This window comes from Pseudoxanthomonas suwonensis (assembly GCF_000972865.1).
GTDB classification, from domain to species: domain Bacteria; phylum Pseudomonadota; class Gammaproteobacteria; order Xanthomonadales; family Xanthomonadaceae; genus Pseudoxanthomonas; species Pseudoxanthomonas suwonensis_B.
This window is the reverse complement of record NZ_CP011144.1, coordinates 1,423,689-1,480,069: the sequence shown is the minus strand read 5'-3', so window position 1 is coordinate 1,480,069 and position 56,381 is coordinate 1,423,689. Positions and strand designations below refer to the sequence as shown.

The 56,381-nt window shown below is 70.0% G+C and carries 52 protein-coding genes, 1 tRNA gene and 1 riboswitch (2 of these 54 cut by a window edge); of the genes, 38 read left to right on the top strand and 15 right to left on the bottom strand.

Annotated elements, in window-relative coordinates:
* Nucleotides 1-820, bottom strand: the 5' portion of a protein-coding gene (locus tag WQ53_RS16250) for an FMN-binding negative transcriptional regulator (protein ID WP_082112883.1). 86 nt of this gene lie to the left of the window's left edge; 820 of the gene's 906 nt are visible here — the first part of the coding sequence; its start codon is at nt 818-820; the stop codon falls past the left edge of the window.
* Between the two features lie 29 nt (nt 821-849).
* Here WQ53_RS16250 and WQ53_RS06240 point away from each other — a divergent pair, with 29 nt between their 5' ends.
* The 7 genes from WQ53_RS06240 (at nt 850) to WQ53_RS06210 (ending at nt 6,987) form a co-directional block, all read left to right on the top strand.
* Nucleotides 850-1,701, top strand: coding sequence for a class I SAM-dependent methyltransferase (locus tag WQ53_RS06240; RefSeq protein ID WP_052631270.1), 852 nt, complete (start codon nt 850-852; stop codon nt 1,699-1,701).
* 2 nt (nt 1,702-1,703) lie between these two features.
* The gene (locus WQ53_RS06235; protein WP_082112882.1) at nt 1,704-2,600 is read left to right on the top strand and encodes a class I SAM-dependent methyltransferase; all 897 of its coding nucleotides are present in this window, start codon (nt 1,704-1,706) and stop codon (nt 2,598-2,600) included.
* 61 nt (nt 2,601-2,661) lie between these two features.
* Nucleotides 2,662-3,918, top strand: coding sequence for an Ig-like domain-containing protein (locus WQ53_RS06230; RefSeq protein ID WP_052631269.1), 1,257 nt, complete (start codon nt 2,662-2,664; stop codon nt 3,916-3,918).
* A gap of 95 nt (nt 3,919-4,013) precedes the next feature.
* On the top strand, nt 4,014-4,424 hold the full coding sequence (locus tag WQ53_RS06225) for a hypothetical protein (RefSeq protein ID WP_144409240.1): 411 nt from the start codon (nt 4,014-4,016) through the stop codon (nt 4,422-4,424).
* A complete protein-coding gene (locus WQ53_RS06220; protein ID WP_144409239.1) occupies nt 4,421-5,065 on the top strand; it encodes a hypothetical protein in 645 nt (214 codons plus the stop codon). Before WQ53_RS06225 ends, WQ53_RS06220 begins: the two co-directional genes overlap by 4 nt.
* A gap of 67 nt (nt 5,066-5,132) precedes the next feature.
* On the top strand, nt 5,133-6,032 hold the full coding sequence (locus WQ53_RS06215; RefSeq protein WP_052631266.1) for a DMT family transporter: 900 nt from the start codon (nt 5,133-5,135) through the stop codon (nt 6,030-6,032).
* Nucleotides 6,033-6,219: 187 nt separating this feature from the next.
* The gene (locus tag WQ53_RS06210) at nt 6,220-6,987 is read left to right on the top strand and encodes a YiiX/YebB-like N1pC/P60 family cysteine hydrolase (RefSeq protein WP_052631265.1); all 768 of its coding nucleotides are present in this window, start codon (nt 6,220-6,222) and stop codon (nt 6,985-6,987) included.
* Between the two features lie 421 nt (nt 6,988-7,408).
* Here WQ53_RS06210 and WQ53_RS06205 read toward each other — a convergent pair whose 3' ends face one another.
* Nucleotides 7,409-8,035 carry an OmpW/AlkL family protein gene (locus WQ53_RS06205; RefSeq protein WP_052631264.1) on the bottom strand — a complete coding sequence of 209 codons (627 nt, stop codon included), beginning with the start codon at nt 8,033-8,035 and terminating at the stop codon, nt 7,409-7,411.
* Between the two features lie 422 nt (nt 8,036-8,457).
* On the opposite strand from WQ53_RS06205, the gene aceF reads away from it, so the two are divergent.
* The 16 genes from aceF (at nt 8,458) to WQ53_RS06130 (ending at nt 24,487) form a co-directional block, all read left to right on the top strand.
* Nucleotides 8,458-9,912: a dihydrolipoyllysine-residue acetyltransferase gene (aceF, locus tag WQ53_RS06200; protein WP_052631263.1), complete on the top strand. Its 1,455-nt coding sequence runs from the start codon at nt 8,458-8,460 to the stop codon at nt 9,910-9,912.
* Between the two features lie 12 nt (nt 9,913-9,924).
* On the top strand, nt 9,925-12,060 hold the full coding sequence (gene lpdA, locus WQ53_RS06195) for a dihydrolipoyl dehydrogenase (protein WP_082112881.1): 2,136 nt from the start codon (nt 9,925-9,927) through the stop codon (nt 12,058-12,060).
* Nucleotides 12,061-12,625: 565 nt separating this feature from the next.
* Nucleotides 12,626-12,937: a hypothetical protein gene (locus WQ53_RS06190; RefSeq protein ID WP_236685914.1), complete on the top strand. Its 312-nt coding sequence runs from the start codon at nt 12,626-12,628 to the stop codon at nt 12,935-12,937.
* 71 nt (nt 12,938-13,008) lie between these two features.
* Nucleotides 13,009-13,806 (top strand): F0F1 ATP synthase subunit A, encoded by a 798-nt coding sequence (atpB, locus tag WQ53_RS06185; RefSeq protein ID WP_052631261.1) that lies wholly within the window; start codon nt 13,009-13,011, stop codon nt 13,804-13,806.
* Nucleotides 13,807-13,892: 86 nt separating this feature from the next.
* Nucleotides 13,893-14,183, top strand: coding sequence for a F0F1 ATP synthase subunit C (atpE, locus tag WQ53_RS06180; protein WP_052631260.1), 291 nt, complete (start codon nt 13,893-13,895; stop codon nt 14,181-14,183).
* 98 nt (nt 14,184-14,281) lie between these two features.
* Nucleotides 14,282-14,752, top strand: coding sequence for a F0F1 ATP synthase subunit B (locus tag WQ53_RS06175; protein WP_052631259.1), 471 nt, complete (start codon nt 14,282-14,284; stop codon nt 14,750-14,752).
* Nucleotides 14,753-14,927: 175 nt separating this feature from the next.
* Complete coding sequence (locus WQ53_RS06170) at nt 14,928-15,455, top strand: F0F1 ATP synthase subunit delta (protein WP_052631258.1); 528 nt, start codon at nt 14,928-14,930, stop codon at nt 15,453-15,455.
* Between the two features lie 75 nt (nt 15,456-15,530).
* The gene (gene atpA, locus WQ53_RS06165) at nt 15,531-17,093 is read left to right on the top strand and encodes a F0F1 ATP synthase subunit alpha (RefSeq protein WP_052631257.1); all 1,563 of its coding nucleotides are present in this window, start codon (nt 15,531-15,533) and stop codon (nt 17,091-17,093) included.
* Nucleotides 17,094-17,172: 79 nt separating this feature from the next.
* Nucleotides 17,173-18,036, top strand: coding sequence for a F0F1 ATP synthase subunit gamma (atpG, locus tag WQ53_RS06160; protein WP_052631256.1), 864 nt, complete (start codon nt 17,173-17,175; stop codon nt 18,034-18,036).
* A 103-nt stretch (nt 18,037-18,139) separates the two neighbouring features.
* A complete protein-coding gene (gene atpD / locus WQ53_RS06155; protein WP_052631255.1) occupies nt 18,140-19,537 on the top strand; it encodes a F0F1 ATP synthase subunit beta in 1,398 nt (465 codons plus the stop codon).
* A gap of 111 nt (nt 19,538-19,648) precedes the next feature.
* Nucleotides 19,649-20,071 carry a F0F1 ATP synthase subunit epsilon gene (locus WQ53_RS06150; protein WP_052631254.1) on the top strand — a complete coding sequence of 141 codons (423 nt, stop codon included), beginning with the start codon at nt 19,649-19,651 and terminating at the stop codon, nt 20,069-20,071.
* A gap of 86 nt (nt 20,072-20,157) precedes the next feature.
* On the top strand, nt 20,158-20,580 hold the full coding sequence (locus WQ53_RS17000; protein WP_158497814.1) for a hypothetical protein: 423 nt from the start codon (nt 20,158-20,160) through the stop codon (nt 20,578-20,580).
* Nucleotides 20,581-21,328: 748 nt separating this feature from the next.
* On the top strand, nt 21,329-22,375 hold the full coding sequence (gene trpD, locus WQ53_RS06145) for an anthranilate phosphoribosyltransferase (protein WP_052631253.1): 1,047 nt from the start codon (nt 21,329-21,331) through the stop codon (nt 22,373-22,375).
* Nucleotides 22,372-22,716, top strand: coding sequence for an antibiotic biosynthesis monooxygenase family protein (locus tag WQ53_RS06140; protein WP_052631252.1), 345 nt, complete (start codon nt 22,372-22,374; stop codon nt 22,714-22,716). The genes trpD and WQ53_RS06140 overlap by 4 nt, the downstream gene beginning before the upstream one ends.
* Nucleotides 22,717-22,962: 246 nt before the next feature.
* Nucleotides 22,963-23,757 (top strand): indole-3-glycerol phosphate synthase TrpC, encoded by a 795-nt coding sequence (trpC, locus tag WQ53_RS06135; RefSeq protein WP_052631251.1) that lies wholly within the window; start codon nt 22,963-22,965, stop codon nt 23,755-23,757.
* A gap of 10 nt (nt 23,758-23,767) precedes the next feature.
* A complete protein-coding gene (locus tag WQ53_RS06130) occupies nt 23,768-24,487 on the top strand; it encodes a haloacid dehalogenase-like hydrolase (protein ID WP_052631250.1) in 720 nt (239 codons plus the stop codon).
* Between the two features lie 208 nt (nt 24,488-24,695).
* Here WQ53_RS06130 and WQ53_RS06125 read toward each other — a convergent pair whose 3' ends face one another.
* Together WQ53_RS06125 and crp are read right to left on the bottom strand one after the other, a co-directional pair.
* Nucleotides 24,696-25,451 carry a sulfite exporter TauE/SafE family protein gene (locus WQ53_RS06125; protein WP_052631249.1) on the bottom strand — a complete coding sequence of 252 codons (756 nt, stop codon included), beginning with the start codon at nt 25,449-25,451 and terminating at the stop codon, nt 24,696-24,698.
* A 51-nt stretch (nt 25,452-25,502) separates the two neighbouring features.
* Nucleotides 25,503-26,189, bottom strand: coding sequence for a cAMP-activated global transcriptional regulator CRP (gene crp, locus WQ53_RS06120; protein WP_052631248.1), 687 nt, complete (start codon nt 26,187-26,189; stop codon nt 25,503-25,505).
* A gap of 125 nt (nt 26,190-26,314) precedes the next feature.
* Between crp and speD the strand changes: the two genes are divergently transcribed.
* The 9 genes from speD (at nt 26,315) to sugE (ending at nt 37,996) form a co-directional block, all read left to right on the top strand.
* Complete coding sequence (speD, locus tag WQ53_RS06115) at nt 26,315-27,109, top strand: adenosylmethionine decarboxylase (protein WP_052631247.1); 795 nt, start codon at nt 26,315-26,317, stop codon at nt 27,107-27,109.
* A gap of 256 nt (nt 27,110-27,365) precedes the next feature.
* A riboswitch (guanidine-I (ykkC/yxkD leader) is annotated at nt 27,366-27,473 on the top strand.
* Nucleotides 27,474-27,555: 82 nt separating this feature from the next.
* On the top strand, nt 27,556-28,701 hold the full coding sequence (locus WQ53_RS06110; RefSeq protein ID WP_236685913.1) for a putative urea ABC transporter substrate-binding protein: 1,146 nt from the start codon (nt 27,556-27,558) through the stop codon (nt 28,699-28,701).
* A 242-nt stretch (nt 28,702-28,943) separates the two neighbouring features.
* On the top strand, nt 28,944-29,768 hold the full coding sequence (locus WQ53_RS06105) for an ABC transporter permease (protein WP_052631246.1): 825 nt from the start codon (nt 28,944-28,946) through the stop codon (nt 29,766-29,768).
* A complete protein-coding gene (locus WQ53_RS06100; protein WP_082112880.1) occupies nt 29,765-30,562 on the top strand; it encodes an ABC transporter ATP-binding protein in 798 nt (265 codons plus the stop codon). Before WQ53_RS06105 ends, WQ53_RS06100 begins: the two co-directional genes overlap by 4 nt.
* 37 nt (nt 30,563-30,599) lie before the next feature.
* Entirely contained in the window at nt 30,600-31,337 is a 738-nt protein-coding gene (locus tag WQ53_RS06095) for an urea amidolyase associated protein UAAP1 (protein WP_052631245.1), read from the top strand.
* Nucleotides 31,334-31,972 (top strand): urea amidolyase associated protein UAAP2, encoded by a 639-nt coding sequence (locus WQ53_RS06090; RefSeq protein WP_052631244.1) that lies wholly within the window; start codon nt 31,334-31,336, stop codon nt 31,970-31,972. Before WQ53_RS06095 ends, WQ53_RS06090 begins: the two co-directional genes overlap by 4 nt.
* Nucleotides 31,973-32,044: 72 nt before the next feature.
* A complete protein-coding gene (gene uca, locus WQ53_RS06085; RefSeq protein WP_052631243.1) occupies nt 32,045-35,635 on the top strand; it encodes an urea carboxylase in 3,591 nt (1,196 codons plus the stop codon).
* Nucleotides 35,636-35,640: 5 nt separating this feature from the next.
* Entirely contained in the window at nt 35,641-37,449 is a 1,809-nt protein-coding gene (atzF, locus tag WQ53_RS06080; protein WP_052631242.1) for an allophanate hydrolase, read from the top strand.
* Nucleotides 37,450-37,675: 226 nt separating this feature from the next.
* On the top strand, nt 37,676-37,996 hold the full coding sequence (sugE, locus tag WQ53_RS06075) for a quaternary ammonium compound efflux SMR transporter SugE (protein WP_052631241.1): 321 nt from the start codon (nt 37,676-37,678) through the stop codon (nt 37,994-37,996).
* Nucleotides 37,997-38,098: 102 nt separating this feature from the next.
* Here the strand turns inward: sugE and coq7 are convergent, their stop codons facing one another.
* Nucleotides 38,099-38,740 carry a 2-polyprenyl-3-methyl-6-methoxy-1,4-benzoquinone monooxygenase gene (coq7, locus tag WQ53_RS06070; protein ID WP_052631240.1) on the bottom strand — a complete coding sequence of 214 codons (642 nt, stop codon included), beginning with the start codon at nt 38,738-38,740 and terminating at the stop codon, nt 38,099-38,101.
* 242 nt (nt 38,741-38,982) lie between these two features.
* Here coq7 and rplM point away from each other — a divergent pair, with 242 nt between their 5' ends.
* The 4 genes from rplM to WQ53_RS06050 all read left to right on the top strand — a co-directional run bounded on the left by rplM (nt 38,983) and on the right by WQ53_RS06050 (nt 41,216).
* Nucleotides 38,983-39,411, top strand: coding sequence for a 50S ribosomal protein L13 (rplM, locus tag WQ53_RS06065; RefSeq protein WP_052631239.1), 429 nt, complete (start codon nt 38,983-38,985; stop codon nt 39,409-39,411).
* 9 nt (nt 39,412-39,420) lie between these two features.
* On the top strand, nt 39,421-39,813 hold the full coding sequence (gene rpsI, locus WQ53_RS06060; RefSeq protein WP_052631238.1) for a 30S ribosomal protein S9: 393 nt from the start codon (nt 39,421-39,423) through the stop codon (nt 39,811-39,813).
* A gap of 141 nt (nt 39,814-39,954) precedes the next feature.
* A tRNA-Gln gene (locus tag WQ53_RS06055) sits at nt 39,955-40,029 on the top strand.
* A gap of 149 nt (nt 40,030-40,178) precedes the next feature.
* A complete protein-coding gene (locus tag WQ53_RS06050) occupies nt 40,179-41,216 on the top strand; it encodes a diguanylate cyclase (RefSeq protein ID WP_236685912.1) in 1,038 nt (345 codons plus the stop codon).
* Nucleotides 41,217-41,257: 41 nt separating this feature from the next.
* Here WQ53_RS06050 and WQ53_RS06045 read toward each other — a convergent pair whose 3' ends face one another.
* The 10 genes from WQ53_RS06045 to ccoN all read right to left on the bottom strand — a co-directional run bounded on the left by WQ53_RS06045 (nt 41,258) and on the right by ccoN (nt 50,546).
* Nucleotides 41,258-41,983, bottom strand: coding sequence for a sulfite exporter TauE/SafE family protein (locus WQ53_RS06045; protein ID WP_052631237.1), 726 nt, complete (start codon nt 41,981-41,983; stop codon nt 41,258-41,260).
* A gap of 1 nt (nt 41,984) precedes the next feature.
* A complete protein-coding gene (gene ccoS / locus WQ53_RS06040) occupies nt 41,985-42,167 on the bottom strand; it encodes a cbb3-type cytochrome oxidase assembly protein CcoS (RefSeq protein WP_052631236.1) in 183 nt (60 codons plus the stop codon).
* Entirely contained in the window at nt 42,164-44,737 is a 2,574-nt protein-coding gene (locus WQ53_RS06035) for a heavy metal translocating P-type ATPase (protein ID WP_236685911.1), read from the bottom strand. The genes ccoS and WQ53_RS06035 overlap by 4 nt, the downstream gene beginning before the upstream one ends.
* 24 nt (nt 44,738-44,761) lie before the next feature.
* Nucleotides 44,762-45,292: a FixH family protein gene (locus WQ53_RS06030; RefSeq protein WP_052631234.1), complete on the bottom strand. Its 531-nt coding sequence runs from the start codon at nt 45,290-45,292 to the stop codon at nt 44,762-44,764.
* Nucleotides 45,289-46,839, bottom strand: coding sequence for a 4Fe-4S dicluster domain-containing protein (locus tag WQ53_RS06025; protein ID WP_052631233.1), 1,551 nt, complete (start codon nt 46,837-46,839; stop codon nt 45,289-45,291). Before WQ53_RS06025 ends, WQ53_RS06030 begins: the two co-directional genes overlap by 4 nt.
* A gap of 200 nt (nt 46,840-47,039) precedes the next feature.
* On the bottom strand, nt 47,040-47,336 hold the full coding sequence (locus WQ53_RS06020; protein WP_052631232.1) for a hypothetical protein: 297 nt from the start codon (nt 47,334-47,336) through the stop codon (nt 47,040-47,042).
* Nucleotides 47,333-48,271: a cytochrome-c oxidase, cbb3-type subunit III gene (ccoP, locus tag WQ53_RS06015; protein ID WP_052631231.1), complete on the bottom strand. Its 939-nt coding sequence runs from the start codon at nt 48,269-48,271 to the stop codon at nt 47,333-47,335. The genes WQ53_RS06020 and ccoP overlap by 4 nt, the downstream gene beginning before the upstream one ends.
* Complete coding sequence (locus WQ53_RS06010) at nt 48,268-48,468, bottom strand: CcoQ/FixQ family Cbb3-type cytochrome c oxidase assembly chaperone (protein ID WP_052631230.1); 201 nt, start codon at nt 48,466-48,468, stop codon at nt 48,268-48,270. The genes ccoP and WQ53_RS06010 overlap by 4 nt, the downstream gene beginning before the upstream one ends.
* A complete protein-coding gene (gene ccoO, locus WQ53_RS06005) occupies nt 48,465-49,097 on the bottom strand; it encodes a cytochrome-c oxidase, cbb3-type subunit II (protein WP_052631229.1) in 633 nt (210 codons plus the stop codon). The genes WQ53_RS06010 and ccoO overlap by 4 nt, the downstream gene beginning before the upstream one ends.
* A gap of 9 nt (nt 49,098-49,106) precedes the next feature.
* A complete protein-coding gene (ccoN, locus tag WQ53_RS06000) occupies nt 49,107-50,546 on the bottom strand; it encodes a cytochrome-c oxidase, cbb3-type subunit I (RefSeq protein ID WP_052631228.1) in 1,440 nt (479 codons plus the stop codon).
* Between the two features lie 288 nt (nt 50,547-50,834).
* Here ccoN and WQ53_RS05995 point away from each other — a divergent pair, with 288 nt between their 5' ends.
* Together WQ53_RS05995 and WQ53_RS05990 are read left to right on the top strand one after the other, a co-directional pair.
* Complete coding sequence (locus tag WQ53_RS05995; RefSeq protein ID WP_052631227.1) at nt 50,835-53,534, top strand: bifunctional acetate--CoA ligase family protein/GNAT family N-acetyltransferase; 2,700 nt, start codon at nt 50,835-50,837, stop codon at nt 53,532-53,534.
* Between the two features lie 591 nt (nt 53,535-54,125).
* Nucleotides 54,126-56,381, top strand: the 5' portion of a protein-coding gene (locus tag WQ53_RS05990; protein WP_052631226.1) for a TonB-dependent receptor plug domain-containing protein. The gene runs 393 nt beyond the window's last position; the window shows 2,256 of its 2,649 coding nt (coding positions 1-2,256); it begins with the start codon at nt 54,126-54,128; its stop codon lies off the right edge, out of view.

The window sequence follows — 56,381 nt, the reverse complement described above, 5'->3', positions numbered from 1 at the left end:
GATTTCCCGCGGTACGATCGAACTCCTCAATCTTCCGATTTTGACTGAGCTTGAAAATGCATTTCAAATCGGAAACAACAATGTCAAAACACTCGATCAGAGGTAGTAGCGCGTCGATGTATTCAGATGGAAGGCTGGAAAACTTGTGGTCCGGACTGGTTTCAAAACGGTTTTTCAGTTCTTCAAGATGTTTCACCAGCACATCGCAATCTCGACTCTGTGCAATGCCCCGGACATGAACTGCCTGGTAATTCCAGGTGCCTCCAAACCGAGGCGTTAGCTGCCAGCTGCCAAGGACGGGTGCATCCGGCCCAAGAAAGGAAACGAAGACATGGGGGCGGTGCTTCAGCGCCTCCCAATGATCCGTTTCCCGCATCATGTGCCCTCGAAAGATAATTTTCTCACCCCACTGTTCGACAAGCAGCGGCACGTGGGTCGCCACATATTCACCACTCGAATCCGTGGCGACAAGTGTCGCGAACGGATGCTTTTCCACAAAAGCCCGAATTTCATCGAGCTCTTCCACGATGAACTTTTTGTCTGGGTACATGCGATCTCTACCTGTGCTTTGATGCAGGAGCAAGTTGGACGAATGCTTATGAAACTTGGGGAATGAGGCCTGACGCATGATCTCCGTCCACGGGGCAGGATTGTGTACGCGCCGACGCGCCAGTCCAACGGGTCGGTCGCGGCTCCGGACGATGAGCATGGATTTCCGGATGAATTGGCATATTTCGGGGGGCGGTCCGACAGCGCCGGACGCGGTGCAAGTTTCGCGAGACGGATCGACAGGATCGGCGGGCATTGCGTACCAGATCATGCCACCTCCCTTCCAGCGCAGAGGTCCACATGAACCTCATTTCCCAAGCGGCGCCACCGGCGCCCATCGATCTGGTCTCCCTCAAGCGGCGTCAGCAGGCCGCCTGGTCGAGTGGCAACTACGCTGTCGTCGGCACCACCTTGCAGATCGTCGGCGAAACGCTGGCCGAGACCTGTCGCCTGCGCTGGGGCGAGAAAGTGCTCGACGTGGCCGCCGGCAACGGCAACGCCACCCTCGCCGCGGCGCGGCGCGGATGCGAGGTCACCTCGACCGACTACGTTCCCGAGCTTCTGGAACTGGGAAGAAGGCGGGCCGAGGCGGAATTGTTGAGCGTTGATTTCCAGGTGGCCGACGCCGAGGCGCTGCCGTTCGAGGACGCGAGTTTCGACACGGTCCTGTCCACGTTCGGTGTCATGTTCGCCCCCGACCACCCGCGCGCCGCCGCCGAGATGTTGCGGGTCTGCCGCCCCGGCGGGTGCATCGCCCTGGCCAACTGGACGCCATCCAGCCTGATCGGCGAGTTGTTCAGGTCCCTCGGCAGGCATCTGCCACCGCCCGCCGGAAGTCAGTCTCCCTTGCTATGGGGAACGCAGGACCACATCCAGGCGCTGTTCGGCAATCAGGCGTCCGACATTTCGTTCATGCCGAGAACCTTCCATTTCCGCTACAGCTCGGCTGAGCACTTCGTCAGGGTCTTCCGTACCTGGTACGGCCCGGTGAAGAAGGCGTTCGAGGCACTCTCCGCGAAGCAGGCGACGCTGCTGGAAGAGGACCTGGTCTACATGCTCAACATGATGAGCTGTGGCATCGAATACGGCGCGCGCAATGAAAGCCTTGTCGCTCCGAGCGACTACCTGGACATCGTGATCACCCGAAAGTAGGCATGGACGCGAGACTGCAACGGCGTGTCCAGCGCTACGGCTGGGACCTGGCCGCCCACCTGTACGACCCGCTGTGGCGGGCCCAGCTTTCGGCGGCGCACGAGTGCCTGCTGGACCTGGCAATGCCACTCGACGGGGAGATCGCGCTGGATGTGGCCTGCGGCACCGGGCTGGTCGCCTTCAGGGTGGCCACGATCGTCGGCGATGAAGGCCAGGTGATCGGCATCGACATCTCCGAGCGGATGATCGAGACCGCACAGCAGCGTGCCAGCGACCGGAAGCGGGACAACGTCAGGTTCCTGCGCATGGACGCCGAGCAGCTCGCCTGGCCCGACGCCTGCTTCGACCTGGTGGTCTGCGCCTTCGGTCTGATGTACATGCCGAATCCCGAACAGGCCCTGCGCGAGATCCACCGCGTGCTGCGGCCCGGCGGCCGCGTGGCCTTCGCCGTCTGGGGCGAGCACTCGCGCTGCGGCTGGTCCGCGCTGTTCCCGATCATCGACGCCGAAGTCGCCAGCGAGGTCTGCCCGCTGTTCTTCCGGCTGGGCGAGAACGACACGCTGCCCGGGCTCTGTGCGTCGGTGGGTTTCACCGGCCTGGGCCAGCAGCGCCTGGACACCGTCCTGGAGTACGCGAACGCCGAGCAGGCATGCGATGCCGCCTTCATGGGCGGACCGGTCGCCATGGCCTGGTGCCGGTTCAGCGCCGCCACCCGCAACAGGGTCCGCGCGGTCTACCTCCGCACCATCGAGCAATGGCGCGTCGGTGACGGCTACCGGATTCCCTGCGAATTCGTCGTCGTGGCCGCCTCCAGGCCGGCGGACGAACCCGTCGCGACCGCACCCGAGCGCGCACGGCTCCTGCGATTCCTTGCCCGGCGAGTGGCCGGGCCGTGGTAGCCCCCGCCTCATTCCATCCCCGCTCCCCCGCACCGCATCCATCCCAAAGAATCCGCAGCACATGATCCGCAAAGCGTTGTCCGTCGCCATTTCCATTTCACTGATCCTGCCGCTGGCTGCGAACGCGCAGGCGCCTTCGCCGCAGGAGGCGTACGACGGGCGCGTGCTTCCGCTGGCCTATGGCGGCAGCCATGGACGCATCGGCATCGCCATCGACCAGGATGGCGACGTGCAGGGCGAAGCACGCGGCGTGCTCGGATTCGATGGCAAGCGGGCATCGGTGGTCGAAGGCTGGCTGGGCGCGGGCGGCGCGGGCGGTCTGGCGTTCGGCTTCCACTGGCTGCAGGGCGAGCGCGTACCGGAGGCCAGCGTGGTCAAGCTGCTGCTGGCCGCGGACCAGAATCGTTCCAGCGACCGCAAGGCGACGCTGGGCGTCGGCGTCGAGCGCCGCGGGGGCGAGTTCAACCTGAACTACTCGCGTGCGCTCACCGGCAGGCGACTGGCCGGCAGCAGCCTGGACAGCGACAGCGTGGTGGTGGAGGGCATCCTCGACGGCCGCCCCTATCGGCGGCTCGTGACCACCGACGTGCTGACCGAGCTGTTCGAACGCCCCTACGAGCAGGGCCTCGGGGTGCGCTTCGGGCGGTACTACGAAGCCAGCCTGCTGCGGCTGCGCGGCGGGCTGGACTACGAGCGCGGCGGCGCGATGCTGGCCGGTGACCGGGCCGGCCAGTTCACGGCATCGGCAGGCATCGAGAAGCACTTCGCGGGAACCAGGCACAGCGTGGCGCTGGACGTGGCGCACGCGCGCAAGTATGGCCCGTTCGAGAACGATCGCGACGATACGCGCGCCATGGTGCGCTGGCGATTCGAGTTCGGCAGGATGTTCCGTGTGGCAGCCGCGCCGGCGGACGACATCTGGCTCGACCGCGCCTTGCGCAACCTGCCTGCGCACAAACGCGCCGTGGACACCTACCGCGTGGAGCGGACCACGCAGACCGTCACCGAGGGCCCGATCGAGTACCTCAACGGGTCGCCGGTGGCGATGGACGACGAGGTTGCCACGCCGCTGAACACTCCGATCGTCATCGACGTGCTGGCCAACGACAGCGATCCGAACGGCGACGTGCTTTCCGTCTCCGTCAACTACGACACCGGATACGGCACGCTGGTCCAGCAGCAGCCCAAAGGCGGCGTGTTCACGTACACGCCGGATCCCGGCTACGAAGGCGTCGATTTCTTCATCTACACCGTCACCGACGGCAAGGGCGGCTCCGCGACCGCCTCGGTGAAGATCAACGTTTCGGCCGCGCCGTGATGCGCTTTCCGGAAGCGGAAGCGGAAGCGGGCCCGGCGGGGCCGATGCTTCCGCCCCGGACCCCCAGAGAAAACAATCAGCCCGGTAATCAGGTCATGCTCAAGAAGTTCATCGGATGCCTGCTTGGAGAAGCAGGGTCCGAGTCACCCCCTCCCTATGGCCAGCTGTCCGTGGGCGGCTTTTACGTCATGCCCGGGATAGACATCGAAACGTCGTACGTGCCGCTGAAGATCCTGAAGCTGGACGAAGACACGGTGTACGTCCGCATCTTCTACTGGATCTATCGCAGCCTGCCTTCCGATATCGACGAGCTCACCCTGTACCTGACCAGTGCGGACGCCTGCGAGGAAGTCCTGCCCAACATGGGATGCCTGCGCGTGCCGATCCGGATGTTCGCTACCTGGGAAGCCCGTTTCGTACAACAGTCGTCGGCCTTTCCCTGGGAGCTGGAGGGATGCGAGACGTGGGTGACGGCCAACTATCCTTTCTTCCCGCACGTCGCGTGAACCGGGTTCGACGACGATTGGCACAGCCGGAGTTCCTCGCGCGGTGGATCCTGGCGACGTGGCTCGGCTGGCTCCTCGGACTGGTCCTGATCATGCCGCTTGCCATCGCCGGCGAGTGGATCGGCACCGGCGGGGCGCAGGGACCGGTGGGTGTCGGCATGGGCATCGGCGTCGGCCTGATGCAGGCCCGGGCGATGCGCGGCCTGGGCGGAGGCGCGGACCAGTGGTTCTGGGTCACCTGCATCGGGTTGGCGCTGCCGTTCGTCGCCAACGACTTGGCGGGAGTTGCGAGCGTCGAGCTGCCTTATTCGCTGCTCGCGTCGGTGGCCGCGGGCGGTGCCCTCGCGGGCGGGATGCAGGCTCTTGTCCTCCGGCATCGCGTGCGCCGCACGTGGTGGTGGGTCGCAGGAAGCACCGTCGGCTGGTCCCTGGCGGCGAGTGGCGCGAAGGCTGCGGATCTGCTGCAGCGGCAAACCGGACTGCGGGGCGCGCTCGGCGCGCTCGCGTATCTGGGCGTCGTCGCCGCTGGAGGGCTGGTGCTCGGGTTGGTGACGGGCGCGATCCTGCGGTCGCTTTCACGATGCCCCTCGTTGCCGCAGTCGCCGCGTCGTCCGGATTCCGCAGGTTGCCAGGCGCGGTAGCGGCACAGGCCGCGCCTTTTACCGCGGCGCGTGGCCCGGGCCGCGGGCGCCGGGCGATAATGCCGCCATGTCACCGCCCTTACGTTCGCCGCTGGCCGCCGCCGGGTGGATGCTCGCCGCCGTCGCCAGCTTCTCCGTGATGGACGCGGGCATGAAGCTGCTCGCCGCGCACTACCCACCGCTGCAGGTGACCATGCTGCGCGGCGCCGCCTCGTTGCCGTTCGTGCTGGCCTGGGTGCTGGCCACCGCCGGGCCGCGCTCGATCGTGCCGGTGCGCTGGGGCCTGCACCTGCTGCGCGGCGTGCTGGGCATGGCGATGATCGGCTGCTTCGTGTTCGCGCTGAAGCGGATGCCGCTGTCCACCGCCTACTCGATCTACTTCGTCGCGCCACTGCTGGTGGCGGCGCTGTCGGTGCCACTGCTGGGGGAGAAGGTGGGGCCGCGGCGCTGGACTGCGATCGGCATCGGTCTGGCCGGGGTGATCGTGGTGCTGCGGCCGGGCGTGGACGGGATCGTGTCGTTCCCCGGGCTGATGGTGCTGCTGGCGGCCACCGCCTATGCGATCGCCGCGGTGACGGTGAGCCTGCTGACCCGCACCGACACGCCGCAGTCGATGGTGGTCTGGTTCCTGGTGATCATGGCTACCGGCGCGGGCCTGGCGGCGATTCCCGGCTGGGTGCCGCTGCAGTGGGGGCACGCGGCACTGATCCTGGGCATGGGCCTGGCCGGCGCGCTGGGGCAGGTCGCGCTGACCAGCGCCTTCATGCGCGGCGACGCCTCGCTGATCGCGCCGCTCGAGTACACCGGGCTGGTGTGGGTGATCGCCTGGGACTGGCTGCTGTGGCGCACCCTGCCCGATGCGACCACCTGGATCGGCGCGGCGATCATCGTCGCCAGCGGCCTGTACCTGCTGCGCCGCGAGCGCAAGATCGGCGCGGAACGCGCGCCGCCGATCGACCAGCCCTGAGCCGCCGCTTCTCGTGCAGGAGCCGGGTTTGGCCGGCGACACGCCACCTCGGCACAGGCGACTGCCTCATGGTTCCGACGCCCGTGTCGCCGGCTGAACCCGGCTCCTACAAAGAGCGCACGATCGCGCGCCATCGCAGCCGCCCCCGGGTTAGCCTTGTCCCGGTGCGACCGGCGAAGGGGATGCGATGGCGTTGGGATTCATCGGAAAGCGGATGGCGCGCTTCCTCGCGCAGCCGCGCGAGCGTTACCAGCGCGGCCCGAGCAGCCGCCTGGAACTGCTGGCGGCCACGCTGCGGCGCGGCGACGTGCTGCTGGTCGACGGCACCAGCCGCTTCGCCAGCGCGATCAAGTACCTGACCCAGTCGACCTGGTCGCATGCGGCGCTGTGCCTGGGCGTGCCCGAGGGCGCCGCCGAGCCGTGGTTTGTCGACGTGGACATCAACGATGGCGTGCGCACCGTGCCGCTGGCCGAGTTCGCCGGGTTGCACGCGCGGATCTGCCGGCCGGTGGGGCTCAGCGCCGGCGAGACCGATGCGGTGGTCGAGCACATGGTCTCGCGGGTGGGCCACAACTACGACCTGAAGAACATCGTCGACCTGGCCCGCTACCTGGTGCGGCAGCCGCCGGTGCCCGATCCGCTCAAGCGGCGGATGATCGCCCTGGGCAGCGGCGAGCCGACCCGCGCGATCTGCTCGACCCTGCTGGCCGAGGCGTTCGGCGTGGTGCGCTATCCGATCCTGCCGGAGATCGAGCTGCAGGACGCCACCACCGCCGGCGGGCGCCAGGCGGCGGCCGAGATCCTGCACATCCGCCACCACAGCCTGTACACGCCGCGGGATTTCGACGTCTCGCCGTTCTTCCAGGTGGTCAAGCCGCGGCTGGAGGCCGGCTTCGACTTCCGCCGGCTGGTCTGGAGCGATGCGCAGGCCGGGCAGGGCGGCACGCCCTTGTAGGAGCCGGGTTCAGCCGGCGATCCGACGCCGCTGGCCCAGGCGACGCCCTCATGATCCCGACACCCGTGTCGCCGACTGAAGTCAGCTCCTACAGAAGAGCCGCCGCGCCATGGCTGTTGTAGGAGCCGGGTTCAGCCGGCGACCCGACGCCGTCGGCCCAGGCGACGCCCTCATGGTTCCGACGCTCGTGTCGCCGACTGAAGTCAGCTCCTACAGAAGAGCGGCCGCGCGGTGGCTGTTGTAGGAGCCGGGTTCAGCCGGCGACGCGACGCCGTCGGCCCAGTCGACGCCCTCGTGATTCCGGCGCACGTGTCCGCCAGCAAGCTGGGCTCCTACAAGGTGGAGCGGTGCGCAGTGGACTGGGACGGCACAAAAAGGAACGGGCCCCGCAGGGCCCGTTCGCATTCGCCATCGCCTGAGGTCAGAAGCGCGCGCCGATGCCCACGCCGACCGTCCACGGGTCCAGCTTCAGGTCCTCACCGGTGCCCTCGCCGGCCACGCGGACCTCCGGGCGCGCGTGCATGTAGCGCACGTCGGTGCGTGCGAACCAGGTCGGGTTGATGTTGAAGTCCATGCCGACCGTGCCGATCGCGCCCTTGGCGGTCTCCAGGCCGACGTGGTCGCCGCCGCCGGCGATGTCCTCGTTGCTGAAGTTGGACTCGTAGTAGCCCACGCCCACGAACGGGCGGAACACGTTGTCGGCCTGGCCGAAGTGCCACTGGCCGCTCAGCGCGATCGGCTGCTGCTCGACGGTGCCGAGCTTGCCGACGCCGTCCTGGCGCACGCGGTGGTTGAACTTGTCGGCCGCACCCCACAACTCCACGGCGAAGTTGTCGGTGGCGTACCAGCTGGCGCTCAGGGTCGGCGCCGGGCCGCCGTCGATGCGCAGGCCGTCGCCGGGATCGGACGGTTCGATGAGGGCGATGCCGCCGACCACGGCGAAGCGCTTGCCGGACGCGGTGCCGGTGTCGTAGGTGTCCTGGGCGAATGCCGGCGCGCTCGCCAGCGCGGGGATCAGGGCCAGGCTCAGGATTCGAATGGACCGCATGGTGATATCTCCTGTTAGTTCTTGTAGTGCCCTGGGAGTGGGCGTGGCAGACCCTATCCACGCAGGAATGAACGCAGGCGTGCTTGCGCCATGCGATGGCCGGCGCGGTTCAGCGAAACCACGCAATGCCCCCGGAAATGCTCGGGTTAGCGGCGACGGGGGGATTCATGCAGCTGATCGCCGCGTGAGGAACCGCGGCGACCCGCCGGTGCCGGATGCGCGGAATCACCCGGGCGGCTGCCGGTGGCAGGGACATGCGGCGGCGTACTGGAAAGGGCGCGCGCCGACGAATTGGTCTCCGCTGAAACCTGTCGCGGGACAGGCGCGACATGCCTGCGCCGACGGCATGCGGAGGTTGGCGGGTGCGGCGTGGGCGGACACAATAGGGGTCTTTCCCCACGCATAACCGCCGGAGCCCTGGCATGGCCGAAATCAAGGAAGCGCGCGTCCCCGACATCGGGGATTACAGCGACGTCCCCGTCATCGAAGTCCTCGTCGCCGTCGGCGACACCGTGACCAAGGACCAGGGGCTGGTCACGCTGGAATCGGACAAGGCCACGCTCGAAGTGCCCTCGCCGTTCGCCGGCGTGGTCAAGGAACTGAAGGTCAAGCTCGGCGACAGCCTGTCCGAGGGCAGCGTGGTGGCGCTGATCGAGGCCGCCGACGGCGCCTCCGCCCCGGCCGCACAGCCGGCGGCCCCGGCCAAGGCCGACGTGCCCGCCGCATCGGCCAAGGCCGACGCCGCGCCCGCCCCGGTGAAGACCGCCGAGACCGGCGCCCGGGTCGAGCCGGTGGCGCCTTCGGCCGCGCCCGACAAGCTGGCCCAGCGCGAGATCGCCCAGGAGAACGCGGCGCCCGCGCCGGCCCGCCCGGGCACCGATCCGGAGGCCTCGCCGCCGCGCACCCCGCCGGTGGAGTTCGGCGCGGCCAGCGTGCTGCCCGACCAGGTCCCGTACGCGACCCCGGCCGTGCGCGTGTTCGCCCGCGAGCTGGGCGTGGACCTGTTCCAGGTCAAGGGCAGCGAGCGCGGCGGGCGCATCTCCAGGGAGGACGTGCAGCGCTACGTCAAGGCCGCGCTGGCCGGCGGCGCGCCGGCCGCGGCGGCGGCCGCCCCGGTTGCCGGTGGCGGCGGCCTGAACCTGCTGCCGTGGCCGAAGGTGGACTTCGCCAAGTTCGGCGAGGTCGAGACCCAGCCGCTGTCGCGGATCAAGAAGATCTCCGGCGCCAACCTCGCCCGCAACTGGGCGATGATCCCGCACGTCACCCAGTTCGACCAGGCCGACATCACCGACCTGGAAGAGCTGCGCGTGCAGCTCAACAAGGAGCAGGAGAAGGCCAAGTCCGGCGTCAAGCTGACCATGCTCGCGTTCCTGCTCAAGGCCAGCGCCGCGGCGCTGAAGCAGTTCCCCGACTTCAACGCCTCGCTCGATGCGACCGGCGAGAACCTCACGCTGAAGAAGTACTTCCACATCGGCTTCGCCGCCGACACGCCCAACGGGCTGGTGGTGCCGGTGATCCGCGACGTCGACAGGAAGGGCGTACTGCAGATCGCCCAGGAGATGGGCGAGCTGGCGAAGAAGGCGCGCGACGGCAAGCTCGGCCCGGCCGACATGAGCGGCGGCTGCTTCTCGATCAGCTCGCTGGGCGGCATCGGTGGCACCGCGTTCACGCCGATCATCAATGCGCCGGAAGTGGCGATCCTGGGCGTGTCCAAGTCCTCGACCCAGCCGGTGTGGGACGGCAAGCAGTTCGTGCCGCGCCTGACCCTGCCGCTGTCGCTGAGCTACGACCACCGCGTGATCGACGGCGCAGCCGCCGCGCGCTTCACCAGCTACCTGGCACAGGTCCTCGCGGACATGCGCCGCGTGCTGCTGTAAGGGGACGCGGACATGGCGAACACGATCGAGGTGAAGGTTCCGGACATCGGCGACTACAGCGACGTCCCGGTGATCGAGGTGCTGGTCGCCCCCGGCGACGCGGTGAAGAAGGACCAGGGGCTGGTCACCCTGGAATCGGACAAGGCCACGCTGGAAGTGCCGTCCTCGGCCGACGGCGTGGTCAAGGAAGTGAAGGTCAAGGTCGGCGACAAGCTGTCCGAGGGCCACGTGGTGGTGGTGCTGGAGGCCGCGGGTGCGGCCGCTGCGCCGCCGCCGGCGGAGAAGCCGGCCGCTCCGGCCAGTGCGCCCGCGGCGCCGGCCGCTGCCGCCCCTGCGGCGACGGCAGCCGCCGCTCCGGCACCTGCATCGGGCGGCGGCGCGGTCGAGGTCAAGGTTCCCGACATCGGCGACTACAGCGGCGTGCCGGTGATCGAAGTGCTGGTCAACGTCGGCGACGCGGTGAAGAAGGACCAGGGCCTGGTCACTCTGGAATCGGACAAGGCGACGCTGGAAGTGCCGTCCACCGCCGACGGCGTGGTCAAGGAGCTGAAGGTCAAGCTCGGCGACGCGCTGTCGCAGGGCGACGTGGTCGCGGTGCTGGAATCGGCCGGCGCGCCGGCTGCCGCGCCGGGCAGCAAGCCGCCGGTGGCGCCCTCGCACCGCGCCCCGGCCGAGCCGCCGGCGCCCAAGCCCGCGCTGGGCACCGGCAAGCCGGCCGACATCGAATGCCGCATCGTGGTGATCGGCTCCGGTCCCGGCGGCTACACCGCCGCGTTCCGCGCCGCCGACCTGGGCCTGGATACGGTGCTGGTCGAGCGCTACGCCACCCTCGGCGGGGTCTGCCTCAACGTCGGCTGCATCCCGTCCAAGGCGCTGCTGCATGCCGCCGCGCTGATCGAGGAGGCATCGCACTCCGACGACATCGGGATCAGCTTCGGCAAGCCGAAGATCGACCTCGACAAGCTCCGTGGCTTCAAGCAGGACAAGGTGGTCGGCCAGTTCACCAAGGGCCTGGCCGGCATGGCCAGGCAGCGCAAGGTGCGCACGGTGCAGGGCGTGGCGAAGTTCGTCTCGCCCAACGAACTGGAGATCAGTGGCAGCGATGGCAAGACCCAGCTGCTGCGCTTCGAGCAGTGCATCATCGCCGCCGGCTCGCAGGCGGTGAAGCTGCCGAACTTCCCGTGGGACGATCCGCGGGTCATGGATTCCACCGATGCGCTGCAGCTGGCCGAGGTGCCGAAGTCGCTGCTGGTCGTCGGCGGCGGCATCATCGGCCTGGAGATGGCCACCGTGTACCGCGCGCTGGGCGCGGAGGTCACCGTGGTCGAGTTCATGGACCAGCTGATGCCGGGCGCCGACAAGGACCTGGTCAAGCCGCTGGCCGACCGCCTGAAGAAGCAGGGCGTGGCCGTGCACCTGAAGACCAAGGCGGCCAAGGTGGAGGCATCGAAGAAGGGCATCACCGTGCACTTCGAGAGTGCGACCGAAGGCCAGAAGCCGGAGCTGGAATCGGGCACGTGGGACCGCGTGCTGGTCGCGGTGGGCCGCGCCCCCAACGGCGGCAAGCTGGACGCGGACAAGGCCGGCGTGCAGGTCGGCGAGCGCGGCTTCATCCCGGTCGACCGGCAGATGCGCACGAATGTCGGGCACATCTTCGCCATCGGCGACCTGGTCGGCCAGCCGATGCTGGCGCACAAGGCCACGCACGAAGGCAAGCTGGCCGCCGAAGTGGCCGCCGGCGAGAAGAAGGAGTGGGTGGCGCGGGTGATCCCGTCGGTGGCCTACACCGATCCGGAGATCGCCTGGGTCGGCGTGACCGAGACCGAGGCCAAGGCCAAGGGGCTGAAGGTCGGCGTGGGCAAGTTCCCGTGGCTCGCTTCGGCGCGTGCGGTGGGCATCGGCCGCGGCGAGGGCTCCACCAAGCTGGTCTTCGACGAGGCCACCCACCGCATCATCGGCGCGGGCATCGTCGGCGTGCACGCCGGCGACCTGATCTCCGAGCTGGCGCTGGCGATCGAGATGGGCGCCGAGGCCGGCGACATCGGCGCGACCATCCACCCGCACCCGACCCTGGGCGAGACGGTGGCGATGGCCGCCGAGGTGTACGAGGGCACGATCACCGATCTGTATTTGCCGAAGCGCAAATAGAGCGAAGGGCGCGGCCTTCCCGAAATAGATGTGAGCGGCATCAGGAACCCCGGCGCAGGCCGGGGTTCTTTTTTGGGGACTGGCAGTCGTGGCAGAAGATGCGTCGTCCCTCGGCCATCGTCATCCCTGCGGCAGACTGGCTGGGAATGCAGGGGGCTTCACATCGAAGCTGTGCCGCGAGGGGCGCCCGACTATCGGCAGCCGTCGGCCGATGCCCGTCCGGTCGGCATCGATATGGCTCGAACGCCGGTCATCACGCCGCCAAGCGGCGGGGATCGTGGGCCCCGCCCACAAAAAAGGCCCCGGTGGGGACGGGGCCTTGACCGGGACTGGACCGACGAGGTTCTCCGTCCCGGCACAGGATCGACCGGAGCCCGCAGTGGAAGTTCCATACGGGTTGGGCAACCTTCGGCGGTTGTCCCCGAAAATGTCCCACTGCTATACTTTTGCGGCTCGGCAGGGCGCGTTTCATGCCTGCCTTCCGCTTACTCCCGCAGGTAACCATCACGTGCTGAACTCCGTTGCCGCAGGCCGGCGACAGGCCGGTCGCGCGATTGCCTGGCAGGTGGGGGCGACGCTCCTGGTCGCGCTGGCCTGCCTCTGGCAGGGCCCGCACTGGTCGGTGGCGGCGCTGGTCGGCGGGGGGGCGGTGGTCCTGGCGGGGTGGTTTTCGGCCCGGATCGCGCTGGGCGGCGGCGTGGACGCCGCGGTCCCGGCGCTGGCCAGGCTGGTGGCCGGGGTGCTGGCCAAGTGGCTGGTCCTGGTCGCGTTGCTGGCGCTGGGCGTGCTGGCCCTCGGGCTGCCGCCGCTGCCGCTGCTGGCAGCCGCGGTGGTGGTGCTGGTCGCGCAGGTACTCACCCTGGCGCTGGCCCGCTGAAGCGGTCGGGCACAGGGCGGCGCAAGCCGATTCGGAACAATTTCAGGCGTTAGAACAGGAAAAACGGACCCATGGCGGCTGAGGCGGAACTGACCCCTACCAGCTACATCCAGCACCACCTGCAGAACCTGACCGTTCAGGTGGGTGAGGGCGGCTTCTGGACCCTGCACGTGGACACCTTCGTGACCGCGGTGGCGATGGGTCTGCTGATGGTGTTCATGTTCTGGCTGGCCACGCGCAAGGCCACCGCCGGCGTGCCCGGCAAGTGGCAGGCCTTCGTCGAGATCTGCCTGGAGTTCGTCGACCGCCAGGCGCGCGACACCTACCACGGGACCAGCAAGCTGGTGACGCCGATCGCGATCACCCTGTTCTTCTGGATCCTGCTGATGAACCTGCTGAAGATGATCCCGGCGGACTTCTTCGCGACCGTGCTGGGCTGGTTCGGTATCGGCTACTGGAAGCCGGTGCCGACCGCCGACGTGAACGCCACGCTCGGCATGTCGATCAGCGTGTTCTTCCTGATGATCTTCTTCGCGCTGCGCGCCAAGGGCCTGGGCCACTTCACCCTGGAGTTCCTGACCGCGCCGTTCGGCAAGTGGATGATGCCGTTCAACCTCATCCTCAACACCGTCGAGTGGCTGAGCAAGCCGATCTCGCTGGCGATGCGACTGTTCGGCAACATGTTCGGCGGCGAGATCGTGTTCCTGCTGATCTGGGTGCTCGGCGGCGCCGGCATCGCCGGCATGTTCGCCGGCGCGGCCTTCGGCTTCGGCTGGATGATCTTCCACCTGCTGGTGATCCCGCTGCAGGCGTTCATTTTCATGATGCTGTCGATCGTGTACCTGAGCCTGTCCGAAGACAGCCACTGATCCGCTTCCCCCTCTTTCGCTTCACCCTTCGTTCCCACCTGCTTTCATAAGCAATCCACCTTTAGCAATCCGTTCCGGAGAAAACCATGGAAACCGCACTGACCGCCCTCGCTTCCGTCCAGGCTTCGACCGTTCTGGCCATCGGCATCATGATCGGCCTGGCCGCGCTGGGCGCCGGCCTGGGCCTGGCCATCATGGCCGGCAAGTTCCTGGAGTCGGCCGCCCGCCAGCCGGAGCTGATCCCGGTGCTGCAGGTCCGCATGTTCATCACCGCTGGCCTGATCGACGCCGCGTTCATCATCAGCGTCGCCGTCGGCCTGCTGTTCGCCTTCGCTTCGCCGTTCGTCGCGCCGTTCCTGGCCCAGCTGGGCGGCTGATCGAGCGTCGGGTGGCGCCCGCGCATCCGCGCGGGCGCTGACAGGATGGAGGAGCCTGCCGCACTGGCCGGCTCCGTCACCACAGGCAGAGCGCACCAATGAACATCGGTCTTACCCTAATTGCCCAGGCGCTGGCCTTCGCCGCGCTGATCTGGCTGGTCGCCACCAAGATCTGGCCGCCGCTGCTCAAGGCCATCGAGGAGCGCCAGCAGAAGATCGCCGAGGGCCTGGCCGCGGCCGACCGCAGCCAGAAGGACCTGGCGCAGGCGCAGGACAAGGTCAACGAGCTGCTGAAGGAAGCGCGCGGCAAGGCCAACGAGATCATCGACCAGGCCCACACCCGCGCCAACCAGATCGTCGACGCCGCGCGCGAGGAAGCCCTCAGCGAGGCCGGCCGCCAGAAGGCGATCGCCCAGGCCGAGATCGACGCGTCCGCCAACCGCGCCCGCGAGGATCTGCGCAAGCAGGTGTCCGTGCTGGCGGTGAGCGGCGCCGAGAAGCTCCTGCGCCGCGAGATCGACGCCAACGCGCACAAGGCGTTGCTGGACGAGCTGGCGGCCGAGATCTGAACATGACCGCCACGTCCACCAAGACCGCGCTGTCCAGCCCCTTGAGTCAAGGGGCGGCATCGGTGCGCAGCACCGATGCGGGGATGTGGGTGTACGCCGCCGGCGCGTCTTGCGCAGCAAGGCGCGCAACGTCTCCGAAGCAGCGTCGCGCATCGGCCGCCGCCGAGGTAACAGAATGAGCCAGGCACTCACCCTCGCCCGTCCGTACGCCCGCGCCGCCCATGCGGCCGCGCGCGACGAAGGCCGCGTGGACGCGTGGTCGCAGGCACTGGGCTTCGCCGCCCAGGTCGCCGCCGACCCGCGCGTGTCCGGCCTGCTGCTGAACCCGGCGCTGGAACGTGGCCAGGCCGTGGCGCTGCTGGCGCCGCAGGGTGCCGAGGCTTCGTTCACCCGCTTCCTCGGCCTGCTGGCCGACGCCGGGCGCCTGCCGCTGCTGGCCGAGGTCGCCGGGATGTTCGAGCAGCTGCGCGCCGAGGACCAGCGCGTGGTCCGCGCCACCGTCACCTCCGCCGCCGAGCTGTCGCCGCAGGAGCTGGACAAGCTGCGCGACGCGCTCAAGCGCCGCTTCGGCCGCGAGGTCGAGCTGGAGACCGCCGTGGACGCCAGCCTGATCGGCGGCGCGGTGATCGACGCCGGCGACGTGGTGATCGACGGCTCGCTCAAGGGCAAGCTCGGGCGCCTGCAGACCGCGCTGGCGGGCTGATCCGGCACCAGACAGTTCACTTTTCAGGTCGTCAGCCCGAACCCTCTCGGGGCGCGCGACTCCAAGGAAAAAACAATGGCAACCACGCTCAACCCCTCCGAAATCAGCGACCTGATCAAGACCCGCATCGAGCAGGTCAAGCTCTCCGCTGAGGCCCGCAACGAAGGCACCGTGACTTCGGTGTCCGACGGCATCGTGCGCATCTTCGGCCTGGCCGACGTGATGCAGGGCGAAATGATCGAGCTGCCGCCGGCTTCTGACGGACAATCCACCTTCGCGCTGGCCCTGAACCTGGAGCGCGACTCGGTCGGCGCCGTGGTCCTGGGCGACTACGAGCACCTGCGCGAGGGCGACGTGGCCAAGACCACCGGCCGCATCCTCGAAGTGCCGGTCGGCCCGCAGCTGCTCGGCCGCGTCGTGAACGCGCTGGGCGAGCCGATCGACGGCAAGGGCCCGATCGCCGCCGCGCAGACCGCGCCGGTGGAGCGCGTGGCCCCGGGCGTGATCTGGCGCAAGTCGGTCGACCAGCCGGTGCAGACCGGCTACAAGACCGTCGACGCGATGATCCCGATCGGCCGCGGCCAGCGCGAGCTGGTCATCGGCGACCGCCAGACCGGCAAGACCGCGCTGGCGATCGACGCGGTGATCAACCAGAAGAACACCGGCATCAAGTGCGTGTACGTGGCGATCGGCCAGAAGGCCTCGACCGTCGCCAACATCGTGCGCAAGCTGGAAGAGAACGGCGCCCTGGCCCACACCATCGTGGTGGCTGCCACCGCCTCCGAATCGGCCGCGATGCAGTACATCAGCGCCTACTCCGGCTGCACCATGGGCGAGTACTTCATGGACCGCGGCGAAGACGCGCTGATCGTCTACGACGACCTGTCCAAGCAGGCCGTGGCCTACCGCCAGATCTCGCTGCTGCTGCGCCGCCCGCCGGGCCGCGAAGCCTACCCGGGCGACGTGTTCTACCTGCATTCGCGCCTGCTCGAGCGCGCCGCGCGCGTGTCCGAGGAGTACGTGGAGAAGTTCACCAACGGCGAAGTGAAGGGCAAGACCGGTTCGCTGACCGCGCTGCCGATCATCGAGACCCAGGCCGGCGACGTCTCCGCGTTCGTGCCGACCAACGTGATCTCGATCACCGACGGCCAGATCTTCCTGGAGACCGACCTGTTCAACGCCGGCATCCGCCCGGCCGTGAACGCCGGCATCTCGGTGTCGCGCGTCGGCGGCGCCGCCCAGACCAAGATCATCAAGAAGCTTTCGGGCGGCATCCGCATCTCGCTGGCCCAGTACCGCGAGCTGGCGGCGTTCGCCCAGTTCGCCTCGGACCTGGACGAAGCCACCCGCAAGCAGCTCGAGCGCGGCCAGCGCGTCACCGAGCTGATGAAGCAGAAGCAGTACCAGCCGATGTCGATCGCCAACCAGGCGCTGTCGATCTACGCCGTCAACGAGGGCTACCTGGACGACGTGCCGGTGGCCAAGATCGGTGCCTTCGAGGAGGGCCTGCACGCCCACTTCGCCAATACCGCCGGCGCGCTGATCGAGCAGGTCAACAACACCGGTGGCTGGAACGACGAGATCGAGGCGGCGTTCAAGAACGGCATCGCCGAGTTCAAGCAGACCGGCACCTGGTAAGGGCCTGCGGGCCCTGCCCGCAAGGCGACGGAACCGAGTCCAACGGCGGGCCGCACGGCCCGCCCCACGGGAAGAAGAGATGGCTGGCGGACGCGAAATCAAAACCAAGATCAAGAGCGTGCAGAACACCCGCAAGGTGACCCGTGCGCTGGAGATGGTCTCGGCCTCCAAGATCCGCAAGGCGCAGGAGCGCATGCGCACCTCGCGCCCGTACGCGCAGGCGATGAAGCAGGTGATCGGCCACCTGGCCCAGGCCAACACCGACTACCAGCACCCGTTCCTGGTCGAGCGCGAGCAGGTCAAGCGGGTCGGTTACATCGTCGTCTCGTCCGACCGCGGCCTGGCCGGCGGCCTGAACAACAACCTGTTCCGCAAGCTGCTGGGCGAAGTCCGCCAGTTCAACGAGCAGGGCGTGGAAGTGGACATGGTCACCATCGGCCAGAAGGCGTCTGCCTTCTTCCGCCGGATCAAGGTGAACATGGTCGGCAGCGTCTCCCACCTGGGCGACGTGCCGCACCTGGACGACCTGGTCGGCGTGATCAAGGTCATGCTGGACGCCTACACCGAGGGCAAGGTCGACAAGGTGTTCGTGGTCTACAACCACTTCGTCAACACCATGAGCCAGAAGGCCACCTTCGACCAGCTGCTGCCGCTGCCGGCGGCGCAGGCGGGCGTGCCCAACCACGACTGGGACTACATCTACGAGCCCGACGCGGCCACGGTGCTGGACCACGTGATCACCCGCTACATCGAGTCGCTGGTGTACCAGGCGGTGCTGGAGAACGTGGCCTCCGAGCACGCCGCGCGCATGGTCGCGATGAAGTCGGCCAGCGACAACGCGACCAAGCTGATCGGCACCCTGAACCTGGTCTACAACAAGGCCCGGCAGGCGGCGATCACCCAGGAAATCTCCGAGATCGTCGGCGGTGCCGCGGCGGTTTAGTGCGAATCCTTCGCAAGAGCCCGCACATCCCTGTGCGGACTTTTCAAGAAAACCATTGGCGACCCGGGTCGCGAAGAAATCTTAAGAGTCTGAGGAAATCACCATGAGTCAGGGCAAGATCGTTCAGATCATCGGCGCGGTCGTCGACGTCGAGTTCCCGCGTGCGGAAGTGCCGAGGGTGTACGACGCGCTGAAGGTCGAGAACACGGCCATCACGCTGGAAGTGCAGCAGCAGCTGGGCGACGGCGTGGTCCGCACGATCGCGCTGGGCTCCACCGACGGCCTCAAGCGCAACCTGGTGGCGACCAACACCGGCAAGGCGATCTCGGTGCCGGTCGGCGCCGGCACCCTGGGCCGGATCATGGACGTGCTGGGCCGCCCGATCGACGAGGCGGGCGACGTGCAGGCCTCCGACCACTGGGAAATCCACCGTAGCGCACCGTCGTACGAGGACCAGTCCTCGGGCAATGAGCTGCTGGAGACCGGCATCAAGGTCATCGACCTGATGTGCCCGTTCGCCAAGGGCGGCAAGGTCGGCCTGTTCGGCGGCGCCGGCGTCGGCAAGACCGTCAACATGATGGAACTGATCAACAACATCGCCAAGGCGCACAGCGGCCTGTCGGTGTTCGCCGGCGTGGGCGAGCGTACCCGCGAGGGCAACGACTTCTACCACGAGATGAAGGACTCCAACGTCCTCGACAAGGTGGCGATGGTCTACGGCCAGATGAACGAGCCGCCGGGCAACCGCCTGCGCGTGGCCCTGACCGGCCTGACCATGGCCGAGTACTTCCGCGACGAGAAGGACGCGTCGGGCAAGGGCAAGGACGTGCTGCTGTTTGTCGACAACATCTACCGCTACACCCTGGCCGGCACCGAGGTCTCGGCGCTGCTGGGCCGCATGCCGTCGGCGGTGGGCTACCAGCCGACCCTGGCCGAGGAAATGGGCGTGCTGCAGGAGCGCATCACCTCGACCAAGACCGGTTCGATCACCTCGATCCAGGCCGTGTACGTGCCCGCGGACGACCTGACCGACCCGTCGCCGGCGACCACCTTCGCCCACCTCGACGCCACCGTCGTGCTGTCGCGAAACATCGCCGCGCTGGGCATCTACCCGGCGGTGGACCCGCTGGACTCGACCAGCCGCCAGCTGGACCCGAACGTCATCGGCCACGAGCACTACGACACCGCCCGCCGCGTGCAGTCCACGCTCCAGAAGTACAAGGAGCTGAAGGACATCATCGCGATCCTGGGCATGGACGAGCTGTCGGAAGATGACAAGCTGGCCGTGTCGCGCGCGCGCAAGATCGAGCGCTTCTTCAGCCAGCCGTTCCACGTGGCCGAGGTGTTCACCGGCTCGCCGGGCAAGTACGTGTCGCTGAAGGACACTATCCGCGGCTTCAAGGGTATTGTCGACGGCGAGTACGACCACCTGCCGGAGCAGGCGTTCTACATGGTCGGCACCATCGAGGAAGCGGTCGAGAAGGCGAAGAAGATCGCCTGATGACCGGGCACTCTCCCGCGCGCGGGAGAGTGTTGAGGTGAAAGCAATTCCGCCCGTATCCGCATGCCAATTCCTTCCGCTAGCGGAAGGAGTGACGAAGAGAAGCGAAGCATGAGCACCATCCGTTGCGACATCGTCAGCGCCGAGCAGGAGATCTTCCACGGCGAAGCCACCCTGGTCGTGGCCACCGGCGAGCTGGGTGAGCTGGGCATCGCGCCGCGCCACGCGCCGCTGATCACCCGGCTGAAGCCGGGCAAGGTGGTGGTGACCCTGCCGGACGGCACGCACCTGGACTTCGCCATCTCCGGCGGCATCCTCGAGGTGCAGCCGCAGGTGGTGACCGTGCTGGCCGACACCGCGATCCGCGCCGAGGACATCGACGAGGCAGCGGTGCGCAAGGCCAAGGAAGAGGCTGAGCGGGTGCTGGCCAACCGCAGCGAGGCGATGGAAGTGGCCGAGGCGCAGCAGCGCCTGGCCGAGGTCTCCGCCCAGTTGCAGGCGCTGGAGCGCCTGCGCCGCAACCTCAAGCACTGAGCTTCGCCCGGCCTCCGGTCGGACGATCCAGCTCCACGAACGCCGGCCGCAGGGCCGGCGTTTGCGTTTCCGGGGCATGAGCCGCCATGCATCCTGGCGTTGGCGAGATGTTGCGAAAGGCAGCGCAGGTTTGGGTTGCTCCGCGGCAACTGCAACTGCAACTGCAACTGCAACTGCAACTGCAACTGCAAAGGCGCCGGGCGTGGTGGGCTTCGGACGGAGCCGTGGCAGGCCGGGGGTATTGCGGTCGTCTCGACGGCACATCCATGTGCCGACTCGCCGACGTGGCCATCCATGGCCACTGCCGCAATACCCCCGGCCTGCCACGTCTTCGGGAGCTTTGGCGTCGTGGCTTCGTTCGGCCGGATGACAGCCGATGGCTGCTCTTTGTAGGAGCCGGGCTTGCCCGCGACGCCGGCGGCACAGGCGACGCCCTCGTGGTTTCGACGCCCGTGTCGCCGACTGAAGTCAGCTCCTACAGAAAATCGGTCGCGTCGTGGCTGTTGTAGGAGCCGGGTTCAGCCGGCGACCCGACGCCGTCGGCACGACGATGCCCTCATGGCTCCGACGCCCGTGTCGCCAGCAAGCTGCAGGGCGCCATGGTTTTGCCCCTCCTTTTCGCCACAGGCGAAGGAGGTGAAGAGGGCTGCTTGCACGCCACCTGTGCGCAGCCCGATGAACGCCCGAAGGCCGTGCCTGAGGACCAGGCGGGCCGGGGATGGGCGCCTTTGCCGTTGCTGTTGCTTCCTGGATCGAAGCCGCGCCCTGAAAGCTCCCGAGGCCGCCGTGCCCAGGGGGTCTGGCGCAAGCAGCACAGGGATGTGCTGCGTTCGCGACTCGGAGGCAGGACGCCGCAGCGGAGCGATGCGCCAGACCCCCTGGGCACGGCGGCCCCTTCCGAAGCCAGCGCTTTGCTCCAGAGGCATCAGACACGGCAGCCCCTTCCGAAGCCAGCGCTTTGCTCCAGAGGCATCAGACACGGTAGCCCCTTCCGAAGCCAGCGCTTTGCTCCAGGGCATCAGACACGGCGGCCCCTTCCGAAGCCAGCGCTTTGCTCCAAGGCATCAGACTCGGTGGCCCCTTCCGAAGCCAGCGCTCTGGCTCCCACCCGCAACGACAAGGCGGTCCCCTTCCGGAGCCGGCGCTCTTGATCCGGGCGCGCCCAACCTCGGCAGGCCCCATTGGCGTGGCAACGACGGGCCAGCGTTTCCTTCCGACGCGCTAGACTCGCAGCGTTCCCTGCCCACCCGCGCGCCCATGACCATCACTCCCCAGGAAGCCCTGCAGCGCACCATCGAGCACCGCGAGATCTTCCACGACGAGATGGTCGGGCTGATGCGGCAGGTCATGCGCGGCGACGTCTCCCCGGTGATGGTCGCGGCGATCCTCACCGGCCTGCGGGTGAAGAAGGAGACCGTCGGCGAGATCGCCGGCGCGGCCCAGGTCATGCGCGAGTTCTCGCGCACCGTGCAGGTGGCCGACCGCACGCACCTGGTCGACATCGTCGGCACCGGCGGCGATGGCTCGCATACCTTCAACATCTCCACCTGCTCGATGTTCGTGGCCGCCGCGGCCGGCGCGCGGGTGGCCAAGCACGGCAACCGCAGCGTGTCGTCCAAGTCCGGCAGCGCCGACGTGCTGGAGGCGCTGGGCGCGTCGATCGAACTGCAGCCGGAGCAGGTGGCGCAATCGATCGAGCGCTGCGGCATCGGCTTCATGTTCGCGCCGATCCACCACCCGGCGATGAAGGTGGTCGCCCCGGTGCGCCGCGAAATGGGCGTGCGCACCATCTTCAACATTCTCGGGCCGCTGACCAATCCGGCCGGCGCGCCGAATATCCTGATGGGCGTGTTCCACCCCGACCTGGTCGGCATCCAGGCGCGCGTGCTGCATGAACTGGGCGCCGAGCGCGCGCTGGTGGTCTGGGGCCGCGACGGGATGGACGAGCTGTCGCTGGGCGCGGCGAGCATGGTCGGCGAGCTGCGCGACGGCGTGGTCCGCGAGTACGAGGTGCACCCGGAGGACTTCGGCATCGCCATGTCGGCCAGCCGCAACCTCAAGGTCGCCGACGCGGCCGAATCGCGCGTGATGCTGCTGGGCGTGCTCGATGGCGCGCCCGGCCCGGCGCGCGAGATCGTGGTGCTGAACGCGGCCGCCGCGCTGTACGTGGCCGGCGTGGCCGCGGACATCGCCGACGGCATCGTCCGCGCGCGCGCGGCGATCGACAGCGGCGCGGCACGGCAGGCGCAGGCGCAGTTCGTGCGGACCACGCGCGATCTGGCCGGGCAGGCGGCGCCGGCATGAGCGAGGCGGGGTTCGCCCGGCTGCCGTCGCCGCCGTACTACGCGGTGGTGTTCAGCTCGCTGCGCAACGGCGAGGACCCGGAAGGCTACGCCGCCGCGGCTGGACGCATGCTGGAACTGGCCCGGGCGCAGCCCGGCTTCCTCGGCATGGAGTCGGCGCGCGATGCCGACGGCTTCGGCATCACCGTCTCCTACTGGGAGAGCGAGGCGGCGATCCGCGCCTGGCGCGACCACGCCGAGCACACCGAAGTGCGCCGGCACGGACGCCGCCACTGGTATGCGCACTACGAACTGCGCGTGGCCCGGGTCGAGCGCGCGTCGGGCTTCGTTCCCGCCCCCTAGCCGCATCGCCCGCCGCCCGGACCGGTACCCAGCGCTGGCGACAATCAAGAACAATACGGCGCGGCCCCAAGGAAATATTCGCACTACCTCGGAAACGCCGGTGGAACGGGATACCGTCGTTCCCGCCGGCCTTCACGCCGATGGCGGTGCATGCGCGAATGCGCCGACCGGGCATCGAACCGCTCCGGCGATAGATGCGAGAATGCCGGTTCCCCGCGCCAGCGGAGCGCGGCCTCCAGGGACCCCATGAGCGACATCCTGCAGACCATCCTGGCACGCAAGGCCGAAGAGATCGCCGCGCGGCGCGTGCACGCGCCGCTGGCCGAGGTCGCCGCCCGCGCCCGCGACGCCGGCCCGGTGCGTGGCTTCGCCGACGCACTGCAGGCGGCCATCGCCCACGGCGACCCGGCGGTGATCGCCGAGGTGAAGAGGGCCAGCCCGTCCAAGGGCGTGATCCGTCCGGACTTCCGCCCGGCCGAGATCGCGGTGAGCTACGAGTTCGGCGGCGCGGCCTGCCTGTCGGTGCTGACCGACGTCGACTTCTTCCAGGGCAGCGACGACTACCTGCAGCAGGCGCGCGCGGCCTGCACCCTGCCGGTGCTGCGCAAGGACTTCACCGTCGATCCGTACCAGGTGCACGAGGCGCGCGCGCTGGGCGCCGACTGCATCCTGCTGATCGTCGCCGCGCTGGACGACACCCGGCTGGCCGACCTGTCCGGCCTGGCGCTGGAACTGGGCATGGACGTGCTGGTCGAGGTCCACGACATCGACGAACTGGAGCGCGCGATCCAGGTGCCGGTGCCGCTGGTCGGGATCAACAACCGCAACCTGCGCACCTTCGAGGTCTCGCTGGATGTCACCCTGGAGATGAAGGACGCGGTGCCGCGCGACCGCCTGCTGGTCACCGAGAGCGGCATCCTCGCGCACGGCGACGTGGCGCGGATGCGCGCGGCCGGCGTGCACGCATTCCTGGTCGGCGAGACCTTCATGCGCGCCGAGGAGCCGGGCGAGGCGCTGCGGCAACTGTTCTTCGACGCATGAGCCTGGACGGATGAACGCAGGTCCTTACCCGACCCCACGCGACGACGCGCCGCTGGTCGTGTTCGACTTCGACCACACGCTGTACGACGGCGACTCGGGCAGCCACCTGTTCGCCTGGCTGATCCGGCGCAATCCGCTGCGGGTGCTGGCCGCGCTGCTGGCCACGCCGGTGCTGGGGCCGATGGTGGCGTGCCTGCCTACCCGGCGCTGGGGTATCTCGGGCTACGTGTGGATCGGCAGCTTCGGCCTGCACGCTGCGCGCGAGTTCGACCGGATGATCGACCGCTACGTGGCCACCCACCGCGAGCAGATCGCCGCGCGGCTGCTGCCGGCGGCGCTGGAGGTGTTCGCCGGGCACCGCGCGCAGGGCGACCGCGTGGTCGTGGCCACCGGCGCGCCGCCGGAACTGGCGCGCGCGATCCTGGCCTTCGTCGCCCACGAGGACGTGCCGGTGATCGGCACCGCGGTTGGGCCGCGGCTGGGCGCGGTGGTGGCCACCCGCCACTGCCACCACCGGGAGAAGATGCGGATGCTGCGCGAGCGCGGCTATGGCGACATCGAGATGGCCTATTCGGACTCCTCGGCCGACCTGCCGCTGCTGCAGTCCGCGCGCCGCCCGGTGGTGGTCAATCCCAAGGCCGGCCGGGTGGAGATGTTCCGCCAGGTGCTGCCGCCGGGCACGCCGATCCTCAACTGGGGTTGCCGCGACCGCGGCGGCGATCCGCTGTAGGAGTCCGGCTGGCTGACGACCGGGGCGTCGGATCACGAGGGCGTCGCCTGGGCCGAGGTCGTCGTGTCGCCGGCTGAACCCGGCTCCTACAAGGAGCCGGGGCGCGGCGGTCTTCTGTAGGAGCCGACTTCAGTCGGCGACACGGGCGTCGGGACTATGAGGGCGTCGCCTGTGCCGGCGGCGTCATGTCGCCGGCCGAACCCGGCTCCTACCACCGCCCCAGCAGCGTGTACCCGATCTGGTACAGGCTGATGCACAACACCAGCACGCCCACCGCCACCAGCACCCACTGTTCGCGCACGCGCTTGACCAGCAGCGCGGCCACCGGCGCGGCGATCATGCCGCCGACCAGCAGGCCCAGCACGATCTCCAGGTGGTCCAGGCCGATGGACAGCAGGAAGGTCAACGACACGGCCACGGTCACCACGAACTCGGCCGCGTTGACCGACCCGATCACGGTACGCGCCTGCCCGCCGCCGGCCAGCAGGGTGGAGGTGGCCAGCGGACCCCAGCCGCCACCGCCGCTGGCATCGAGCATGCCGGCGAAGAAACCCAGCACCGGCACCCGCCGCACTTCGCGCCGCGGCACCAGGCGGCCGCTGGCGCGGACCAGGATCAGCACCGCCAGCACCAGCAGGTAGGCATAGACGAACGGCCGGATGGCTTCGCCCGGGATCCGGGTCAGCACGTAGGCGCCGATGATCCCGCCGACCATGCCGGGGATGGCCAGGCGCAGGAACAGGCGCTTGTCGACGTTGCCCATGGCCAGGTGGGAAGCGCCCGAGGCGCCGGTGGTGAACACCTCGGCCGCATGGATGCTGGCGCTGACCTGGGCCGGCGGCAGGCCCATGGCCAGCAGCACCGAGGACGACACCAGGCCGTAGGCCATGCCGAGGGCGCCGTCGACCAGCTGCGCGGCCAGCCCGATCAGCACGAACCAGAAGAAGACCTCGCCGAACTCCATCAGCGCTCGGCCCGCCGCGCCGCCCGTGAACGTCCGGCCGGGGTCGAACCGTCAGCGGGTGCCGTACAGCACCACGGTCTTGCCGCGCGCATGCAGCTGGCCGTCGGCCTGCAGCTTCTTCAGCACGCGGCCGGCCATCTCGCGCGAGCAGCCGACCAGGCGCGCCAGCTCCTGGCGCGAGACCCGCATCTGCGTGCCCTGCGGGTGGCTCATCGACTCCGGCTCCTTGGCCAGGTCGTGCAGGGTGCGCACGATCCGGTCGGTGACGTCCAGGAAGGCCAGGCGGCTGGCCTTGCGGCTGGTGGTCAGCAGCCGGCGCGAGAGCTGCACGCCGATGGAGTAGAGCAGGCGCGGGGCGTCCCCGGACAGCGGCCCCAGCATCAGCTGCTGCAGGCGGTCGTAGCTGATCTCGGCCAGTTCGCAGGCGCTGCGGGTGCGCAGGATCACTTCGCGGCTGTCGGACTCGATGAACAGGCCCATTTCGCCCACGAACTCCCCGGCGCCGTAATAGCCCAGGACCAGTTCGCGGCCGTCCTCCTCCTCGGCGATGATGCTGACCGAACCATTGACCACGTAGTACAGGGTGCCGGCCGGGTCGCCCGGGCGGAACACGTCGGTGCGGTTGGGGTAGCGCCGGCGCTGGCAATGGGCCAGGAAGCGCTCGATGGCGGCCTGGTCCAGCGTCAGCGGGCTGCTGGTGAAGCGCAGGGGAGTCACGGCGGAAGTCCTGGAGGTCATAGGGGAAAGGCGCCCGAAGATAGCTGGCCGCAGGCCGGCCGGCAAACCCCGGTTCCCGCAGACATACCGCGGTCACCGGCTTTGGCCCATAATGCCGCGTTTTCCACCCCAGAGGCACGACCGCCGTGGTCAAACCCCTGCCGCGCCTGAGGCTGCAAGGCTTCAACAACCTCACCAAGGCGTTGAGCTTCAACATCTACGACGTCTGCTACGCGGTCTCCGAGGACGAGCGCCAGCGCTACATCGCCTACATCGATGAAGCGTACAACGCCGACCGTCTGACCCAGATCCTGACCGACGTAGCCCGGATCATCGGCGCCAACATCCTGAACGTGGCCCGCCAGGACTACGACCCGCAGGGTGCGTCGGTGACCATCCTCATCTCCGAGGAGCCGGTGATCGACAAGAAGGACGCCGGCAAGGAGATCATCTCCGACGCGGTGGTCGCGCACCTGGACAAGAGCCACATCACGGTGCACACCTACCCGGAGACGCACCCGCAGAACGGCATCGCCACCTTCCGCGCGGACATCGACGTGGCCACCTGCGGGGTGATCTCGCCGCTGAAGGCGCTGAACTACCTGATCGAGAGCTTCGAGTCCGACATCGTGGTGATGGACTACCGCGTGCGCGGCTTCACCCGCGACATCAAGGGCAAGAAGCACTACATCGACCACAAGATCAACTCGATCCAGGACTTCCTGGCGAAGAACATCAAGTCGCGCTACGAGATGATCGACGTCAACGTGTACCAGGAGAACATCTTCCACACGAAGATGCACCTGAAGGAGTTCGACCTGGACACCTACCTGTTCGAGGAGAAGGCGCGCAACCTCTCGTTCAAGGACCGGATGCGCATCGAGGCGTTGCTCAAGCGCGAGATCGAGGAACTGTTCCACGGGCGCAACCTGGTGGAGTGACGCTGCTCGTCTTTACCAGCGTCCGGAAGTACCCGCCGCCCCCGCGTCCGCCCGGATCGCGGGGGCGGTCGTTTCTTGCGCAGTGCACGCGCGGAAACCGCGCCCGGGCGGTCCGTTCGGGGCAGGAACCGCACCAATGTGGTGAAAACCCTCGTCCGTACCGGTGCGTGGCGCCCCGTACTGGTGCGAGCGCGCACTCCAGGTAAAGGTCTTGTCAAAACACACAGAACGTGTGCTAGGTTTTGCCGCAGTACAGCAAAAGCGACGCTAGGGTTCCGGCCTGCCGCCACGGCAGGTGCTGGTCCGAGAGCGGCGGACCTCCCGAGCAAGGGGGGTTACACGGCGGGACAAAAGCCCGGGAGGCCAGATTCGGCTGCTGCGCGGTGACGCGCGGCGCAGGTTTCCCGCAGTGCCCGTGTAACCCGAACGCCAGAGAGGTCGCCCCCATGATGCGCTTTCCCGCTCGTCCCGCCGCTTCCCGTGTTCCTCCGTCCTGGCGCCACGCGGTGCTGGCGCTGGGCCTGATGGTCCTGGCCCTGGCCGGCTGCAGCCGCGAACCGGCCCAGACCGCCGACCCGGCATCTGCCGCGCCCGACGCCGGCGTGAAACCGTCCTACCAGGTCGCCTGGTCCATCTACGCCGGCTGGATGCCCTGGGGCTATGCCCAGGAAGCCGGCATCGTCGACAGGTGGGCAGACAAGTACGGCATCGACCTGGAACTGGTGCAGATGAACGACTACATCGAGTCGGTCAACCAGTACACCGCCGGCCGCTTCGCCGGCGTCTCGGTCACCAACATGGATGCGCTGACCATTCCCGCCGCCGGCGGCGTGGACACCACGGTGCTGATCGTGGGCGACTACTCCAACGGCAACGACGGACTCGTGCTCAAGGGCAAGGACGGGCTGGCGCAGATCAAGGGCCAGCGCGTGCACCTGGCCGAACTGTCGGTCTCGCACTACCTGCTGGCCCGCGCGCTGGAGTCGGTCGGGCTGGGCGAGCGCGACGTCTCCATCGTCAACACCTCCGACGCCGACATCGTCGGCGCCTGGCAGGCCGCCGACACCACCGCCCTGGCGGCCTGGAATCCGCAGCTGGCCGAGATCCTGGCCACGCCGCAGGCGCACGGGGTGTTCGATTCCAGCCAGATCCCCGGCGAGATCCTGGATACGCTGGTGATCAACACGCAGACGCTGGAAGCGCGGCCGGAGCTGGGCAAGGCCCTGGTCGGGATCTGGTACGAGACCCTGGCCCTGCTGCAGGCGCAGACGCCGGAGGGTGAGGCCGCGCGCCGGGCGATGGCCACGGCGGCCGGAACCACGCTGGAAGGCTACGAGGCCCAGCTGGCGACCACTTATCTGTTCTACACCCCGGACCAGGCGCTGGCCTTCGTCCGCGATCCGGCGCTGCGCGAGTCCACCGACCGGGTGCGCAGCTTCTCCTTCGAGCATGGCCTGTTCGGCGCCAATGCGACCAGCAAGGACTTCGTCGGCATCGGCTTCCCCGATGGCGGGACCCTGGGCGATCCGGACAACGTCAAGCTGCGCTTCGACGACCGCTACGTGGCCCTGGCGGCCGACGGCCAGCTCTGACCCCCGCCGCCGTCCCGGTCCGCGTGGACCGGGACGGTGCGCCGCCTGGAGTTGCCCGCGATGAGCCAGTCCCTGCATGCCGGCGGAAGCGTCCGCTGTTTCCGCGAACCCTCCGCGGTCGACCTGTCCGGCCTGGCCGCCCGGTCGCCGCCGCGCGTTCCCGTCCGCGGTGCGGACCACGCGTGGCATGTGCCGGCGACCGCCGCGCGCCCGGCCGCGGCAGAACGGGAGGGAGGCCGCGCATGCGCCGCCTGATCAACCTCGCGCCGGGGCGCAACACGCGCTGGCTGCTGGCGTTGCTGCCGCTGATGCTGATCGCGCTGGTGTACCTGTCCGCCTCGGCCCAGCGCCACGCCGCCAACCCGGCCGACAAGCTGCTGCCGACCCCGGCGGCGATGGCCGACGCCTTCCATCGGGCGGCGGTGGAACCGGACCGGCGCAGCGGCGCGCGCATCTTCTGGACCGATACCGCCGCCAGCCTCAAGCGCCTGGGCACCGGCCTGGGCGTGTCGGCGGTGCTGGCGTTGTCCATCGGCCTGGTGCTGGGCCTGCTGCCGCTGGCCAGGGCGACGATGGCGCCGACGGTGGCGGTGCTGGCGCTGGTGCCGCCGATGGCGATCCTGCCGATCCTGTTCATCGTGTTCGGCCTGGGCGAGCTGTCCAAGGTCATGCTGATCATCATCGGGGTGACCCCGGGCATGGCCCGCGACCTGGCGCTGAAGGTCGGCCAGCTGCCGCGCGAGCAGATCGTCAAGGCGCAGACCCTGGGCGCCGGCACCTGGCAGCTGCTGCTGCGCGTGGCCCTGCCGCAGGCGCTGCCGCAGCTGGTGATCGCGCTGCGGCTGGCGCTGGGCACCGCCTTCCTGTTCCTGATCGCGGCCGAGGCGATCTCCGCCGAATCCGGGCTGGGCTACCGCATCTTCCTGGTGCGCCGCTACCTGGCGATGGACCTGATCCTGCCCTACGTGGCGTGGATCACCCTGCTGGCCTTCGCCTTCGACCTGGCCCTGCGCCAGTGCTCGCGCTGGGCCTTCCCGTGGTTCCACCAGGGGAGGGACGAGATGTGAGCCTGCTGCAGGTACGCCGGGTGTGGAAGGAATACGGGGACAGCATCGTCCTGGAGAACCTGGACCTGGCGGTGCAGGCCGGCGAGTTCTGCACGATCGTCGGCGCCTCCGGCTGCGGCAAGACCACCTTCCTGCGCATGCTGCTGGGCGAGGAAGCGCCCAGCCGCGGCGCCATCCTGCTCGACGGGCGGCCGCTGTCGACAGAGCCGGGGCCGGACCGCGGGATCGTCTTCCAGCGCTATTCGGTGTTCCCGCACCTGGACGTGCTCGACAACGTGGTGCTGGCGCTGGAGCTGGGCCGCAACCGCTGGCTGGGGCGTTCCTTCGGCGCGGCCCGGCGCCGCGACCGCGAGCAGGCCGCGCAGATGCTCGAGCACGTCGGCCTGCAGCATGCGCTCAAGCGCTATCCGGCCGAGCTGTCCGGCGGCATGCAGCAGCGCCTGGCGATCGCCCAGGCGCTGATCAAGCGGCCGCGCATCCTGCTGCTGGACGAGCCTTTCGGCGCGCTCGACCCCGGCATCCGCGCCGACATGCACGGGCTGGTGCTGCGGTTGTGGCGCGAGACCGGGGTGACGGTGTTCATGGTCACCCACGACCTCGGCGAGGCCTTCACCCTGGGCACGCGCCTGCTGGTGTTCGACAAGCGGCGCCACGATGCGCAGGCGCCCCACCGCTACGGCGCGGGCATCACCTACGACCTGCCGATCGGGCGCGGCCGCGAACGCCTGGGGGAAATCCAGCACGAACTGGACACCTCCGCGCGGCTGGCCGAAGCGCAACTGGCGGCGCCATGACACGGCCGCCGGGAAGAGCCATACACGGAGTTCCGACATGACCGACCAACCGCTCCATCGCGACGTGCTCGCCGCCGGCTGCCACTGGTCCCTCGAGGTCCGCCGCGGCCACGTGCTGCGCCTGGTGGACGTCGAAGGCGGCGCCAACCTCGGCCTGCTGCTCTACAACCCGCGCAACCCGCTGGAACGGCTGAACCTGCCCGACACCCTCAAGTGCCAGCACACCTTCCGCCTGGGTAAAGGCCACTGCCTGTATTCGGACATGGGCCGGGTGTTCTGCTCGATCATCGAGGACACCGCCGGCTGGCACGACGCCGCCTGCGGCGCCTCCAGCCGCGCGCTGGTGGAGCGGCGCTGGGGCCGGCTGGACTACCAGGCGGCACGCAACGGCATGCACCGCAGCGGCATCGACGGCTTCCTGGTCGAGCTGGGCAAGCACGGGCTGGGGCGGCGCGACCTGGCCGCCAACGTCAACTTCTTCAGCAAGGTGGTGGCCGACGCGGACGGGGCGCTGCGCTTCGTGCCCGGCGCATCGCCGCCCGGCGCGCGGGTGGACCTGCGCTTCGAGATGGACGCGCTGGTGGTGATGACCGGCGCGCCGCATCCGCTCGACCCGGCCGGGCGGTGGCCGGCGCGGCCGGTGGCGTGGGAAATCCACCCCGCCGCGCCGCCGGGCGCGGACGACGCGTGCCGCGATTCGCGCGCGGAGAACCAGCGCGGCTTCCGCAACAACGACCTCTACCACCGGGGCTGCGCCTGCGGGGAGGCAGCATGATCGTCGAAAGCGCACTGCGGCCCGATGACGCGGCATACCGCAGGGTGGTCGGCGCCGGCGACTACTGGCTGCACCCGATCCGCGCCGGCCAGACCCTGCGCATCGTCGACCTGGAGGGCAACCAGGCCGCCGACACGCTGTTCTACAACCTGCACGACATCGCCGACCGCTACAGCGCGGTGGACACCATCCGCGAGCAGGCCAACGTCTACCTGACCGCGGGCACGAAGCTGGTCTCCACCGGCGGCAATGTCCTGCTGGAGATCGTCGCCGACACCTGCGGCCGCCACGACACCCTGGGCGGGGCCTGTGCCACCGAGAGCAACACCGTGCGCTACGCGCCGGAGAAGAAGTACATGCACGCCTGCCGCGATTCCTACCTGCTGGCGGTGGCCGAGCACGACCGCTACGGCCTGGGCAAGCGCGACATCACCCACAACATCAACTTCTTCATGAACGTGCCGGTGACCGCGGCCGGCGGGCTGACCTTCGAGGACGGCATCTCCGCGCCGGGCAAGTACGTGGAGCTGGTCGCGCGGATGGACGTGCTGGCGCTGGTGTCCAACTGCCCGCAGCTCAACAACCCGTGCAACGGCTACAACCCGACCCCGATCGAACTGCTGATCTGGGACTGACCGCAGCCCTCTCCCCGGGACGGCCCGGCGGAGCCAGTGTCCAGGCGGGACGGCCCGCGCGGGTATCCACACATGTTCGACAAGGTCCTGATCGCCAACCGCGGCGCGATCGCCGTCCGCATCCAGCGCACCCTGCACCGCATGGGTATCGCGTCGGTCGCCGTCTACACCCGCGCCGATGCCGATTCGCTGCACGTGCGCCAGGCCGACGAGGCCGTGTGCATCGGCGACGCGCTGGCCGCCGAGTCCTACCTGGACATCGGCAAGGTCGTCGCCGCCGCCCGCGCCACCGGCGCGCAGGCGATCCACCCCGGCTACGGCTTCCTCAGCGAGAACCTGGAGTTCGCCGCGGCCTGTGAAGCGGCCGGCATCGCCTTCATTGGCCCGGCGCCGGAGCAGATCCGCGCCTTCGGCCTCAAGCACACCGCACGCGAACTGGCCGAGCGCAGCGGCGTGCCGATGCTGCCCGGCTCGGGCCTGCTCGACGGCCTCGGACATGCGCTGGGCGAGGCCGCGCGCATCGGCTATCCGGTGATGCTCAAGAGCACCGCCGGCGGCGGCGGCATCGGCATGCAGCGCTGCCACGCGCCGGAGCAGCTGGAGCAGGCCTGGGCCTCGGTGCGGCGGCTGTCGCAGAACAACTTCGGCAACGACGGATTGTTCCTCGAGAAGCTGGTCGAGCGAGCACGGCACATCGAGGTGCAGGTCTTCGGCGACGGCCAGGGCAGGGTGGTGGCATTGGGCGAGCGCGACTGCTCGCTGCAGCGGCGCAACCAGAAGGTGGTGGAGGAAACCCCCGCGCCGAACCTGCCGCAGCCGGTGCGCGAGGCGATGTGGGCCACGGCGGTGCGGCTGGGCGAGGCGGTCGGCTACCGCTCGGCCGGCACGGTGGAATACATCTACGACGACCGCGAGCAGCGCTTCTACTTCCTGGAGGTGAACACGCGCCTGCAGGTCGAGCACGGCGTCACCGAGGAGACCACCGGCGTGGACCTGGTGGAGTGGATGGTCCGCCTGGCCGCCGGCGAACGCGGCTTCCTCGACGGTTTCCGCTACGTCCCGCAGGGACACGCCATCCAGGTGCGCCTGTATGCCGAGGATCCGGCACTGGACTTCCGCCCGGTGGCCGGCCGCCTCACCCGGGTGGTGACCCCGGCCGGCGGGCGCTGCGACACCTGGGTCGCCAGCGGCACCGAGGTGGCGCCGTACTACGACCCGATGCTGGCCAAGCTCATCGCCCACGGCGGCGACCGCGAGCAGGCGCGGCGCCGGCTCGCGGCGATGCTGGAGCAGGCGCGCGTGGACGGGATCGAGACCAACCTCGACTACCTGCGCCAGGTGCTGGCCGCGTCGGCGTTCGTCGAAGGCCGGCAGACCACCGCCGACCTCAACCGCTTCGCCTATGCGGCGCGCGGCATCGAGGTGCTGGAGGCGGGCACCCAGAGCACCGTGCAGGACTGGCCCGGCCGCACCGGCTACTGGGACGTGGGGGTGCCGCCTTCCGGGCCGTTCGACAGCCTGGCCCTGCGCCTGGGCAACCGCGTGCTCGGCAATCCCGAGGGCGCCGCCGGGCTGGAGATGACCCTGGCCGGCGCGACCCTGCGATTCCGCGAAGCGGCTACCGTCGCCATCGCCGGTGCCGACATGGCGGCGACACTCGACGGTGCTGCGGTGCCGCTGTGGCAGGCACTCGAGGTGCCCGCCGGTGCGGTGCTCGCTTTCGACGGCGTGCGCGGTGCCGGCGCGCGGACCTACCTGTGCGTGCGCGGCGGACTGGACGTGCCGGACTACCTGGGCAGCGCCAGCACCTTCACCCTGGGCCGCTTCGGCGGCCATGGCGGGCGCGCGCTGCAGCCCGGTGACGTGCTGCGGATCGGGGCAGCGGCGGTCGGCCGGGCCATGCAAGGCGCGCTGCCGGCGGGCACCGTGCCCGCCTATGCCGGCGAATGGACCTTCCGCACGGTCTACGGGCCGCACGGCGCGCCGGATTTCTTCACCGACGAGGACATCGCCACCTTCTTCGCCACGGCGTGGGAGGTGCACTACAACTCCAGCCGGACCGGCGTGCGCCTGATCGGGCCCAAGCCGCAGTGGGCGCGGCCCGACGGTGGCGAGGCCGGGCTGCACCCGTCCAACCTGCACGACAACGCCTACGCGGTCGGCGCGGTGGATTTCACCGGCGACATGCCGGTGATCCTGGGGCCGGACGGTCCCAGCCTGGGCGGATTCGCCTGTCCGGTCACGATCGTTAAGGCCGACCTGTGGCAGCTCGGCCAGCTGCGCGCGGGCGACCGGGTGCGCTTCGTGCCGGTGGCGGTGGCCGACGCCGACGTGCTGGAGCGCGCGCAGCACGCCCGGGTGGAAGGACTGCGCCCGGTGGCGGTCGAGGTGCCGGCGCTGGCCGCGCTGCCGCCCAGCCCGGTGCTGGCGCGCGGCGAGGACGGTCCGTTCCGCGTCGTCTACCGTCCCTCGGGCGAGAACAACGTGCTGGTCGAGTACGGCGACATGGTGCTGGACCTGGACCTGCGCTTCCGCGTGCATGCGCTGATGACCTGGCTGCAGGCGCAGCGCATCCCGGGCCTGCGCGAACTGACCCCGGGCATCCGCTCGCTGCAGGTGCACTACGACAACCAGGCGTTGCCGCAGCGCCTGGTGCTGGACCTGCTGCGTGCGGCCGAGCGCGAACTGCCGGCGATCGACGACATGGAGGTGCCCACCCGCACCGTGCACCTGCCGGTGTCCTGGGACGATCCGGCCTGCCGGCTGGCGATCGACAAGTACATGCAGACGGTGCGCGCCGACGCGCCCTGGTGCCCGAGCAACCTGGAGTTCATCCGCCGCATCAACGGGCTGGACAGCATCGAGGAGGTGCGGCGGATCTTCTTCGACGCCCGCTACCTGGTGATGGGCCTGGGCGATGTCTACCTCGGCGCGCCGGTGGCCACGCCGCTGGACCCGCGCCACCGGCTGGTCACCACCAAGTACAACCCGGCGCGGACGTGGACGCCGGAGAACGCGGTCGGCATCGGTGGCGCCTACCTGTGCGTGTACGGCATGGAAGGGCCGGGCGGCTACCAGTTCGTCGGGCGCACCCTGCAGATGTGGAACGCCTGGAACCGCACCGCCGAATTCGCCGATGGCCGGCCGTGGCTGCTGCGCTTCTTCGACCAGTTGCGCTTCTTCCCGGTGTCGCACGAGGAACTGGAGCGGATCCGCGAGGACTTCCCGCGCGGCCGTTACCGGTTGCGCATCGACGAAGACGTGTTCCGCCTGCGCGACTACCGGCGTTTCCTCGCCGACAACGCCGCCGGCATCGCCGCGTTCAAGGCGCGGCAGCAGGCCGCGTTCGAGGCCGAACGCACGCGCTGGGCCGCGGCCGGGCAGGACGTCGCCGGCGCGGCGGAACCCGAACCGCCGCCGCCGGCGCAGCTGGCCGACGACGAGCGCGCGGTGGCCAGCGCCGTGCCCGGCAGCCTGTGGAAGGTCCTGGTCGAACCCGGGCAGGCGGTGGCGGCGGGCGATCCGATCGCCATCGTCGAGTCGATGAAGATGGAAATCTCGGTCAATTCGCCGCGCGCCGGCACGGTGCGGCGGGTGGAGTGCGGGCCGGGCCAGGCGGTCGCGCCCGGCCAGGCCCTGGTGGTGCTGGCGGTGGAGGAGTGACGGACATGGCAACGGAGCTGGACCTGGGCATCGACGCGCTGCACGCCCGCTATCGCGATGGCAGCCTGACCCCGGATACGCTGGTCGCGCGGCTGCGCGGGCGCATCGCCGCGCACGCGCAGCACCGCATCTGGATCCGGATGCTGGACGAGGCGGAACTGGCGCCGTACCTGCGCGCGCTGGACGGCCGCGGGCCGGACGCGCTGCCGCTGTACGGCGTGCCGTTCGCGATCAAGGACAACATCGACCTGGCCGGGGTGCCGACCACGGCCGCCTGCGCGGAGTTCGCGTACACGCCCGCGTGCAGCGCCACGGTGGTCGAGCGGCTGCTCGCCGCGGGCGCGATCCCGCTGGGCAAGACCAACCTCGACCAGTTCGCCACCGGGCTGGTCGGCGTGCGTTCGCCGTGGGGCGCGGTGCGCAACGCCTTCGATCCGGACTACGTCAGCGGCGGCTCCAGCTCCGGTTCGGCGGTCGCGGTGGCGCTGGGCGAGGCGAGCTTCGCGCTGGGCACCGATACCGCCGGTTCGGGCCGGGTGCCGGCCGGCTTCAACCACCTGCTGGGGGTGAAGCCGACGCGCGGCCGCTGGTCCACGCGCGGCGTGGTTCCGGCCTGCCGCACGCTGGACTGCCCCTCGCTGTTCGCGCTTAACCCGGACGACGCGCGGCGCGTGGCCGCGGTGCTGGATGGCTTCGATGCCGAGGACCCGTATTCGCGCCGCGGCGCCGCGGTCGCCGGCCGCCTGCGTGCGCCGCGGCTGGGCGTGCCGCTGCCGGCGCAGCGCGAGTTCTACGGCGACGGCGAGTACGCCCGGCTGTACGGAGCCGCGCTGGAGCGCTGGAGCAGGCGCGGCGCCGAACTGGTGGAGGTCGACTTTGCGCCGCTGCGCGAGGCGGCGCGGCTGCTGTACGAAGGCCCATGGGTCGCCGAGCGCTTCCTCGCCGTGCGCGGGTTGCTGGAACGCAACCCGCAGGCGTTGCTGCCGGTGATCGCCGGCATTGTGGAACAGGCGCGCGGCTTCGCCGCGGCGGACGCCTTCGCCGCGCAGTACCGGCTGCAGGCGCTCGCGCGCCAGGCCGAGGCGCTGATGGAGACGCTGGATGCGCTGCTGCTGCCCACCGCGCCCAGCCACTACACCATCGCCGAGGTCGAGGCCGACCCGCTGCGGCTCAACAGCCAGCTCGGCCACTACACCAATTTCGTCAACCTGCTGGACATGGCCGCGCTGTCGCTGCCGGCGGGCTTCACCGCGTCGGGACGGCCGTTCGGCACGACCCTGGTTGGTCCGGCGTGGTCGGATGCGTACCTGCTCGCCCTGGCCCGGGATCAGCTCGCCGCCGAGGGCTTCGACGGCGGCGGCCGCGAACCGGGAGGCTGGCAGGCCGCGGCGGCGGCCGTGCCGCCACCGGGCCGCATTGAGGTGGCGGTGTGCGGCGCCCACCTGTCGGGCATGCCGCTGAACCCGCAGCTGGTGTCGCGCGGTGCGTGGCTGGTCGAGGCCACGCACAGCGCGCCGCGCTACCGCCTGCTGGCGCTGGCCGGCGGGCCCCCGCATCGGCCCGGCATGATCCGCGATCCGGACAACGGCGCGGCGATCGAGCTGGAGGTGTGGTCGGTGCCGGAGGCCGGGTTCGGTAGCTTCGTGGCCGGCATCCCGGCGCCGCTGGGCATCGGCAAGCTGGAGCTGGCCGACGGCCGCTGGGTCAGCGGCTTCATCTGCGAGGGCATCGGCGCGGAGGGCGCGCGCGACATCACTGCGTTCGGCGGCTGGCGGGCCTACCAGGCGGCGCAGGCAACAGGTACGCCGCAATAGGTGCGCCGCAAAGTGGGTGGGCGTGTGCGCGAAGAGCCGCCTGCCGGGGCCGGCACGCGGGTTACGTGCCGTTCGGAGACCTTGTCGATAATGGCGGCACATCGAAGGCGGGACGACCCGCCCGCGGCCCGGCCGCGCCCCGGGACCGACGACGGTCCGGAACGCAGGTTCCGGGCCGTTTTGCGTTCTGCGCGGCCGCCGAACCGCACCTGCAGGAGAAACGCGCATGGCATGGACATACCTGGTGCTGGCGGGCGTGCTGGAAGTGGTCTGGGCAGCCGGACTGAAGTACTCGGAGGGTTTCACCCGGCTCGGGCCCAGCCTGATCACGGGCGTGGCGATGGCCGCCAGCTTCTGGCTGCTGGCCAATGCCCTGAGGCAGATCCCGCTGGGCACCGGCTATGCGGTCTGGGTCGGCATCGGCGCGGTCGGCACCGCGCTGCTGGGCATGCTGGTGTTCAAGGAGCCGGCGACCGCCGCGCGGCTGGTCTGCATCGGGTTGATCGTCGGCGGCATCGTCGGCCTGAAGCTGGCGTCGCCGGGCTGATCCGCCTGCCTGTAGGAGCCGGGCTTGCCCGCGACGCGACGCCATCGGCACAGGCGACGTCCTCCTTAGTTCCGACGCCCGCGTCGCCAGCAAGCTGTGCTCCTACAGGCGGTAGGCGACCAGCTTCATCAGCTTCGAGGCGGCGGCCATGGCCTGCGGGATCGGCGGCGGCAGCACCCGCGCGCCGGCCTCCTCGGCATGGTCGGCGTGGCGGGCCTCGTCCTCCTTCATCACCCGGATGATCTCGCGGCTGCGCTCGTCGGTGGCCGGCAGCGAGTCCAGGTGCTCGTCCAGGTGGGCCTCGACCTGGCGCTCGGTCTCGACCACGAAGCCCAGGTTCCAGCCGTCGCCGCGCAGCCCGGCCAGGGTGCCGATGGCGTAGCTGCCGGCGTACCAGAGCGGGTTGAACAGGCTGGGCCGGCTGTCCAGCTCGCGCAGGCGCCGGGCGCACCAGGCCAGGTGGTCGGTCTCCTCCTGGGCCGCCTCCAGCAGGTGGTCGCGGGTGGCCGGGTCGCGGGCGACCGCGGCCTGGCCGAAGTACAGGCCCTGGGCGCAGACCTCGCCGACGTGGTTGATCCGCATCAGCCCGGCGGCGTGGCGCCGGGCCGGGGCGGGCAGGAGCGGGTCGTCGGCCCGGGCCGGGTACGGGCGCGAGGCCGGCGGGTCGCCGAGGGTGGTCTCCAGGGCGCGCTGGGCCTCGATCAGGACGCGGTCGAGCGGGGACAGGTGGCGGACGGCGGACATGGGACGGCTCCGGGGCGTATCGGCCGGGCCGGCGGGCGGCCCATGGGCCGGATTGTCCGCCCGGGCGCCGGCAGCTGCCAACTGCCGGCCGGACCGGGGAAGGCCGACGAGGGGGCCAGGTTGCGCGGGCCTGCCGGGGCGGGTATCATTCCGCCTCTTTGCTGCACCTTTCACAACGCGAGGCAAAGTTCCGCCCGGGCCTTCCGGGGCCGGAATCCGCCCGACCAACGACCCGAGTTCCCATGAAGACTTTCATCGCCAAGTCCGAGACCGTCCAGCGCGACTGGTATCTCGTCGACGCCTCCGGCAAGACCCTCGGCCGCCTGGCCGCCGAGCTTGCCCACCGCCTCCGCGGCAAGCACAAGCCCGTCTACACCCCGCACGTCGATACCGGCGACTACCTCGTCGTGATCAACGCCGAGAAGATCGCGGTGACCGGCAAGAAGCTGCAGGACAAGATGTACTACCGCTTCACCGGCTACATCGGCAACCTCAAGAGCGAGACCCTGGGCCAGGCGCTGGAGCGCCACCCGGAGCGCGTGCTCGAGATCGCGGTCAAGGGCATGCTGCCGAAGGGTCCGCTGGGCCGCGCGATGTACCGCAAGCTCAAGGTCTACTCCGGTTCCGAACACCCGCACGCGGCCCAGCAGCCGCAGCCGCTGGACATCTAAGGCACAACGATGGCTACCACTCAGAATTACGGCACCGGCCGTCGCAAGTCCTCCACCGCCCGCGTGTTCCTGCGCAAGGGCAGCGGCAGCATCACCGTCAACGGCCGTCCGCTGGACGAGTTCTTCGGCCGCGAGACCGCGCGCATGATCGTGCGCCAGCCGCTCGAGCTGACCCAGAGCACGGACAAGTTCGACATCTTCGTCACCGCCGCCGGCGGCGGCACCACCGGCCAGGCCGGTGCGATCCGCCTGGGCATCGCCCGCGCGCTGGTCGAGTACGACGAGTCGCTGAAGAGCGACCTGCGCAAGGCCGGGTTCATGACCCGCGACGCGCGCGAAGTCGAGCGCAAGAAGGTGGGCCTGCACAAGGCACGCCGCGCCTCGCAGTTCTCCAAGCGCTGATATGCGCTTGGCGGTCCGCGTCCTTCCTTGGGCGCGGCCGCAGCGGTCCGGGCCTGGCTGGCCCGGGCCCGCGCTTTCGGTGGAATGCCCGGGCGGGATGCATTCGCCCGGCGCCGGGACTATAATCCCGGCCCTGCCTACAGCCCCGTCGCCAAGCGGTAAGGCACCTGACTCTGACTCAGGCATTCGGTGGTTCGAATCCATCCGGGGCTGCCATATTCCAGAAGAGCCCGGCCGCAAGGCCGGGCTTTTTTGTTGCGCGCGTGCGGATGCATTCCAGATTCTGTGCGCTACGTCAAATTATGCGCGTGCCCCATGGCATGTTCCTTGCGAATATGCGGGGCATCCGTTTTTTCTCGTCCGTCATGTCCTTTAGCGTCGCCACCACCGATTCCGGGATCCGCCACTTCGTGCGGTACACCTGTGCCATGCGCGCGCTGGGCTTCACCACCGGCATGCTCGGCGTGGGATCGGCGCTGCACGGGCAGGGCGCGTCGGCGCCGGTACTGCTGCTGCTCGCGTTCACCTGCCTGGGCTGGCCGGTGCTGGCGTGGCGGTTGTCGGGGGCGTCGGCCGACCCGCTCAAGGCCGAGTACCGCAACCTGACCATCGACACCGGCCTGGCCGGGTTCTGGATCGCGATGGCGCAGTTCGACCTGCTGCCCAGCGCGCTGCTGGTGGCGGTGATGGCGATGGACCGCACCGTCGCCGGCGGCTGGGCGCTGACCCGGCGCTCGATGGGGGTGATGGCGGCCGTGGCGCTGGTGACCGCCGCGTTCAACGGCTTCGCCTTCCAGCCGCGCACGCAGTTCGCCACGATGCTGTGGTCCATGCCGTTCCTGCTGCTGTACCTGCTGGCGATCGGCGCCTCGACGCGGATGTTCGCCGACAAGGTCCGCGCGCAGAAGCGCGCGCTGGAGCACGGCTCGCGGATCGACGCGCAGACCGGACTGGCCACGCGGCCGCAGTGGATGGCGCTGGTCGGCGCCGAGCTGCGGCGCTTCCACCGCTACGGTTCGGTGTCGTCGCTGCTGATGGTCGACATCGACCGCTTCAAGCGGATCAACGACAGCGCCGGCCACCTGGCCGGCGACCAGGTGATCCACCAGGTCTGCGCGATCCTGCGCGACGGCCTGCGCAGCGCCGACACCGCCGGCCGCTACGGCGGCGACGAGTTCGGCGTGCTGCTGCCGGGCACCGACCGCGAGGCGGCGCGGGAAGTGGCCGAGCGCCTGCGCCGGGCCGTTGCCGCGCAGGTTGCCATCGGCGGCGCGCCGGTGACCCTGAGCATTGGTGTTGCCGAACTGGCGACGGGCATGGACGCGATCGAGGACTGGACCGGCGCCGCGGACGAAGCCCTGTACCGGGCCAAGGGCGCCGGGCGCAACTGCGTCAGCGCCTGACGTCCTTGCCTGACATCCGTACCTGACACAGCAGGGCACTTTCAGCCGGCGTACGGCCGGCAGCCCAGCGCGGCCAGCGGGCCGTGCAACACGGGCACCTGCATCAGCCACGGCGCCGACAGGGTCAGCAGGCCGGCCCCGAGCACGACCCCGCCCAGCGCGGCGCGCAGCCGCGGGCGCTGCAGCCAGCGGTGCATGCGCGCCCCCGACCAGGTCAGCGGCAGCATCACCGGCAGCGTGCCGAGCCCGAACGCGGCCATGACCAGCGCGCCGCCGCCGGCGCTGGCCTGCAGCCAGGCCACGGTGAGCAGGCCCAGGCTCAGGCCGCAGGGCATCCAGCCCCACAGCCCGCCCAGGGCGATGCGCCGCCAGGCGCGGTCGGCCGGCAGCAGGTGCCGGTGCAACGGCTGCAGCCAGCGCCAGGCGCGCGCGCCCGGCCGGGCCAGCAGGTCGAAGCGGCCGCCGCGGCCGAGCAGGCGCAGCGCGACCAGGATCAGCGCCACGCCGGCGGCCATCCGCACGCCCACCGTCAGCGCATCGACCCGCAGCAGCCGCAGCAGCCCGCCGCCGAGGCCGCCGGCCAGCGCGCCGGCGATGACGTAACCGCCGATCCGGCCCAGGTTGGCCTGCCAGGCCACCGCCAGCGGGCGGCCCGGCGCCATCGCCGGGAAGCCGGCGGCGATGCCGCCACACATCACCGCGCAGTGCATGCCGCCGAGCAGTCCGGCGAGCGCGGCGGCCAGCAGCGTCGGCAGGTCGACCGGCATCTCAGGACCCGTGCGGGTCGCGCTCCTGCGGCGGCGGCGCGGGGCGGTCGTTGTCCTCGAGGATGTCCAGCGCCGGGGTGTCCAGGTCGTCGAACTGGCCGCGCTTGACCGCCCAGACGAAGGCGGCCACGGCCACCCCGAGCAGGACCAGGCTGAGCGGGATGAGCAGGAGCAGGATGTTCATGGCGCCGCCTCCGCTGTCGCGACGGATGGGTGGGAGCGGGAATGGTCCGTGCGCGCCGCACGCGCCAGGCGCAGCGCGTTGAGGGTGACCGCGAGCGAGGACAGGGCCATGCCCAGCGCGGCCAGCCAGGGCGTGACCAGGCCGGCGGCGGCCAGCGGCAGCGCCAGCAGGTTGTAGCCGGCGGCCCAGGCCAGGTTCTGTCGGATGATCCGGCGGGTGTGGCGCGCCAGTGTGACCGCGGCCGGGATCCGTCCCAGGCTGCCGCCGGTGGTGACCAGGTCGGCGGCGCGGTGGGCCAGCGAGGCGCCCTCGCCCATGGCGATGGAGACGTCGGCGCCGGCGAGCACCGGCGCATCGTTGAGGCCGTCGCCGACCATCGCCACGATCCGGCCCTGCGCCTGCAGCTGGCGCACCCGTGCCAGCTTGTCCTCCGGCGCCAGCCGCGGGTGGGCCTCGTCCAGCGCCAGCACCGCGGCCATGCGCCGCACCGCCGCCTCGCCGTCGCCGCTGGCCAGGTGCAGCCGCAGTCCCTTTGCGCGCAGCGCGGCCAGCGCCTCGCCGGCATCGGGCCGCAGGCGCTCCTCGAGCACGAAGCGGGCACCGGCGCGCTGGCCGTCGCCCAGCCACAGCGCGCCGTCGTCCTCGCGGCCGGCAGCGAAGTCGGCCCGGCCCAGCCGCCATTCACGGCCGTCGACCATGCCGCGCACGCCGCGGCCGGGCACGGTCTCCACCTGCGTGGCCGCCGGCGGCTCGACGGAGCGCCCGGCAAAGGCCGCCGCCAGCGGATGGCCGCTGTCGCGCTCGAGCGCTGCCGCGATCCGCTGCGCCTGGTCGGGGTCGAGGGCGAAGCCCTGCGGCGTGGCGCCGAAGCATTCGGTGGTCGCCAGCACCGGTCGGCCATCGGTGAGCGTGCCGGTCTTGTCGGTGAGCACGCCGCTGGCGCGTGCCGGCGTGTCCGTGGCGTTCGTGGCGAAGCATTCGGTGGCCACGAGTACCGGTCGGCCGTCGGTGAGCGTGCCGGTCTTGTCGAAGACCACGTCGGTGGCACGGGCCAGCGTGTCCAGCGCGTCCGGGCGCAGCGCCAGCAGGCCGATCTTCGCCAGCGCGCCGTGCGCGGCGGCCAGCGCCGCCGGCACCGCCAGCGACAGCGCGCAGGGGCAGCTGATCACCAGCAGCGCCAGGGTCACTTCCAGCGCGCGCGCGGGCTCGTATTGCCACCAGCCGACGAACACCAGCAGCGCCACCGGCAGCAGGAACAGCACGAAGCGCCCGGCAATGCGGTCGGCCACGCGCGCCAGCGAAGGACGATGCGCCTGCGCCTGTTCGACCAGCCGCGACAGCTGCGACAGCCGCGTGGCGCTGCCGGTGCAGGTCACCCGCAGCCGCGCCGGGCGCTCGCGGCAGACGGTGCCGGCATAGACCGCGTCGCCGGCGGCCTTGCGCACCGGCGCCGATTCGCCGGTCAGCAGCGCCTCCTCGAACCAGGCCTCCGCGTCCAGCAGCACGCCGTCGGCCGGCACCGCCTCGCCGGCGGCCATGCAGGCCACGTCGCCGGCCTGCAGTGCTGCCAGCGGCACGGTCTCGCGGCCGCCGTCGCCCCGTTCGCGGGTGGCGAATGCCGGGCGCGCGCGGGCCAGCGCGTCGACCTGGGCGCTGGCCACGCTGCGCGCGCGCTGCTCGAGCATGCGCGCGGCCAGCAGCAGGAACACGAACATCACCGCCGCGTCGTACCAGACGTGCGGCCCACCGCGGAGGGTCTCGAACAGGCTGGCGAAGTAGGCCAGCAGGGTGGAGCCCGCGATCAGCACGTCCATGCCCAGGCGCCGCTCGCGCAGTTCGCCGGCCGCGCCGGCGAGGAACGGCCAGCCGGCGTAGAACACCACCGGCGTGCTCAGCAGGAAGGTCAGCCAGCGGAAGAAGTCGCGGGTGGCCACCGGCATGGTGCTGTCGAAGTCCAGGTACAGCGCCTCGGCCAGCATCATCGCCTGCAGCGTGCCCAGCCCGGCGATGCCCAGCCGCAGCAACCAGCGCCGGCGTTCGCGCACGCGTTCGCGCTCGGCCGCCTCGCTGCCGGCCAGGTAGGGCCGGTAGCCGAGCATGGCCAGTCGCCGCAGCGGCACCGACAGCGCGGTGCGCGCCGGATCCCAGGCGATACGGATGCGGCCGGTGACCGCGTTGGCGGTGCAGTCGAACACGCCCGGCTCGCGCGCCAGCGCGCGATCGATCAGCCAGGCGCAGGCAGCGCAGCGCATGCCATCGGTGAGCAGGGTGATCTCGCGGCCGCCCTCGACGGCGCGGCTGTGCTCGGCCTGCACGTCGCTGCGGTCCCACACCGACAGGTCCGGCAGTTCCTCGCCGACCTTGCCGCCCCCGGCCTTGCCACCATTGGCGCTGCGCAAGCGGTAGTAACCGCCCAGGTCGGCCTGCGCGATCCATCCGGCCGCAGCGGCGCAGCCCTGGCAGCAGAACGCCTGCGCGCGGCCGTCGACCTCCTGCACGCTCGGCTGCGCCGGCAGCGACTCGCCGCAGTGGTGGCAGGTGCCGGCCATGGGCGCGGCCGCCGAAGCCATGGCCAGGTCCGCGGACACGCCGGCTCAGCCGTCCCCGCCGGGCGGGGGTGCGCCGAGCGAGGGCGCCAGGCGCGCAGCGTGCTGTTGCTTGGGCAGGCGTCCCTGCAGGCGCCAGCTGCCGTCGGCCGGTTGCAGCCGTACCACCCAGTCGTGCTGCGGGTCGACCGCCTGCTGCAGGCGCCAGCCGGGGCCTTCGGGCGCCAGTTCCAGGCGCAGGTCCTCGGCCTGCCGCGTCGGATGCTCCAGCAACAGGCGCAGGGCCTGCTCGCGCGGGAACGTGCCGGTGGCCGGCAACACCTCGACGATGCCGTCCTCCACCCGCAGCACCGCGCTCAGGCCCAGCTTGTTCGCCGCCTCGTCCGGTCCCAGGTCGGCGGTCTGGATCTGGGCCACGCGGCGGACCGGGTCGGTTACCGAGTCGGCGCCGCCGGAACGCACCGCGACCACCACCAGGCCGACGCCGGCGACGATCGACAGCAGCGGCAGGCCGACCACCAGGTACATCACCGGATTGCGCCAGACGGAGGATCGGGATTCGGGGTGGGGTTCGTTCATGGGCTCGGTCCGAAGAAGCTGCTTTCGATGATGCGCCGTTCGCGGCCGTCCTCGCCCTCGACGACGAAGCGGATCTCATGGCGGCCGCCGACGCCTTCGTCTGCGACCACGCTCAACACCACCGGCAGCACCTGTTCCGGGCCGGCCTCGACCACTTCCGGGCCGGACAGGCGCAGACCGGTGCCGGCCTGCTCCAGGCTGATCCGGTAGCGGCGGGTCTCCTGGCTCTTGTTTATCAGCTTGAGCGTGTAGTCGTTCTCGACCTGGCCGTCAGCGGCCTCGCGGTACAGCGCGTTGCGGTCGCGCAGCACTTCGGCGATCAGCTCGCTGCGGTGGGTCACGCCCCACACCCAGGCGCCGCACAGGCCCAGCAGCAGCAGGCCGTAGACGAACACGCGCGGGCGCAGCACGCGGGTGGGCTTGCCGTCGATCGCGTTCTGGGTCGAGTAGCGGATCAGCCCGCGCGGGTAGCCCATCTTGTCCATCACCTCGTCGCAGGCGTCGATGCAGGCGCCGCAGGCGATGCACTCGTACTGCAGGCCGTTGCGGATGTCGATGCCGGTCGGGCAGACCTGCACGCAGATCGTGCAGTCGATGCAGTCGCCCAGCTGCCCGGGGGCGAACTTCGGCAGCGGCGCGGGCTTCTCGCCGGCGCCGCCGAGGGTGATGGTGCCGTGCGCCTGCAGCCGGTTGTCGGCGGCGGTGGGGTGGGCGCTGGCGCGGAACACGTAGTCGTAGGCGGTCTGCGGGTCGAGCAGGCCGCGCGCGCGCTCCAGCACGCCGCCCAGCCCGCGCTTGCGCGGGCCGCGTGGCTCGCCGCGCATCGGGTCGTAGGCGATCAGCAAGGTATTGCGGTCGAACATCGCGCTCTGGAACCGCGCATACGGGCACATGTACTTGCACACCTGCTCGCGCAGGAAGCCGGCATTGCCCCAGGTGGCCAGGGCGTAGAAAAGCACCCAGAACGTCTCCCAGCCGCCCCAGGTGAACGGCACCAGGCGCGCGGCCAGGTCGGTGATCGGGGTGAAGAAGCCGACGAAGGTGAAGCCGGTCCACAGCGCGAACAGCGCCCACAGCGCGTGCTTGGCGCCCTTGCGCAGGACCTTGTCGCGGGTCCAGGGGCCGGCGTCGAGTTTCATGCGGCGGCCGCGGTCGCCCTCGGTCCAGCGCTCCATCCACAGGAACACCTCGGTCCACACCGTCTGCGGGCAGGCGTAGCCGCACCACAGCCGCCCGGCCAGCGCGGTGAAGAAGAACAGCGCCATCGCCGCGATGATCAGCAGCAGCGCCAGGAACAGGAAGTCCTGCGGCCAGAACGCCAGGCCGAACACGTAGAACTTGCGCGCCGGCAGGTCGAACAGCACCGCCTGGCGCCCGTCCCAGCGCAGCCACGGGAACAGGTAGAACATGCCCAGCAGCCACACCACCGCCGCCACCCGCAGCCGGTTGTAGCGGCCGGACACGTCGCGCGGGTAGACCTTGCGTTCGCTGACGTAGAACGAGTTGCCCTGGTCGTCGACCACGTCCAGCGGGATGCGCTTGCTCATGGCTGCCGTCCTGGCGGCGGCAGCGCGGGCGGTTGCGCGCGTTGGCCAGTGCTAGGGAATGGTGTTGCGTTCATGGTGTCGGCTTGGCCGCGGTGCGGCGTGGCTGGCGGATCAGGGCTCCGCATCGCCCCAGTATCCGCAAATCCCCGCTGCGCGGTAGACGACAAATTGCCGCAGGGGGCAGGCATTGCGGATGGCCGCTATTCCGGTGGCAGCGCGCGGTTGAAGCGGCTGGACGGGCGCAGCAGGATCCAGGTGAACAGGCTCGAGGACGCGGTCGCGAGCCAGAACATGAAGAAGCCGATCGTGTAGCCGAGCTCGCGGGTCAGCGGCAGGTCCGGGAAGGTCAGGTCGCGCAGCGCCAGCGGGTCGACGAAGGCGAAGAACACCATCGTCGCCACGCCGGCGGCGAAGAAGCTGGGCCAAGCGATGGCTCCCACGCGCTGGGCGAGCGGGCGTGGGGGATGGTCGAAGCGTGGCTCGCTGAAATCGGTCACTGACCCGCCTGCTGGCTCGCCGTCCTGGCCGCATTATGCGACAGCGACCAGACATAGGCGGAGACCAGCCGCGCGCGGGTCTCGCCCAGCAACTCGCGGTGCGCGGGCATGACCCCGTGGCGGCCGTGGGCGATGGTCTGGTACAGGCTCTCGCGAGTGCTGCCGTACATCCAGTAGCCGTCGGTCAGGTCGGGTGCGCCGAGGTCGGCGTTGCCGGTGCCGTCCACGCCGTGGCACGCCGCGCACACGCCCTCGTACAGCTTCCTGCCGCGCGCGGCCATGTAGTTGTTCTGCAGCGTCTCCGGCGCCGACAGGGTGCGCATGTAGGCGATCGTGTAGTCGATCGCGTCCGGGCCGGCCATGCCGGTCAGCACCGTGCCCCATTCGGGCATCACGCCCTCGCGGCCGTCCAGCACCGTCTCCAGGATCTGCTCGGGCGTGCCGCCCCAGTGCCAGATGTCGTCGGTGAGGTTCGGGTAGCCGATCGCGCCCTGGCCGGAGGAGCCATGGCAGGTGGCGCAGGTGTTGCTGAAGATCGAGCGGCCCAGCGCCACCGCGGTCGGGTCCTGCGCCAGCGCGTCGATCGCCTGCCCGGCGAACGGCGCGAAGGTCTGTTCGAGCTTGGCGTCCTCGACCGCCTTCTCCTGCGCGTGCTCCTGGGTCGAGGTCCAGCCGCTGTAGCCGCGCACGCCGCCCAGGCCGCCGAACCAGGCCAGGTAGGCCACGCCGAACACGATGGTCAGGTAGAACAGGTTGATCCACCACTTCGGCAGCGGCTTGTTGTATTCGGTGATGTCGCCGTCCCAGACGTGCGAGGTGTCTTCCGGCTTGGGATCACCGGGCCGGCGCCGCGAGGTCCACCACAGCAGCCACACGCAGCCGACGATGTTGATCGCCACCAGGGCGATGACGAACCACGTCCATCCGGTACTCATTCCGGCTTCCCCTTCTCGTCCTGCTTGTCGTCCTGCGCTTCATCCCGCCCGGCTTCGGTCCTGCCCTTGGCCTCGCCCTCTTCCAGCGGCAGCCGCGCCGCCTCGTCGAACGCGCGCTTGCGCTTGGGGCTCCACGCCCAGATCCAGGCGCCGATGAACAGCGCCAGCAGCAGGCCGGTGACGATCCCGGCGATCATGGCTGGCCCCCGCGCGGCGCATGCCGGCCCAGCGCCTGCAGGTAGGCGACCACCGCGTCGAGCTCGGTCTTGCCCTCGACGTCGGCGGGGGCCTGCGCGATCTGCTCGTCGGTGTACGGATCGCCCAGCGCCTTGAGCGCGGACATGCGCCGGGCCACCGTCTTGCCGTCGACCCGGTTCTTCTCCAGCCACGGGAAGCCGGGCATGTTCGACTCGGGCACCACGTCGCGCGGGCGGACCAGGTGCACCCGGTGCCAGTCGTCGGAGTAGCGGCCGCCGACCCGGGCCAGGTCCGGGCCGGTGCGCTTGCTGCCCCACTGGAACGGGCGGTCGTAGACCGACTCGCCGGCCAGCGAGTAGTGGCCGTAGCGCTCGGACTCGAAGCGCAGGGTGCGCACCATCTGCGAGTGGCAGTTGTAGCAGCCCTCGCGGATGTACACGTCGCGCCCGGCCAGCTGCAGCGCCGGATACGGCTCCACGCCCTCCAGCGGCTCGATCGCCTCGGCCTGGAACATCAGCGGCACGATCTGGGCCAGGCCGCCGAAGGAGATGGCCACCGCAATCAGCACCGCCATCAGGCCGACGTTCTTCTCGATCTTCTCGTGGGGATTCTGGTTGTGTTCGCTCATGGGGTGTCCTCAGGCGCGCACTTGCGAGGCGTCGACCGGCAGCACCGGTTGCGACTCGATCGCGGGGGCGGCGCGGTAGGTGCGCACCAGGTTCCAGGCCATCACGAACATGCCGGCCAGGACCAGCAGGCCGCCGAGCAGCCGGATCAGGTAGTACGGGTAGGTGGCGTTGAGCGCCTCGACGAAGCTGTAGGTCAGCGTGCCGTCGGGGTTGGTGGCGCGCCACATCAGGCCCTGCATCACCCCGGCGATCCACATCGAGACGATGTAGAACACCACGCCGACGGTATGCATCCAAAAGTGCAGGTCGATCGCCTTGACCGAATACATCTGCTCGCGGCCGAGCAGCCTGGGCAGCAGCGAGTAGATCGAGCCGACCGAGATCATCGCCACCCAGCCCAGCGCGCCGGCGTGGACGTGGCCCACGGTCCAGTCGGTGTAGTGGGACAGCGAGTTGACCGTCTTGATCGACATCATCGGCCCCTCGAAGGTGGCGATCATGTAGAACGAGATGGCCACGATCAGGAACTTCAGGATCGGGTCGGTGCGCAGCTTGTACCAGACGCCCGACAGGGTCATCACGCCGTTGATCGCGCCGCCCCAGGACGGGGCCAGCAGGATCAGCGAGAACACCATGCCCAGTGACTGCGCCCAGTCCGGCAGCGCGGTGTACAGCAGGTGGTGCGGGCCGGCCCACATGTAGACCGCGATCAGCGCCCAGAAGTGCACGATCGACAGCCGGTAGGAGTAGATCGGGCGGCCGGCCTGCTTGGGCACGTAGTAGTACATCATCCCGAGGAAGCCGGCGGTCAGGAAGAAGCCGACCGCGTTGTGCCCGTACCACCACTGCACCATCGCGTCGACCGCGCCGCTGTAGACCGGGTAGGAGTGGGTGAGCCCGGACGGGATGGCGATGTTGTTGACGATGTGCAGCAGGGCCACGGCGATGATGAACGAGGCGTAGAACCAGTTCGCCACGTAGATGTGCTTGACCCGGCGCTTGACGATGGTGCCGAGGAACAGCACCGCGTAGGCCACCCAGACCACGGCGATCAGGATGTCGATCGGCCAGATCAGCTCGGCGTACTCCTTGCCCTGGGTCAGGCCCAGCGGCAGGGTGATCGCCGCCAGCAGGATCACCAGCTGCCAGCCCCAGAACACGAAGGCGGCCAGCCCGTCGGAGATCAGCCGCACGTGGCAGGTGCGCTGGACCACGTGCAGGCTGGTGGCGAACAGCGCGCTGCCGCCGAAGGCGAAGATCACCGCATTGGTGTGCAGCGGCCGCAGCCGTCCGTAGCCGAGCCAGGGCACGTCGAAGTTCAACGCCGGCCAGTACAGCTGGGCGGCGATCAGCACGCCCACGGCCATTCCCACGATGCCCCAGACCACGGTCATCACCGCGAACTGGCGCACCACCTTGTCGTTGTAAGTCCCCTGCACGCTTTGCATGCGGTCCGTTCCTCAGTCTGAACGGGGGCGATCATCCCCCTGTGGGGTGATCCGGGCATTGATTCGGATCAATGCTTGACGGATGGCTTCGGGTTACCCATGGAAACTGGACGCCGTCTTGCCCGCAGACCGGGGTGGACCGCCTGTCTGCCTGCCGGCGTTGGGTTAGCCCTTGGGCCAAGCATAGGACGATCCGGGCATGGCGTGCCTCTGTCACATTGTCCGGGTGGGGAAGTGCGGCCGGCCCCTGTATCGTGTCCGGGCGATGGCAACAGGAGCATCGACGGCATGAGTACCTACGCCCTGGAGGCGGTGTTCCGACCGCGTTCGGTCGCGGTGGTCGGGGCCAGCCCGCGCGAGCGCTCGGTCGGGCGCGCGGTGGTGCGCAACCTGCGCGAAGCCGGGTTCGCCGGTCCGGTGGGCCTGGTCAACCCGAAGCATCGGCAGATCGACGGGGTGGCGGCGGTGGCGCGGCTGGCCGACCTGCCGTTCAAGCCCGAACTGGTGGTGGTGTCCACCCCGGCGGCTACCGTGCCCGGGGTGATCGCCGAGGCGGTGGCAGTGGGCGCGCGCGCGGCGGTGGTGGTCACCGCCGGCCTGGGGCAGGGCCCCGGTTCGCTGCTGGAGCAGTTGGAGGCGGCGGCGCGGCCGCACGGCCTGCGCATCGTCGGTCCCAACTGCCTGGGCGTGATGGCGCCGCATGCCGGGCTCAACGTCAGCTTCGCCGCGCGTAGCCCGCTGAAGGGCGACCTGGCGCTGGTGTCGCAGTCCGGCGCGATCGCCGCCGGGCTGGTGGAATGGGGCGCGGAGCGCTCGATCGGCTTCTCGGCGGTGGTGTCGCTGGGCGACGCGCTGGACGTGGACTTCGGCGACCTGCTCGACTGGTTCGCCCAGGATCAGAAGACGCGGGCGATCCTGCTCTACATCGAATCGATCCGCGACGCGCGCAAGTTCATGTCCGCCGCGCGTGCGGCCGCGCGCGCCAAGCCGGTGGTGGTGGTCAAGTCCGGCCGCCACGCCCAGGGCGCGAAGGCGGCGGCGACCCACACCGGCGCGCTGGCCGGCTCGGACGCGGTCTACGACGCCGCCTTCCGCCGCGCCGGCCTGCTGCGGGTGCTGGCGCTGGACGAACTGTTCGCCGCCGCCGAGACCCTCGGCCATCTGCGCAGCGCGCCGGGGCGGCGGCTGTCGATCCTGACCAACGGCGGCGGCATCGGCGTGCTGGCGGTGGACCGCCTGGTCGACCTCGGCGGCACCCTGGCGGCGCTGGACGAGGCGACGGTGAAGCGGCTGGATGCGGTGCTGCCGCCGACCTGGTCGCGCTCCAACCCGGTGGACATCGTCGGCGACGCCGACGCGGCCCGCTACACCGTTGCGCTGGAGACGCTGCTGGCCGACCGCGACAACGACGCGGTGCTGGTGATGAACGTGCCCACCGCGCTGTCCTCCTCGGAAGAAGCCGCCAGGGCGGTGGCCGAAGTGCTGGGCCGGCGGCCGCGGCCGGGTGCGGGCAAGCCGGTGCTGGGAGTGTGGCTGGGCGGGCACGACGCCGCCATCGCCGCGCTCAATGCCGCCGACGTGCCCACCTACGCGACCGAGTCCGACGCGGTGCGCGGCTACATGTACCTGGTCCGCCACCGCGAGGCGCAGCAGGCGCTGATGGAAACGCCGCCCAGCCTGCCGGAGGACTTCGTGGTCGACGCCGCCGCCGCGCAGGCGATCGTGTCCGGCGCGCTGGCCCAAGGCCGGCGCTGGCTGGATCCGCTTGAGGTGACCGCGTTGCTGGGCGCCTACGGCATCCCGATCACGCCGGTGACCCTGGCCACCGATGCCGATGCCGCCGCGGCCGCCGCCGCGCCGCTGCTGGCGCAGGGCCTGCCGGTGGCGCTGAAGATCCTCTCGCCCGACATCGTGCACAAGTCCGACGTCGGCGGCGTGCGCCTGAACCTCGCCAGCGAGGCATCGGTGCGCGAGGCCGCCGCCGGCATCCTCGAGCGCGCCCGCCAGGCGCGCCCGGAGGCGCGTATCGATGGCGTCACCGTGCAGCCGATGATCACCCGGCCCAAGGCGCGCGAACTGATCGCCGGCCTGGCCGACGACGCCACCTTCGGCCCGGTGATCGTGTTCGGCCGCGGCGGCACCGCGGTGGAGGTGATCGACGACAAGGCGCTGGCGCTGCCGCCGCTGGACCTGCGCCTGGCCCACGAGCTGATCTCGCGCACGCGGGTCTCGCGCATCCTCAAGGCCTACCGCGACGTGCTCGCCGCCGACGAGCGCGCGGTGGCGCTGGTGCTGGTCAAGCTGGCGCAGCTGGCCGCCGACATCCCGCAGATCCGCGAGCTGGACATCAACCCGCTGCTGGCCGACCGCGACGGGGTGATCGCGGTGGACGCGCGGGTGGCCATCGCCGCGTACGAGGGGCCGGTGCAGAAGGGCCCGTGGCATTCGCGCTTCGTGGTCCGGCCGTACCCGAAGGAGTGGGAGCGGCAGGTGGAGCTGGCCCACGGCCGGCGCATGTTCGTGCGCCCGGTGCGGCCGGAGGACGAAGAACTGTTCCGCCGGTTCTTCGACAAGGTGACCGACGAAGACCTGCGCCTGCGCTTCTTCTCGGCGGTACGCCACTTCAGCCACGAGTTCATCGCCCGCCTGACCCAGCTCGACTACGCGCGCTCGATCGCGCTGGTGGCGATCGACCCGGACAGCGGCGAGATGCTCGGCGCGGTGCGCCTGCTCGCCGATGCCAACTACGAGCGCGGCGAGTACGGGATCCTGGTGCGCTCGGACCTGAAGGGCTACGGCATCGGCTGGCAGCTGATGCGGATCATGATCGAGTACGCCGGCTCGATCGGCCTGAAGATGGTGGAAGGCCAGGTGCTGCGCGAGAACGTGACCATGCTGACGATGTGCCAGCAACTGGGCTTCCGCATCCGCCCCGACCGCGACGACGCCACACTGATGGACGTGGAACTTCCGATCGCCGCCCCCTGACCTCGCGTGGCCCCAAAAAGGGGTCAGGTTCATTTTCTTGCGTACGAGGCCTCCTGCCTAAATGGGGTCAGGTTCATTTTCTCGCCCGCGGTTGTCCGTCTTGCAGGGACTGTATGCGTGGCCAAGTTGTTGCGCAGTATGGAGTGAGGATCCCGGTTCGACCTGCGGTACGCAGGGAAAAATGTACCTGACCCCATTCGCGCTAAATGGGGTCAGGTTTATTTCTGCCGATAGATCTGCGCCTTGCTTTGCAACTGGACGTCCGCGCAATCAGGCTGCTGCGCAGCTTTGCGTGAGGGACTTCGGCCTCAACCTGCGCTAGCCAGGAAAATGTACCTGACCCCTTTCGGGCCCTCTTTCGATCGGCGTGCGCGTGCGCGGTTATTTGCAGATTCCGGAAACTCATGATTCGGCACCGGTAGCAGGGCCGGTCGATGTGAGACAAATGTTACGCAGGTATTACGCGTATTCATCCGGTCTCCCTCGCCATGCCCATGCCTCCCGTCCGATGTCGAAACCGATGAGCCGCTGACGGGCAACTGCGTCCGCGTCCGCGGACCGCGCCACTTCCTCCCCCAGGAAACACCCCCGATGACCTACCGCGCCTCCGGCTCGCGGCGGACCCTGCTGTCCGCGGCGATCGCCACCCTGCTGTCTCCCGCCTTCGCCGCCGCCCAGGAGGCCGAGGTCGCCACCCTCGACCGGGTCACCGTCACCGGCTCGCGCACCCAGCCGCGCACCGTGCTGACTTCGCCGGTGCCGATCGACGTGCTCAGCGCCGAGGACATCCGCCGCAGTGGCCACACCGACATCAGCAAGGTGCTGCAGTCGCTGCTGCCGTCGTTCAACTTCCCGCACCCGACCACGCCGGACGGAAATACCCACATCCGCTCGGCCACCCTGCGTGGCCTGTCGCCGGACCAGACCCTGGTACTGGTCAACGGCAAGCGCCGGCACACCAGTGCCTGGGTCAACACCGGCGGCACGGTCGGCAAGGGCGCGGTGTCCACCGACCTCAACGCGATCCCGGTCAGCGCCATCGAGCGGATCGAAGTGCTGCGCGACGGCGCCTCGGCGCAGTACGGCTCCGACGCCATCGCCGGCGTGGTCAACATCGTCCTGCGCCACGACGCTGGCTTCGAGGGCGTCGCCAGCCACGGCCGCACCCGCGACGGCGGCGGCGACACCAGCAAGGCCAGCCTCAACGCCGGGTTCGGCTTCCCCGAAGGTGGCGGTGTGCATTTCACCGTCGACTACCGCGACCGCGAGGCGGCCGACCGCGCGCTGCCCGACACGCGCCAGCAGTACTTCGGCATCCATCCGGTGACCGGGCTGCCGGTCGCCCTGTCCGGCAGCTACGGTTCGGGCACGGGCCTGGCGCCGATAGGCGGCGGCGCACTGGCCGATCCGCGCGAGGCCACGATCGACCGTGGCGCGCTGTGGCGCTTCGCCGATTCGGCCGACACGGTGGAGCGCACCGTGTTCGGCAACCTGGACAAGCCGCTGGGCGGCGGGCACGAACTGCAGGTCTATGCGTTCGGCGGCTACGGGATCAGCGATGGCAGTTCCAACGCCTCGCTGCGCCGCTCCGGGCAGCCGGAGAACGTGCGCGCGATCTACCCGGACGGCTTCCTGCCCTGGGTCGACACCACCAGCACCAACCATTCGCTGGCGGCCGGCATCAAGGGACGCGCCGGCGACTGGCGCTGGGACCTGAGCACGGTGCATGGCGGCAACGAGCTGGAGTACCGCACCCGCAACACGCTCAACGCCACCCTGGGCACGGCCAGCCCGACCGCGTTCTACAACGGCGCGCTGGAATCGAGCCAGTGGACCACCAACCTGGATTTCGCCAACAGCTTCGAGATCGGCTGGAGCGCGCCGCTGCAGCTGGTGCTCGGCGCCGAGTACCGCCGCGACAGCTACGGCATCTCGCCCGGCGAGGAGGCCTCCTACGTCTGGGGACCGTACCGGGTGCTGGACGGACCGGCCGCCGGCAGCGTGCCGACCATCGGCTCGCAGGGCTTCGCCGGCATCCAGCCCGGCGACGCCGGCGACTACAGCCGCCACAACGTCGCCGCCTACGCCGAAGTCGAGAGCGAACTGGGCGAACGGCTGCTGGCCTCGCTCGCGCTGCGCTTCGAGGACTACAGCGACTTCGGCAACACCACCAACGGCAAGCTCGCGCTGCGCTACGCGCTGGGCGGCGGGGTGGCGCTGCGCGCCTCGGCCAGCAGCGGCTTCCATGCGCCGGCGCTGGCGCAGCAGTACTTCAGCTCCACCAGCAGCCGCACGCTCAACAACGTCGTCACCGGCCTGCCCGAGTACGTGCTGGTGCGCACCGCGCCGGTGGACTCGGTGGAGGCGCGCGCGCTCGGCGCGCGTCCGCTGGAGCCGGAGGAGGCGCGCAACTACACCGCCGGCCTGACCTGGGGCTGGCGCGGCCTGGTGGCCTCGGTGGACGTCTACCGGATCGACATCGACGACCGCATCTTCCTGTCCAGCAACTTCGTCGACGCCGCCGGTTCCACCGCGATCCGCGACTATCTGGCCGCGCTCGGTTCGCCCGGGGTGACCAGCGTGCGCTACTTCAGCAACGCCGCCGACACCCGCACCTCCGGCGTGGACGTCTCGGCGCGCTACCTGTGGGAGCTGGACGCCGGTTCCCTGACCGCCACCGCCGCCTGGAACCGCAACGAGACCGAACTGACCCGGGTGGCGTCGACACCCGCGGAGCTGACCGCGCTCGGCGTGCGCACGCCGCTGTTCGACGTGATCGAACGCACCCGCGTCGAGCGCGGCCAGCCGCGCGACAACCTGATCCTGGCACTGGCCTGGAACGCGCGG

Excerpts from the sequence above, each read along its gene's own strand:
- WQ53_RS06240 (WP_052631270.1), top strand. The coding sequence starts at position 850 with ATGAACCTCATTTCCCAAGCGGCGCCACCGGCGCCCATCGATCTGGTC.
- WQ53_RS06235 (WP_082112882.1), top strand. The coding sequence starts at position 1,704 with ATGGACGCGAGACTGCAACGGCGTGTCCAGCGCTACGGCTGGGACCTG.
- WQ53_RS06230 (WP_052631269.1), top strand. The coding sequence starts at position 2,662 with ATGATCCGCAAAGCGTTGTCCGTCGCCATTTCCATTTCACTGATCCTG.
- WQ53_RS06225 (WP_144409240.1), top strand. The coding sequence starts at position 4,014 with ATGCTCAAGAAGTTCATCGGATGCCTGCTTGGAGAAGCAGGGTCCGAG.
- WQ53_RS06215 (WP_052631266.1), top strand. The coding sequence starts at position 5,133 with ATGTCACCGCCCTTACGTTCGCCGCTGGCCGCCGCCGGGTGGATGCTC.
- WQ53_RS06210 (WP_052631265.1), top strand. The coding sequence starts at position 6,220 with ATGGCGTTGGGATTCATCGGAAAGCGGATGGCGCGCTTCCTCGCGCAG.
- WQ53_RS06205 (WP_052631264.1), bottom strand. The coding sequence starts at position 8,035 with ATGCGGTCCATTCGAATCCTGAGCCTGGCCCTGATCCCCGCGCTGGCG.
- aceF (WP_052631263.1), top strand. The coding sequence starts at position 8,458 with ATGGCCGAAATCAAGGAAGCGCGCGTCCCCGACATCGGGGATTACAGC.
- lpdA (WP_082112881.1), top strand. The coding sequence starts at position 9,925 with ATGGCGAACACGATCGAGGTGAAGGTTCCGGACATCGGCGACTACAGC.
- atpB (WP_052631261.1), top strand. The coding sequence starts at position 13,009 with ATGGCGGCTGAGGCGGAACTGACCCCTACCAGCTACATCCAGCACCAC.
- atpE (WP_052631260.1), top strand. The coding sequence starts at position 13,893 with ATGGAAACCGCACTGACCGCCCTCGCTTCCGTCCAGGCTTCGACCGTT.
- WQ53_RS06175 (WP_052631259.1), top strand. The coding sequence starts at position 14,282 with ATGAACATCGGTCTTACCCTAATTGCCCAGGCGCTGGCCTTCGCCGCG.
- WQ53_RS06170 (WP_052631258.1), top strand. The coding sequence starts at position 14,928 with ATGAGCCAGGCACTCACCCTCGCCCGTCCGTACGCCCGCGCCGCCCAT.
- atpA (WP_052631257.1), top strand. The coding sequence starts at position 15,531 with ATGGCAACCACGCTCAACCCCTCCGAAATCAGCGACCTGATCAAGACC.
- atpG (WP_052631256.1), top strand. The coding sequence starts at position 17,173 with ATGGCTGGCGGACGCGAAATCAAAACCAAGATCAAGAGCGTGCAGAAC.
- atpD (WP_052631255.1), top strand. The coding sequence starts at position 18,140 with ATGAGTCAGGGCAAGATCGTTCAGATCATCGGCGCGGTCGTCGACGTC.
- WQ53_RS06150 (WP_052631254.1), top strand. The coding sequence starts at position 19,649 with ATGAGCACCATCCGTTGCGACATCGTCAGCGCCGAGCAGGAGATCTTC.
- WQ53_RS17000 (WP_158497814.1), top strand. The coding sequence starts at position 20,158 with ATGCATCCTGGCGTTGGCGAGATGTTGCGAAAGGCAGCGCAGGTTTGG.
- trpD (WP_052631253.1), top strand. The coding sequence starts at position 21,329 with ATGACCATCACTCCCCAGGAAGCCCTGCAGCGCACCATCGAGCACCGC.
- WQ53_RS06140 (WP_052631252.1), top strand. The coding sequence starts at position 22,372 with ATGAGCGAGGCGGGGTTCGCCCGGCTGCCGTCGCCGCCGTACTACGCG.
- trpC (WP_052631251.1), top strand. The coding sequence starts at position 22,963 with ATGAGCGACATCCTGCAGACCATCCTGGCACGCAAGGCCGAAGAGATC.
- WQ53_RS06130 (WP_052631250.1), top strand. The coding sequence starts at position 23,768 with ATGAACGCAGGTCCTTACCCGACCCCACGCGACGACGCGCCGCTGGTC.
- WQ53_RS06125 (WP_052631249.1), bottom strand. The coding sequence starts at position 25,451 with ATGGAGTTCGGCGAGGTCTTCTTCTGGTTCGTGCTGATCGGGCTGGCC.
- crp (WP_052631248.1), bottom strand. The coding sequence starts at position 26,189 with ATGACCTCCAGGACTTCCGCCGTGACTCCCCTGCGCTTCACCAGCAGC.
- WQ53_RS06110 (WP_236685913.1), top strand. The coding sequence starts at position 27,556 with ATGATGCGCTTTCCCGCTCGTCCCGCCGCTTCCCGTGTTCCTCCGTCC.
- WQ53_RS06105 (WP_052631246.1), top strand. The coding sequence starts at position 28,944 with ATGCGCCGCCTGATCAACCTCGCGCCGGGGCGCAACACGCGCTGGCTG.
- WQ53_RS06095 (WP_052631245.1), top strand. The coding sequence starts at position 30,600 with ATGACCGACCAACCGCTCCATCGCGACGTGCTCGCCGCCGGCTGCCAC.
- WQ53_RS06090 (WP_052631244.1), top strand. The coding sequence starts at position 31,334 with ATGATCGTCGAAAGCGCACTGCGGCCCGATGACGCGGCATACCGCAGG.
- uca (WP_052631243.1), top strand. The coding sequence starts at position 32,045 with ATGTTCGACAAGGTCCTGATCGCCAACCGCGGCGCGATCGCCGTCCGC.
- atzF (WP_052631242.1), top strand. The coding sequence starts at position 35,641 with ATGGCAACGGAGCTGGACCTGGGCATCGACGCGCTGCACGCCCGCTAT.
- sugE (WP_052631241.1), top strand. The coding sequence starts at position 37,676 with ATGGCATGGACATACCTGGTGCTGGCGGGCGTGCTGGAAGTGGTCTGG.
- coq7 (WP_052631240.1), bottom strand. The coding sequence starts at position 38,740 with ATGTCCGCCGTCCGCCACCTGTCCCCGCTCGACCGCGTCCTGATCGAG.
- rplM (WP_052631239.1), top strand. The coding sequence starts at position 38,983 with ATGAAGACTTTCATCGCCAAGTCCGAGACCGTCCAGCGCGACTGGTAT.
- rpsI (WP_052631238.1), top strand. The coding sequence starts at position 39,421 with ATGGCTACCACTCAGAATTACGGCACCGGCCGTCGCAAGTCCTCCACC.
- WQ53_RS06050 (WP_236685912.1), top strand. The coding sequence starts at position 40,179 with ATGTCCTTTAGCGTCGCCACCACCGATTCCGGGATCCGCCACTTCGTG.
- WQ53_RS06045 (WP_052631237.1), bottom strand. The coding sequence starts at position 41,983 with ATGCCGGTCGACCTGCCGACGCTGCTGGCCGCCGCGCTCGCCGGACTG.
- ccoS (WP_052631236.1), bottom strand. The coding sequence starts at position 42,167 with ATGAACATCCTGCTCCTGCTCATCCCGCTCAGCCTGGTCCTGCTCGGG.
- WQ53_RS06035 (WP_236685911.1), bottom strand. The coding sequence starts at position 44,737 with ATGGCTTCGGCGGCCGCGCCCATGGCCGGCACCTGCCACCACTGCGGC.
- WQ53_RS06030 (WP_052631234.1), bottom strand. The coding sequence starts at position 45,292 with ATGAACGAACCCCACCCCGAATCCCGATCCTCCGTCTGGCGCAATCCG.
- WQ53_RS06025 (WP_052631233.1), bottom strand. The coding sequence starts at position 46,839 with ATGAGCAAGCGCATCCCGCTGGACGTGGTCGACGACCAGGGCAACTCG.
- ccoP (WP_052631231.1), bottom strand. The coding sequence starts at position 48,271 with ATGAGTACCGGATGGACGTGGTTCGTCATCGCCCTGGTGGCGATCAAC.
- WQ53_RS06010 (WP_052631230.1), bottom strand. The coding sequence starts at position 48,468 with ATGATCGCCGGGATCGTCACCGGCCTGCTGCTGGCGCTGTTCATCGGC.
- ccoO (WP_052631229.1), bottom strand. The coding sequence starts at position 49,097 with ATGAGCGAACACAACCAGAATCCCCACGAGAAGATCGAGAAGAACGTC.
- ccoN (WP_052631228.1), bottom strand. The coding sequence starts at position 50,546 with ATGCAAAGCGTGCAGGGGACTTACAACGACAAGGTGGTGCGCCAGTTC.
- WQ53_RS05995 (WP_052631227.1), top strand. The coding sequence starts at position 50,835 with ATGAGTACCTACGCCCTGGAGGCGGTGTTCCGACCGCGTTCGGTCGCG.